The sequence below is a fragment of the Caulobacter sp. SRI_014 genome (genome assembly GCF_057586315.1).
Window position 1 is genome coordinate 54003 of record NZ_JBYCZQ010000008.1, and the last position, 55310, is coordinate 109312.

Sequence of the window (55310 nt, forward strand, 5' to 3'; positions counted from 1 at the left end):
CCCGCACAAGGCCGGCAAGGTCACCCTGGTTCACAACGGCATCATCGAGAACTTCGCCGAGCTGAAGGCCGAACTGCAGGCCGCCGGCCGCACCTTCGAGAGTGACACCGACACCGAGGTCATCGCCCAGCTGATCGACAGCCGCATCGCCGCCGGCGACGAGCCGCTGGTCGCCCTCAAATCCACGCTGGACCGCCTGACTGGCGCCTTCGCCCTGGCCGTGCTGATCGAAGGCCACGACCGCATGGTCCTGGGCGCCCGGCGCGGCAGCCCGCTGGTCGTCGGCGAGGGTGACGGCGAGATGTTCCTGGGTTCCGACGCCCTGGCCGTCGGCCCCTTCACCAACCGGATCATCTATCTGGAAGAGGGCGATTTCGTCGCCATCGATGACACCACCTCGCGCATCTTCGACGCCGACGGCAACGCGGTGACCCGGCCGGTGAAGCTGGTCAGCGCCTCGGCCGCCCTGGTCGAGAAGGGCAACCACCGCCACTTCATGGTCAAGGAAATCTACGAGCAGCCCGACGCCTGCCAGCACACCCTGACCGCCTACCTCGACGCCGTCAGCGGCACGGTGAAGGCCCCCGGCGACTTCGACTTCAAGGGCGTCGAGCGCATCCAGATCGTCGCCTGTGGCACGGCCTTCTACGCCGCCTCCATCGCCCGCTACACCTTCGAGCGCCTGGCCGGCCTGCCCTGCGACGTCGAGATCGCCTCGGAGTTCCGCTACCGCGAACCGGCCGTGACGCCGGGCACCCTGGCCATCGCCGTCAGCCAGTCGGGCGAAACCGCCGACACGCTGGCCGCCCTGCGCTGGTGCCAGGCCAAGGGTCTGAAGACCGCCGCCATCGTCAACAGCCACGAAAGCACCATGGCGCGCGAGGCCGACGTCCTGTGGCCGACCCATGCCGGCCCCGAGATCGGGGTGGCCTCGACCAAGGCCTTCACCAGCCAGGTTACCGCCCTGCTGGCCCTGGCCGTGGCCGCCGCCGCCGCGCGCGGCCGGATCGACAAGGACCAGGAGCACCATCTGGCCCGCGTCCTGCTGGAAGCCCCGCGCCTGGTCGGCGAGTCGCTGGACGTCGAAGCGGCGGTCACCGCCCTCGCCCCCAAGATCGCCCGGGCCCGCGACGTGCTCTACCTCGGCCGTGGCCCGATGGCCCCGCTGGCCTATGAGGGCGCTCTGAAGCTGAAGGAAATCAGCTACATCCATGCCGAGGGCTATGCGGCGGGCGAGCTCAAGCACGGCCCCATCGCCCTGGTCGACGAGCACACCCCGATCATCATCATCGCCCCCTCGGACGCCCTGTTCGAGAAGACGGTCAGCAACATGAGCGAGGTCGTGGCGCGCGGCGGCAGGGTGGTGCTGATCACCGACGAGGCCGGCGCCCATCACGCTCCGGACGGCGCCGATGTCATCATCGCCCCGACCTGCGACCCCCTGATCGCCCCGCTGGTCTTCGCCGCCCCGATCCAGCTGCTGGCCTACCATGTGGCCGTCCAGAAGGGCGCGGACGTCGACCAGCCACGCAACCTCGCGAAATCGGTGACGGTGGAATAGCCCCTACGAGGGCGGCATCGGCTTGGTCTGATCGCCCTCGCCCGGCGCCGGCGCGACGATGTCCGGCGGAACCTTGGTCGGGTCGGTCGGATCGATCGGGGCCGGCGGCGTGGTCGTCGCATCGGTCGGCGGCGGCGGGCTGTCACTGGCGGGCGGAACGGGCGAGGTCGTCGTCTCGGCGGCGGGCGGCGCATCGGTCGCCGGTTTGCTGCAGGCCATCAGGGCCAGGGTGGTTCCAGCGGCGATGGCGATGGTCAGAAGCGGTCTCATGGGCGGGCATCCAGACGGGCGAACTTGCACTGTTCCGAGAACCATCGCCCAATACGGGTCGTTCCGTCCCGGCTGGAATTGTGATCGCCGTTCGGATACCTGATCCCCCATGAAACCTGTCCGCAAAGCCGTCCTTCCGGTCGCGGGCCTGGGCACGCGCGTGCTGCCCGGCGCCAAGACGACGCCCAAGGAAATGCTCAACATCGTGGATCGGCCGATCCTCAGCTACATCATCGCCGAGGGCCGCGCGGCCGGCATCGAGCACTTCGTCTTCGTCACCGGACGCGGCAAGGAAGCCATCGAGGCCTACTTCGACCACCACGTCGAAATGGAGGCCCAGCTGCAGGCCAAGGGCAAGCTCGACATTCTCGAAGCCGTCCTCGCCGATCTGCCACAGCCTGGCGAGATGAGCTTCGTGCGCCAGATGTCGCCGCAGGGCCTCGGCCACGCCGTCTGGTGCGCGCGTGACATCGTCGGCGACGAGCCCTTCGCCGTCATGCTGCCCGACATGCTGATGCATGCGCAGGTGCCGCCGCTGAAGCAGGCCATGGACGCCTACAACCAGGTCGGGGGCAATATCGTCGTCGTCGAGCCGGCCCCCGAAGGCGAGACCCACAAGTATGGCATCGTGGCGCTGGACGGCCGCGAGGGCCGCCTGAACCGCATGACCGGCATGGTCGAGAAGCCGCCGCTGGGGACCGAGCCCTCCAACCTGTTCATCTCGGGCCGCTACATCCTGCAGCCGGAAATCTTCAACCTGCTGGCCGACCAGGGCAAAGGCGCCGGCGGTGAGATCCAGCTGACCGACGCCATGGTCCGGCTGATGGCGCTGGAGCCTTTCCACGCCCTGGAATACGAGGGCGTCACCTACGACTGCGGCGACAAGATCGGCCTCTTGCGCGCCAACGTCGCCTACGCCCTGCAGCATCCGGAATTGGGCAAGGCGGCGCGCGAAGCGGTCGAAGCCCTCCTCCGCTAGTTCAGCGCGGCGATCAGCTTCTCAAGCCCGGCCTTCAGGCTGACAGCCTCGTCGCGTTGCAGCCCGAAGGCGCCGGCCATCTCCATCGGTACGGCCTGGGCCGGCGCCTTCAGGGCCCGGCCCTTTTCCGTCAGCCGGATGCGCACCACCCGCTCGTCGGTCGCCGACCGCGCCCGAATGACCAGGCCAGCCGTCTCCATCCGCTTGAGCAGCGGCGTCAGGGTGCCGGAGTCGAGGCAAAGCCGTGAGCCGATCTCGCCCAGCGACAGGTCGTCGATCTCCCATAGCACCAGCATGACCAGATACTGCGGATAGGTCAGGCCCAGCGGCGCCAGGGCCTGGCGGTAACGCTTCTGCACGGAGTTGGCGGCCGCATAGACCGGAAAGCACAGCTGGTTCGACAGGCGCAGGCTGTCGGCGGGGGAAAAGGTCGGGGTGGGCATGGACAGGAAATAAGCACGCCGAGGCCCCTTGCAAACATTAAAATCGTTTCCAATTATATTGTGCACAATCAAACTGGAGACTGACCGATGACCACCCTCTACACCGCCCACGCCAAGGCCTCCGGCGGCCGCGACGGTTCCGCCCGCAGCGACGACGGCGTCCTCGACGTGGCCCTGTCGACCCCCAAGGCCCTCGGCGGCCCGGGCAAGGAAGGCGCGACCAACCCGGAACAGCTGTTCGCCGCCGGTTACGCCGCCTGCTTCGACAGCGCGCTGCGCTTCGTGGCGCGCTCGCAAGGCGTGACCATCACCGAAAGCAGCGTCGACGCCGCCGTCGGTATCGGCCCCAACGACAAGGGCGGCTTCGGGCTGGAAGTGGCGCTGACGGTCAGCCTGCCGGGCCTCGACCGCGACAAGGCCCAGGCCCTGGTCGACACCGCCCACCAGGTCTGCCCCTATTCCAACGCCACCCGTGGCAACATCGACGTCACCCTGACCCTCGCCTAACCGCTTGGATCAAGCGACAGTCTGAGGCACTCCTTCTGGCAGATGCTGGCCGGCATAAGTCGGAAGGAGCCGCCTTGCCCAATCTGCTGATCTTCGGCTTCGGCTACACCGGCGGCGTCTTCGCCCGCCGCATGATGGCGGACGGCTGGCGCGTCTGGGCGGCCGTACGCTCCGAAGCGTCGGCGGAGGGCGCGCGCGCCGCCGGCGTCACCCCCATCGACAGCAGCGACCAGGCCGCTCTGGTCAGCGCCCCGCCGATGACCGCCATCCTGGTCACCCCGCCGCCGACCGACCACGGCTGCCCGGCCCTCGAGGCCCTGGTCCCGGCCATCGCCCGGGCCGGCGCCTTCCCCGACTGGATCGGCTATCTGTCGACCACCGGCGTCTATGGCGACCGCGAGGGCGGCTGGTGCTTCGAGACCACGCCCCTGCACGCCCGCAGCATCGAGGCCGGCCGCCGCGTCGCCGCCGAGCGTGACTGGCTGGAGGTGGGGCGCGGCATGGGGCTGACGGTGCAGGTCTTCCGACTGCCCGGCATCTACGGCCCCGGCCGCTCGCCGCTGGACCGGCTGCACGAGCGCACGGTGCGCAACATCGTCAAGCCGGGCCAGGTGTTCAGCCGCATCCACGTCGAGGACATCGCCGGCGCCCTCGCCGCCTCCATCGCCCGCCCACGGGCCGGCGGGATCTACAACATCGTCGACGACGCGCCCGCCCCGACCCATGAGGTCAACGCCTTCGCCGCCGCCCTGCTCGGCCAGGCCCCGCCGCCGCTGATCCCCTACGACGAGGCCAGCATGCCCGCCCCGGCCCGACGCTTCTGGGCCGAGAACAAGCGGGTCTCCAACGCCCGGGCCAAGGCGGAACTGGGCTGGCGGCTGATCTACCCTTCCTATCGCGAGGGCCTGACCGCTATCCTCGCCGCCAAGTAGGGGGAAGAGATGCGCGCCAGTGTCGTTCGCGGGGTCGCCGGGATGGTCGTCGCTTCCGTCCTGGTGCTCACAGGGCCGGCAGCGGGTCAGGCGCCCGAAGACCCGCCGGCGTTCAGCCAGACAACCGACCGGCTCAGCACGGAAGAGCGTGACGTCCTGGTGGCCGGGCCGACTGCCCACCTCGAAGCCGGCGATCTCTCGGCCGGCGTCGTCGCCTTCGAGATTCTGCTGACCGAGACCATCGCCACCTATGGCGAGGACTCAGTCCGCGTGGCCGACATCACCTCGGCCTTTGCCGTGCAGCTTGACGTCAACGACTATAGCGCCGCCTCCCTGCCCTTCTTCTATCGGGCGAAGGAGGCCTACGTTCGCGCCTTCGGGCCCGAACACCCGGAGGTCGCCGTGGCCTGGACCGATATCGGCATCATGCTGCTGAAGGTCGACCGGAAAGCCAACCGACAGGCCGCCGTCGGCGCCTTCAAGCAGGCCTACGAAATCCGCCGCGCCCGGCTGGGGACCGACAACGCGGAAACGGCCTTCAGCCTGCTCTACATCGCTGAAGCCTATGTCGACCCCGGCATGGCGGGTGAACCGCCGGTCCCGTCGCCGCCGACCGATGTCGATTCCGCGCTCCGCTACTATCGTCAGGCCGCGGCCACCTATCCCCCACCTCCCAGGGGTCGGGATGAGGACCGCGCAACAATCTGGCGCCAAGGCATGCGGATGCTGATCGCCAATGGCCGCCCGGCCGAGGCGGTCAACTTCTACACCCCCGCCATCACGTCTCTGGGCGAGACCTCAATGACGGCCGGCCTGCTGTACGCGGAGCTTCTCAAGGCGGGCTACACGAAGGAGGCCGCCGCCGTCCGCCGGCGCTACGACCGCGAGGGTTACTATTGGCCGGAGCCGGAGCCTCCAGCCGGCGATTGACCCTTCCTGTGATGAGGCCGCGACCGCTATCCTTGACAAAACAGGGGATGGAAACATGAGCAAGGCGCTGGTTCTGGGCGGCGGCGGTCCGGTGGGGATCGCCTGGGAAACGGGCCTGCTGGCCGGACTGGCCGACGGCGGGGTCGATGTCTCCGACGCCGACTGGATCCTCGGCACCTCGGCGGGTTCCTTCGTCGGCGCCCACCTGGCCATCAGCCGCGATCCGGCCGCCATGCTGAGGGCCGAGTTCGCCGCCGCCGACCAGATCAAGGCCGCCGCCCCGACCGGCCGTCCCGCCCCCGACCTGACGCCCCTGATGAGCGTGATGATGAGCAAGCCGCCCGGCGAGCCGCTGGCCATCGAGGGCCGTCTCAAGCTGGCGAAGATGGCGCTCGAGGCCACCACGCCGTCGGAAGAGGGTTTCATCGCCGGCTTCGGCCCGCTGGCCGAGCACGACGGTCCCTGGCCGACCGGCTACGCCTGCACGGCGGTCGACACCGCCGACGGCGAACTGGTCATCTGGGACGGCGACAAGGCCGCGCCCCTGATCCGCGCCATCGCCTCCAGCTGTTCGGTGCCCACCATCTTCCCGCCGATCACCATCGACGGGCGCCGCTACATCGACGGCGGCATGCGCTCGGGCACCAACGCCGACCTCGCCAAAAGCCATGGCAAGGTCCTGCTGGTCGCCGTCGCCCCGCCGGCCTTCCTGCCCTTCATGCAGCCCGGCCTCGACGCCGAGCTGGACCAGGTCCGCGCCGCCGGCGGAGAGGCCGCCCTGATCGTCCCCGACGGCGGCAGCGGCGAAGCCTTCGGCCCCAACCTGATGGACGGCTCACGGCGCGGCGACATCGCCCGCGCCGGCCATGCCCAGGGGCTGGCGGAGGCGGAGCGGATCAAGGCCTTCTGGAACTGAGCTGCGGATGTTCGCCTTCCACACAGGCGTGATCACACCGGGCTACCAGATCGCCTCCGGGCAGTCCGTCGGCCAGCCTGAGAACCCGTTCCCGGACGGCTCGCTCAAGCTGCAGTACGAGGCCTTCAAGGCGCGCGGCTTCGACCTTCTGGCCGAGGCTCCCAACCTTTTCTGGGGGACGATCAATCTCAAGCTCCCCTACGCGCTGGACCTCGTCAGCCCGGACGTGACGCTGGAGGCGGTCGACTGGACGAGTCCCCTTCCCGACCCCCGCAGCCGGATTGCGCCAGAGAACTTCTCCTTCACCCGCTGCGCCCTGCACCTTGGCGGGCGATACCACACGGCGCTGATCTACTATCCGCGCCCCTCGACCAAGCCGGCGACCAACGCCCATCACCATGACCGGCTCGAGGTCCTGGCCGCCGAGATACCGGGTCTCGCCCATGGCGAGATGGCGAGCGTCATCTGCCGGGCTGAAGCCTTCGCCATCCGGTCCGACGTCTAGATCGCCTCAACCTCCGCCAGCAGCCGGGCGATGTCCTGCGCCCGCGACAGGCGGTGGTCGCCGTCCTTGATCAGGGTAAAGACCACATCCTCACCCTTCAGGGCCTGGGCCAGCGCCAAGGCATGCGCCCACGGCACGTCAGGGTCTTCCGCCCCCTGCAGGATACGCACGGGAACCTCGATCGGCACCGGGCCGGGCAGGATCGACCAGCGAGCGCCGTCTTCGAGCAGATTGCGGGTGATCGGATAGCCGCCCTCGTCATAGAGGCTGGGGCGGATCCACTCGCCGGTCGCCGCCAGGGCTGCGTGAGCCTCGGGCGGGAAGCCCGGCAGCATGAGCTTTTCGGTGAAGTCTGCGGCCGGTGCGATCAGCACCATCCCGGCCAGTCGCTCCGGCCGCACCGCCGCTACCAGACAGCTGATCCAGCCGCCCATCGAAGACCCCACCAGAACCAGCGGACCGTCGGTGAGCTGATCGATCACGGCCAGGGAATCCTCCCGCCAGCGACTGATCGTGCCGTCCCGGAAGGCCCCGCTCGACTCGCCGTGGCCCATGTAGTCGAAGCGCACGAACGTCCGCCCCCGCGCCACCGCCCAGTCGGCCAGGGCCTGGGCCTTGGTCCCGGCCATGTCGGACATGAAGCCGCCCAGCCAGACCACCGTCGGCCCCTTGCCGGCCACGGCCTTCCAGGCCACGCGTTCGCCGTCTTCGCGGTCCAGATACCCGCTGGTCTCGGTCATTGGCGCCGGGCTCCTGTTTGGCCTATCAACGCTCCCTATCCTCATTCGACGCCTCGAAGGAAGCACCCGCACCCTTGGCAAAGCTGCCCCCGGATTTCGCGCTGCTGCAGGTGGTCCCCGAGCTGGAGACCGGCGGCGCCGAGCAGACCGCCATCGACATCGCCCAAGCCGTCGTCAATGCCGGCGGCCGGGCCTATGTGGCGACTCGCGGCGGGCGGATGGCGGCGCGGCTGGAAGCCGACGGCGGGCGCCTGGTCCAGATGCCGGTGCACAGCAAGAACCCGCTGGTGATGATGGGCAACGCCGCCCGGCTGATCGACCTGATCCGCAAGGAGAAGATCAGCATCGTCCACGCCCGCAGCCGCGCCCCGGCCTTCAGCGCCCTGTGGGCGGCGCACACGACCAGGGTCCCCTTCGTCGCCACCTACCACGGCATCTACAACGCCAAGAGCGGCCTCAAGCGCTGGTACAATGCGGTGATGACGCGGGGCGATCTGGTCATTGCCAACAGCGACTACACCCGCGACCACGTCATCGCCGCCCACGATGCGGCGCCGGACAAGGTCATCTCCATTCCGCGCGGCGTCGACCTGGCCCGGTTCGACGCCCGCAAGGTCACCGCCGCCCGGGTCAAGGCGCTGCGGGACCTCTGGGGTCTCGGCAAACCCGACGGCCGCACCGTCTTCGTGCTCGGCGGACGCATCACCCGGCTGAAGGGCCACAAGACCATCGTCGACGCCGCCGCCCGGCTGAAGAAGGCAGGCCGCGGCGACTTCCTGATCCTCTTCGTCGGCGACGACCAGGGCCGCACCGAATACCGCCAGGAAGTCGAGGACGCGATTAGCGCCAATGGCCTGACCGACAACATCAAGCTGGTTGGGCACTGCGACGACATGCCGGCCGCCTACCGGCTGGCCGACTTCGCCCTGCTGCCCTCGACCCAGCCCGAAAGCTTTGGCCGCACCGCCGTCGAGCCCCAGGCCATGGGCCGACCGGTGCTGGTCAGCGACCATGGCGGCGCCCGCGAGACCGTCGTCGAGGGCGAGACCGGCTGGCGGCTGCCTCCGGGCGACGCCGAGGCCTGGGCCGAGGGCCTGAGCGAAGCCATGACCACCGACGCCGCTCGCCGTCGCGCCATGGGCGAGGCCGGCCAGGCGCGAGCCAAAAAACTCTACTCGGTTGAAGCCATGTGCGAAGCCACGCTGGCCGTCTATGCTCAGATTCTGGAGAGTCGGGCCTGATGGCGAATATCGAGAAGATCCTGGTCGTTCAGGCCGGGACCATCGCCGAGTTTGTGCTGTCCCTGGCCGCCATGCGCCGCATCAGGGCCGCCCATCCGCGCGCCCGTATCACCCTGCTGACCATTCCGGCCTTCGAGGCCCTGGCCAAGACCAGCCCCTACTTCAACGACATCGATACGGGCGGCGCCCCAGGCAATCCCGGCGAATGGCTGGCGCTGCGCAAGTCCATCAAGGCGGCCAAGTACGCCCGCGTCTACGACCTGCAGGCCAATGCCGCGTCGGCCTCGCTGTTCAATATGCTGCGCCCCTTCCCGCCGCCCTGGTCGGGCCCGGTGGCCGGGGCCAAGTTCCGGCATCGCAATCCGGACCGCGAGCGGATGCACATCCTCGAGCGCCAGGCCGAGCAACTGCAGGTGGCCGGCATCTGGCCTGACGCCCCGACCGCGCCCGGCGACGCGCCGGCGCCTGACCTCAGCTGGATCGTGCGCCGCGCGCCGGAACAGCGGCCGACCCCCGGCGCCCAGGCCCCGCGTCCCTTCGTGCTGCTGGTGCCCGGCGGCAACGAAAAGGTCCCGGAAAAGCGCTGGCCGATCGAGAAGTTCTCGGAACTGGCAGGGCGGCTGTTCAACGCCGGCTACGACATCGTCATCATCGGCGGACCGCAGGAAAGCGCTCTGGCCCGGACCATCCAGAAAACCGTCGGCCGGGCCCGCGACCTGACCGGCCGCACCGATTTCGCCCAGATCGCCCTGCTCGGCGCCCGCTCGGTGCTGGCGGTCGGCAACGACACCGGCCCGCTGCACCTGATCGCCGCCGCCGGCGCCCCGACGGTGGCCCTGTTCTCCGCCAACAGCAACGCCGCCGTCACCGGCCCGCGCGGCCACGTCGCCGTGCTGCATGCCCCGAGCCTGGCCGACATGTCGGTCGACACGGTGGCCAACGCCAGCTTCTCGCTGCTGCCCCGCTAGATCAGCCGCGGCTTAGCGGGCACAGGCAGCGCCCCTCGGGCGCGGAACCCTGAACTTCACTTGCGGCGCACCCCCGCAAGGGTCATATATCGCGCCTAGGACGCGGAACGCCTCGGGCGAGCCGCGCCTTTTGTCGTAACAGCCCGGAGCAGAAGCCTATTCGCCGCCCCAACAATACGCCGCCCGTTAAAGACGGGCCGCGCATGAATGAAGACATTCGCGTTCCCCGTGTTCTTCTGATCGATCAGAACGGCGAGAAGCAGGGTGAAATGCCCATCTCCGCCGCCCTGGAAGCGGCTGAAGAGGCCGGTCTGGACCTCGTCGAGATCGTCCCCAACGCCAATCCGCCGGTCTGCAAGATCCTGGACTATGGCAAGTTCAAGTTCCAGGAGCAGAAGAAGAAGAACGAGGCCCGCAAGCGGCAGAAGATCGTCGAGCTCAAGGAAATCAAGCTGCGGCCCAACATCGACATTCACGACTACGACGTGAAGGCCAAGTCGATGCACCGGTTCTTCGAGGAGGGCGACAAGGTCAAGGTGACCCTGCGCTTCCGCGGCCGTGAAATGGCGCACCCGGAACTGGGCATGAAGCTGCTCAACAAGGTCAAGGCCGACTTCGACGAAGTCGCCAAGGTCGAGCACGAGCCCAAGATGGAAGGCCGCCAGATGATCATGATCCTGGCCCCGCGCTAGGACCGATCCATCGGCAAGAGATAAACGCCTCGGTTCGCGCCGGGGCGTTTTTCGTTGCGGACGATCATTTCCCGCTTTGCTACCATTACCGCCGGTCTATCAGTCGGGCCTGGGGGGCGTACCTGAAATGAAGCTGTTGTCGCGCGGCCTGGCCGTTCTTGTCCTGCTGTTTGCCGCCATGGCGAGCCCGTCGCTGGCCGCGCCGCTCTCGGCCTATGGTCGGCTGCCGCTCATCGAAGACGCCCAGATCTCGCCCGACGCCTCCATGGTGGCCTATGCGGTGACCAACGGCGACGCCCGGCTGGTGCTGATCAAGGCGGTCTCCGACGGCAAGGTGATCGCCACCCTCAATGCCGGCGACCGCAAGGTCCGCGATATCCAGTGGGCGACCTCGGGCTATCTGCTGATCTCCATCACCACCACCACCTTCGTCCCTGGCCTCAGCGGTCCCCGCCGGGAATATCTCCAGGTCCTGGCCTACGACGTGGCGGCGAAGAAGACGCGTCTTCTGATGGAAAAGGCGCCGGACGCCATGAACGTCGTCATCGGACCGCCGAACGTGCGGATGATGGACGGGGAGCCCTATGTCATCGTTGAGGGCATTCATTGGGCCGGTGGCCAGCGCGGCCGCAACAGCCTGTTCGCCATCAAGCTGGCCAACGGCTCGACCAAGGTTCACGAACAAGGCCGCCCGCACACCACCGACTGGGTCATCGGCGCCGATGGCAAAGCCCTGGCCCAGACCGAATACGACAGCGTCACCGGCGAATGGGACCTGCTGTTCCAGAGGAACAACCGCTGGGAGTCGGTCGACAAGCAGATCGCGCCGATCAACCGGCCGGGCCTGGCGGGCCTTGGCCAGGACGGCAAGTCGGTGCTGCTGATCACCCGCGACGAGGAAACCGACCTGCGGGTCACCCGCGAGTACCAGCCCGATGGCACAGCCCCGCGCGACATCGCCCTGCCGCCCTGGGACGGCCTGCTGCGCAACCCCGCCACCGACGCCCTGATGGGCACCTGGGAACTGGACGGCGACGTGCTCAGCTACAGCTTCTTCGACAAGAAGGACCAGGCCGTCTGGCGCGGCATCGGCAAGGCTTACGGCGGCCTGCAGGTGCGTCTGGTTTCCTGGAGCGACGACCGGCGCAAGATCGTGGTCAAGGTCGAGGACCCCAAGGCCGGACCCTTCTACGCTCTCGTTGACCTCGACACCGGCTCGGCCGGGGTGCTGGGCTCGGTGTATGGCGGCATCACCTCCGCCGACGTCGCCGAGGTCAAGCCGGTCAAATACAAGGCCGCCGACGGCCTGGAGATCACCGGCTACCTGACCCTGCCCCCGGAGGCGTCTTGGGGCAAGGCGGCCGAGAAGCTGCCGCTCATCGTCATGCCCCACGGCGGTCCGGCCGTGCGCGACGAGCCGGGATTCGATTGGTGGGCGCAGGGGATGGCCTCGCGCGGCTATGCGGTGTTCCAACCCAACTTCCGGGGCTCCGACGGCTTCGGCCGCGACTTCCTCGAGGCCGGCTACGGCGAGTGGGGCAAGAAGATGCAGTCGGACCTGTCCGACGGCGTCCGCTACCTGGCCGCGCAGGGAACCATCGATCCGCGGCGGGTCTGCATCGTCGGAGCCAGCTACGGCGGCTATGCGGCCCTGGCCGGCGCGACCCTGGACAAGGGGGTCTACCGCTGCGCCGTGGCGGTGGCCGGCGTCGCCGATCTCAAGCAGTTCCTGGTCGAGGAATACAAGTCCGACAATGGCCGCGAAACCGCGACCCAGCGCTACTGGTCGCGCTTCATGGGCGTCGAGAACCGGCGCGACCGCGACCTGACGGCCATCTCGCCGGCCCACAATGTGGCCGGCGGCAATGTCCCGGTGCTGCTCATCCACGGCAAGGACGACACGGTCGTCCTCTACGCCCAGAGCCAGCGGATGTACGATGCCCTGCGCGGCGCCGGCCGCCCGGTCGAGCTGGTCACCCTGAAGGCCGAGGACCACTGGCTGTCGCGCAGCGACACCCGCCTGCAGACCCTGGAAGCCACGGTCGCCTTCGTCGAGAAGCACAACCCGGCGAACTAGCCATCAGGGACAGGCGGGCGTAGGTCTTCAGGTTCATGTCCGACACCACGCCCGCCAGTCCCGCGCCTGAAGACAAGCGCGCCCTGTTCATCCTCCTGAGCGTGGTGTTCATCAACATCGCCGGCTTCGGCGTGGTCATCCCGCTGCTGCCCTTCTACGCCTCCAGCTTCGGGGCTCCGGCCTGGCAGGTGATCGTCCTGTTCTCCTGCTACAGCCTCGGCAACTTCTTCGCCGAGCCGATCTGGGGAAAGCTGTCGGACCGCATCGGCAGACGGCCGGTGCTGATGATGACCATCTTCGGCAACGCCCTGACCTATGTCCTGCTGGCCTTCGCGCCCAACCTGTGGGTGGCCATGCTGATCCGCTTCGGCGGCGGCATCCTGACCGGCAACAACTCGACCATCCAGGGCTACCTGGCCGATGTCACGCCGCCGGAAAAGCGGGCCGGACGCCTGGGCTTCATGGGCGCCGCCTTCAGCCTGGGCTTCCTCACCGGCCCGGCCCTGGGCGGCATGCTGGCCGACAAGACCCAGGGTCTGGCGGGCTTCCGCCTGCCGCTGCTGCTGGCCGCCGGCCTCGCCCTGACCGCCGGCCTGGGGGTCGCCCTGTTCGTGCGGGAGACCCGCCATGTCCATTCCGACGCGCCGCGCCGTGGACGCTTCGAAGGCCTGAGCGACGCCGCGGCCCATCCGGTGATCTGGCGGGTGCTGCTGGTCTCCCTGATCTCCATCGCCGGGTTCGCCGGCATGGAAGCGACCTTCGGCCTCTGGGCCGAGAACCGCTTCGGCTGGGGCCCGCGCGAGATCGGCTTCTGCTTCCTGGCCATCGCCCTGACCGCCACCCTGGCCCAGGGCCTGCTGGCCGGGATCTGCGCGCGGCGGTTCGGCGAGCCCGCCACCCTGATGGCCGGGCTGACGCTGGTCGGCCTCGGCTTCGCCTTCCAGCCGTTCGTCGGCGCAAACTGGCCCCTGGCCGTTGTCGGCATGATCACCGTCGCCCTGGGACAGTCGCTGGCCTTCCCGAACGTCGCCGCCATCCTGTCCAAGGCCTCGCCTCCTGAACGGCAGGGCGAGATGATGGGCCTCAACAGCGCCGCCGGGGCGCTGGCCCGGGTGTTCGGCCCGCTGATGGCGGCGCCTCTGTTCACCGGCATCGGCCCCAACGCGCCGTTCGCGGTGGCGGCCATCCTCTGCATCCCGGCCCTGTTCATGGCCTGGCGGGTGTCGAAGGCCGTGCGCCGCAGCGCCTGAGCTACTTCTCGGCCGGCGGGATCGGAGCTCGCTCGCCGCGCGGCGGCGGCTCGCGCAGTTGGCCGGCCATTGCCCGGCGCAGGCCCTGGGCCAGCAGTTCGCGCTCGTCGGGCGTCAGGGTGGCGGCGAACTCGAGGATCTTCGCCTCGACCTGGCTCCGGGCCTGGCTGTCCAGCTGGCGGGCGCGGTTCATCTTGTCGATGGCGACCCTGGCGTCGTAGCCAGGCGCTTCCATCGAAGCGATGGCCTCGCGGCGGATGGCGCGGGACTCGCGGATGGCGTCCCGGGTATCCAGCCCCGCCTGGCGGAACATCTGGCGGAAAGCCCGTCGCTTGGGGAAGGGCAGCTCGTCGCCGGCCCGCCACAGCGGCAACCGGTTCGGGCCCGCCGCCTCGGCCGGCCGCGCCTCCGCCACCCGCCGCGCCACCACCACACCACCGACGATCAGGCCGGCCAGGAACAGGTTGATGGCCACCGAGATGACCAGGGCAATGATCAGGCCGCGAGGCTTCACGACTGGCTCTCCGCTTCGGGCAGCACGATCCACTCCTCGTCGGTCCCGGCCGCCAGGACGGCCTCGTCCGAGGCCGTGGCAGGCGCGCTGCTGATCTGGGTCCCGACCACCAGGCCGGCCACGCTGGCCGTCGCCAGGGCCGCGCCGATTCCGGCCCCTGCCAGCCAACGGCCGATGCCCGTCCGCGCCTTCGCCTTCGGCGCGGCGGCCAGAATGGCGTCACGCAGGGCCATCGACGGCTGCGGCGGCCGCAGCACATCCAGCGCCTCGTCCAGCGCCAGGGCGTCGCTCAGCACGGCCTGCGCCGCCTCCGGCGCCTCTGCCAACCAGGCGTAGGCGGCGTCCTGCACGTCGGCCGGCCAGCGCGTGATCAGGCCGCCGTGGGCGTCCGCAAGGGCTTCGAAGCGTTGCGCGTCCATCATCATCTCATTCTCTCAGGTCGGCGAGGGCGGCGCGCAAGGCCCGGCGCCCCCGGGACAGCAGACTTTCCAGGGCCTCGACGCTGATCCCCATCAGCGAAGCCGCCTCGATATTCCCCAGGTCCTGATAATGGCACAGCACCACCGCCTCCCGCTGCCGGTCCGGCAGGGCGGCCAGGGCGGCGGAGACCCGCAGCCCTGTATCGGCCGCCAGCAGGCCCCGGTCCGGGGCCGGGCCGGTGTCCACCTGCTCGGGCGGCTCGGCCATGAGATGCTCGCGGCGGCGGCGCAGGCGGTCGTAGCAGAGGTTGAGGGCCACCCGGTGCAGCCAGGTGTCGAACCGGGCCGCCCCGGGCGTCCAGGACGCCGCCTGCTTCCAGGCCCGGACGAAGACCTCCTGGGCCACATCCTCGGCCTCGGCGGCATCGTTCAGCATCCGCTGGGCCAGCTGCAGCATGCGCGGCAGCTTGCGGGCGACAAGGGACTGGACCGCGGCCTGATCGCCGCGGCCGATACGCGCCACCAGCGCCTCGTCCGGATCGCCCTTCAGCGTCAAATGATGCTCCCGTCGGCGGCCCCCAGCCGGCCGCTTCAGGGACTATAGCGTCAGCGGCCGCCACCCATCATGCCTTGTCCGGCCGCCTGACGTTCGGCGGCGCTCAGAACGCCATCTCCGTCAGCGTCCATGCGGCCAAAGCGGCGTTCGGCCATCTTGCCCAGTTCGGCCTTGTCGAGGGCGCCGTCGCCGTTGCCGTCGAGCATGCCGAACATGCGGCTGCCGTCGCCGCCCTTGCCCTTGCCTTCCATGCCCTTGCCGTCGGCGCGCGCCTTGCGGGCGGCCATGCCGGCCTGGAACTCGGCCTTGGAGACCTTGCCGTCGCGGTCAGTGTCCATGCGCATCATCTGGTTGGTGCGGGCGGTCGTGAATTCTGAAAGGGTCAGCTTGCCGTCGCCGTTGGCGTCGGGGCGGCCCTTGCCGGGCGCGGGCTGGGCGCAGGCGGCCCCGGCGGTCATGGCGAGCAGAGCGCCGGCGATCAGATAGGCTTTCATGGATGGGTGTCTCCTTGTTCACGCCCCGCAGCTTCAACGGCGGGGGCGCAAGGTTCCGTCGGCCGGCCTTATCGAAGCGGCGACCATTGTACCGCGGCCTGGCGGCCCACAAAAAAGCGCGCGAGGGCGCCGATCGGCCCTTCGATGCCCAAACCCTTGTCGCTGTTGGCTTTGGCGTAGCGGGCGGGGCCGGGAAGGTAGGCGTCAGCGTAGGCGCCGTGTTGGCATGGACGCGGGGAATGTAGGCGCGCTTTGACCACGCCGTATCAACGGCCAGCGACGGGCGCCCCGCCCATGGTCCAGAACGGCGAAAATCGTGATGAATATGTCTAGACATATTCATCAAGGGTTTGATCATACAGGCTTTTTACCGCACCAGATGGTCGTAGGCCGCGCGGGTCGCGACCCGGCCCCTGGTCAAGGCCGCCTTCAGGGCCTTGAAGTCCCCGACATCGCCGGCGCGCGCCAGCAGCGCCTTCAGAGCCTTGGGCTCGGCGTCCGGATCGGCGCTGTCGTCGAGGGCGACCTTGAGCAGCTGGCTGAGGTTCTGCTGCATTCGCCAGGCGCCTGCCAGCTCGCGGATGGCGGCCGGATCGGCCAGGCCGGCCTCGGCCAGGGCGGTCAGGGCGTCGCCGGTGTTCTGGCGCAGAGGGCCGCCTTCGGCCGCTTGGGCCAGCTGCAGGAACTGGGCGGCGAACTCGATATCGACCAGGCCGCCGGGCGACAGCTTGAGGTCCCAGGGGCCCGAAGGCGGCCGTTCGTCCTCCAGCAGCTGGCGCATCTCGCGCACATCGGCGGCGGTGCGGGCCCGGTCGCGCGGCCGGCGCAGGGCGGCGTCGATCGCGGCCTCGCAGTCCCTGGCGAACTGCGGACTGCTGGCCCAGGCCACCCGCGCACGGGTCAGAGCCAGCATCTCCCAGGTTTCGGCCTCCCGGTCGTAATAGGCCTCGAAGGCCTTCATGCTGACCGCCACCGGCCCTTTGCTGCCGGTCGGGCGCAGCTGCATGTCGACCTCATAGAGGCCGCCCTCCCCGGTCGGCGCCGACAGGGCCGCGATCAGGCGTTGGGTGAAGCGGCCATAGAAGGTTTCCGCCCCCCAGCCGCGCCCTTCCGACATCGCCGCCGGATCGGCCGCGCGATAGAGGGTCATCAGGTCGAGGTCGGAGCGGGCCGTCATCTCCCGCCCGCCGCATTTGCCGAGCGCGATGACGGCCACCTCGCCCGGAAATTCCCCGCCCTGCCGGACGGTTTCGGCCAGGGCAGCCGGGGCCAGGCCGGCGATGCAGAGGTCGGCCAGGTCGGCAAAGGCGGCGCCGGCGTCGGCCGCCGTCGCCGTGCCGCCGATCACCTGAACCCCGATGCGAAAGGCCTGTTCGCGGTGCACCCGGCGGGCGGCGTCCATCGCCGCCTCGAAGCCGTCGGCCGCCGCCAGGGCCTGATCGAAGGCCGCCGCCCCCTGCCCGCTCTCGAACGGCGCGAAGAAGGCCGGATCAAGCAGGGCGTCGAGCGCCGCCGGCCGCCGCGCCAGGGTCCGGGCCAGTTCCGGCGCGAAGGCCATCACCTGCACCACCAGCTCGAACAGTTTGGGCTGGGCCAGGAATAGCGACTGCACCTGGACGCCGGAGCCCAGCCGCTCGAAGAAATCGGCAAACCGGCGGAAGGCGGCATTGGGGGCGCCGGTGGCGTGCGCCGCATCGAGCAGCCTCGGGGCCAGCCGGGTGAACAGCTCGCGGCCGCGCTCGGTGCGGGTGGCGGAGATACGGCCATGGTGCCAGCCGCGAATGGCCCCCGACACCGCCGGCGGATCGTCAAAGCCCATGCGCTTGAGGGTAGCCAGGGTCTCCGGATCGTCCTCGACGCCGGTGAAGATCAGGCTGCCGAAGCGGGAGCTCAGTTCCTCCTCGCCCTTGAACAGCTCGCCATAGGTGGCGTTGACGCCCTTGAGGATCTTGCCGACCGCCGCGTCGAAACTCTTGAGGCTTGAGTGCCCCCACAGCGCCGCCACCCGCTTGCGGTCGGCATCGGCCTCCGGCAGCCGGTGGGTCTGCTCATCGGCCAGCATCTGCACCCGGTGCTCCAGGGCCCGAAGTTGGACATAGGCCTCGCGCATCAGCCGGGCGGCGTCCGGCGTAACGTGGCCGGACTCCTCGAGCGCCGCCAGGGAGTCGAGGGTACGGGGCGAACGCAGCGCCGTCTGCCGGCCGCCGAGGATCAGCTGCTGGGTCTGGACGTAGAACTCCACCTCGCGGATGCCGCCGCGTCCCAGCTTCAGGTCGGCGCCGGCGGCGGTGACCCGGTCATCGACCTTGTGGGCATGGATCTGGCGCTTGATCGAATGGATGTCGGCGATGGCCGCGAAGTCGAGATTGCGCCGCCAGATAAAGGGCGACAGTTCGCTGAGGAAATCGCGACCGGCCCGCATGTCGCCGGCCGCCACCCGCGCCTTGATGAAGGCCGCCCGCTCCCAGTTCTGCCCGACGCTCTCATAGTAGGCGAAGGCGGCCGGCACGGGCATGGCCGGCGGCGTCGAGGAGGGATCGGGCCTCAGGCGCAGGTCGACGCGGAAGACATAGCCGTCCGCTGTCCGGTCCTGCAGCATCCGGGCGACGCCATGGGTCAGCCGCACCGCCACATCCTGAGGCTCGGCCCCTCCGGCCACCGGCAGCAGGTCGGGCTCGTAGAAAACCGAAATGTCGATGTCGCTGGAATAGTTGAGCTCGAACGCCCCATGTTTGCCCATGGCCAGGCAGAACAGGCCCGGCGCCGGCCCGCGCGTGGCGTCGGCCGGAGCGGTCAGCCGGCCGCGATCAATCTCGGTCCGCGCCGCCTGGACCAGCGCCGCCTCAAGGGCCGCGTCGGCGAAACGGGACAGGGCCCCGGTCACCTGGTCGAGATCCCAGACGCCGCCCAGATCGCTGAGCGCGCAGAGCAGGTGCAGGTCGGCCTTTTGCAGACGAAGCTGTTTGGCCGCCGTGGGGTTGTCCGGCTCGTCCGCCTGGGCTCGCGCCGCGTCCAGCAAGGCTTCCAGCCGCTCCTCGGGATCGCTCGCCAGGGTCTCGACCAGGGATGAAGGCCGTCGGCGGATCAGGCTGGAAAGATAGGGTGACGCGCCGAGCACCGGCGCCAGCGCGTGCCAGACGGCGTCCAGGGCCCCAGCCCCCACGTCGCTCTCGACGATCTCCCGGGTGCGCTCGGCGTGCTTGGCGTCGATGATCGGGCCGCAGGGCTCGAGCCTTGGGCCCAAAGGACCCCGGGGCGGGCTCACTCCGGCCTCGGCAGGACCAGGGCCACCCGCAGGCCGGGGCCCGAGCCGTCAACGGCGCCAGGGCCTTCGGACAGTTCCAGTCGGCCGCCGTGGGCCTCGGCGACGGCGGCGACCAGGGAGAGGCCGAGGCCGGAGCCAGGCTCGCTGCGGCTGTTCTCCAGGCGGACGAAGCGCTGGACGACGCGGGCGCGGTCTTCCTCGGGGACGCCGGGGCCGGTGTCGGTGACCGAGAACTCGACTTCGCCGGACGAGCGGCGGCGGACGCGCAACATCACGGCGCCGCCTTCGGGCGTGTACTTGATCGCGTTGTCGAGGAGGTTGGCTATGGCCTGGGTGAGGATTTCCCTGGCGCCGTTGACGGTCAGCCTGGGGGTCAACTCGGCCTTGAAGTCGAGCCCCTTGTCCTCGCAGACCGCCTCGTAAAGCTCGGCGATGTTGGAAGCCAGTTCGCCCGGGTCGAAGGGCTTGGGATCGGGCACACGGCCGGCTGCCTGCAGCCTGGCGATGGCCAGGACGGCGTTGAAGGTGCTCAGCACATTGTCGGCGTCGATCAGGGCCTGCTCGAGGGCCTGGAGGGCGTCGCCCTTGCCGTTCTCGATCTCGATCAGGCTGGCCTCGAGCCGGGCGCGCAGGCGGGTCAGGGGCGAGCGCAGGTCGTGGGCGATGGCGTCGCCGGCGTGGCGCAGGCCGCCCATCGACTGTTCCAGCCGGTCGAGCATGTCGTTCAGGCCCTCGGCCAGCTCGTCATACTCGTCGCGGACGCCGCGCACGCGGACGCGCGCCTTGAGGTCGCCGCCGCGCACCGCCGCCACGGCTTCGGTGAGGCCCTGCATATGACGGGCGACGTTGCGGCTGACCAGGATGCCGCCGGCCAACCCCAGGATGATGATCAGGGCCCCGGCGCCCCACAGGGCCCGGGCGATGCCGACCACGAAGGCCTCGCTCTCGCTGACGTCGGCCCCGACGAAGAGGATCTCGCCGCCCTCGAGCCGCTCCTGCAGGCCCCGGGCCGGCTTGCGGATCTCGCCGCCGTCCATGTCGGTGTCGGTGAGGGTGAAGCTGTCCCAGTTCTCGCCGTCGTCGGTCTCGTCCATCGGCGAGACCGGAATGGTGCCGCTGATCTTCTTCCCGTCCTTGTCCATCAGGAGATAGAGGAACGGCTTCTCGCTGGCCGAGCGCTCGATGATGGCGGTGTTCAGGCCGTTGACCCCGCCCTGGCGGTAGGTGGCCTCCAGCGAGTTCATCTCGCGGGTGATCTCGTTGTCGGCCCGGCGGCTGACCTCGCCGGCGGTGGCGACATAGATGTAGCCCAGGAAAGCCGCCGCCGCCCCGGCGAACAGGGCCAGGAACAGCAGGGTCAGCCTGAAGGTGGTCGTGCGGACGAAGCGGGGGAGTTTGATCATTGGTCGGCCATCCCCAGCGCCGCAGGCAGATCACGCCGCCCGTCCACAACCCGGAGGATCCGCACGCCGGACCTACCGAGCAGATGTTCGTACAGGATAAGCCAGGGCGGCTCGGATGCGCCGAGCAGTCCGCCCGCTAATTCCCGATGGCGGCCGATGCCAGGAAACTCGGCGATCATCTGGAACTTGGCCTCCAAGCGTTGGATCACTTCGACCGCCCGCGCCTCACTGGCTTCGCGCGAGATCCATTCGAAAATCTCGTCGAGATCACGACCGGCTTCGGGCGACCGCACATAGATGGCCCCCACCGTTCGCCTCGCTAGCGTCCGGCCGCCAAGCGGGCGCGGCCTTCCGCGATGATCTGCTCGACGGTCCGGGTGTCTTCCTCGCCGCGATCCAGGGAGGCTCGCGCTTCCGCGATCATTCGCTCCAACGCATCTCGGTTGCGGGCGACGAAGGCATCTTCCCAGTCCTCGAACGCCTTGGCGTCCTCGGCCATGCCCTCCGGCATCTCGGGAAACTCAGGATCGGATGTCATCTCGCCATCCTACCACATCTCTACGGATCGAGCCGGTACCCGGCCCCGCGCACCGTCTGAAGCATCGCCCGGTCGAAGCCCTTGTCGATCTTCGAGCGCAGGCGGGAGATGTGGACGTCGATGACGTTGGTCTGGGGGTCGAAGTGGTATTCCCAGACCTTCTCCAGCAGCATGGTGCGGGTCACCGACTGGCCGGCGTGGCGCATCAGGAATTCCAGCAGCTGGAACTCGCGCGGCTGCAGGTCGACTTCCTTGCCCGAGCGGTGAACCTCGCGGGTCAGGAGGTTCATCTCCAGGTCGCCGACCTTCAGGGTCGTCGAGACAGCGCCGGTCTCGCGGCGGCGTGACAGGGCCTCGACCCGGGCGATCAGCTCGGCGAAGGCGTAGGGTTTGACCAGGTAGTCGTCGGCGCCGGCCTTCAACCCGACCACGCGGTCGTCGATCTCGCCCATGGCCGAGAGGAACAGCACCGGGGTGGCGTCGCCCTCGCGGCGCAGGGTCTCGACGACGCTGACGCCGTCGCGGCGGGGCATCATGCGGTCGACGATCAGGACGTTGAACTCACCGGCCCGGGCGGCGTCGAGGCCGAACTCGCCGTCGGAGGCGTGCTCGCACTCGTAGCCGGCCTCGCTGAGGCCACGCTTCATGGCCTCCGCCGCTTCGATATCGTCTTCGATGATCAGAATACGCATGGCGCCGCCCCAGCAGAATATCGAGGGCGGCCCCGACTCAGGGCCGCCCTCGCCTAGACTAACCCGGGATCTTCACCGGGACGAACTGAGTCGAACCCCCGACCGCAAAGCCCATCAGGACGGTCGGCCGACCGGCCTTCTTGGCCGCGTCGACGGCAGCGGCGACATCGGCCGCCGTCGCCACCTTGCGGGTGTTGACGCTGATGATCACCGCGCCCCGGCGAACGCCCTGTTCGGCGGCGTCGGAGTCGGCGCGGACGGTTTCAACCAGCACGCCCTGCTCGACGTTCAGACGGCTCTTGGTCGCCGCGTCGATAGGGGCCAGAGCCATGCCCAGGACCACCGGACGCTGGGCCGGAACCACCGGAGCGGCGGCGCCCTTCGGAGTCGCGGGCGCGTCAGGCGAGTTCAGCTCGGCCAGTTCCTTGACCGAGGGCCGGACGCCCGACTGGATCGAGACGGTCGTCTTCTTGCCGTCGCGCAGCACGTCCAGCTTCAGCACGCCCCCTGGCGGGGCCTTGGCCACTTCGCGGGTCAGGGCCGTCGAGGAGGTCACGGCGTTGCCGTTGACGGCCGTGACGATGTCATCGCGCTGCAGCCCACCCTTGGCGGCCGGGCCGCCGGGGGTCAGGTCGGCGACAATGGCCGCCTTGATGCCGCCCAGGCCCAGCGCCTCGCCCATTTCGGGGGTGAAGTTCTGAATGGTCGCGCCGATGTAGCCGCGGGTGACCTTGCCGTTGCGGATCAGCTGCTGGGTGACGTTGTCGGCCAGCTCGGCCGGAATGGCGAAGCCGATGCCCACCGAGCCGCCGGTCGGCGAGAAGATGGCGCTGTTGACGCCGATCACCCGGCCGTAGGTGTCGAAGGTCGGGCCGCCGCTGTTGCCGCGGTTGATCGGGGCGTCGACCTGGATGTAGTCGACGAACGGGCCGTCGTTGATGTCGCGGCTGAGGGCCGAGACGATGCCGGCCGTGGCCGTGCCGCCGAGGCCGAAGGGGTTGCCAACGGTGATGACCCAGTCACCCACACGCGGCTTGGCGTCGTTCTCGAAGTTGACGAAGCTGAAGCCCTTGCCCTCGACCTTGAGCACCGCCAGGTCAGTGCCGTCATCGCGGCCGACCAGCTTGGCCGGCAGCTCGCGGCCGTCCTTGAGGGTGATCATGATCTCGTCGGCGCCCTCGACCACGTGGTTGTTGGTCACCAGGTAGCCGTCGGCGGTAATGAAGAAGCCCGAGCCCGAGGACTGCTGGCGGGGCAGACCGCCCGCGCCGCCCTCTTCGCCGCCCTCTTCACCCTCTTCGCCCTGGCCGGGCAGGTTGAAGGGCAGGCCGGGAATGCCGCGCAGGGTCGAGGGATCGACCTTGGACTTCACATCGATGGACACCACGGCCGGCGACACCTTTTCGAAGATGTCGGCGAAGGACATCGGGGCGCCGGGCGGGGGCGCGAAATTGACGCGCGTGGCCGTAAGCTGACCGGCGGCGGCGTAGTGACCCTCGGCGGCGTCCGCCATCCGCATGCCCACGCCAGCCATGGCGGCGGCGGCGACGCCCACGCCAGCGATCGCGCCCACGACAAATCCACTCTTCTTCGATGACATCGTCGTTCTGTTCCTGCCCCGGCGAAGCGCCGGTGTTTCCCTGTCCAAGTTAGAAGCGTTGCCGCGATGCGCAACGCTGCTCAAGTTAGTTTTGCTTCATGAGCAAGGTGTTAGTTGCGGCAGGATCGCGGCGGCTTGGTGTCAATCTCGCTCTTCGCGCGTCAATTGTGCAAGCCGAGCTTCCTCTTCGGGCGAAAGAGCCGCAGTTTCGGGCCGTTGGCGAAGCCGCAAGGCCAGCAGACCGCCGCCGATCAGCAGGACCACGATCGGCGCGCCCCAGAGGACGGCGTTGGGGGCCGAGACCGCCGGCTTGAGCAGGGCGAACTCGCCATAGCGTGCGACCAGAAAGTCGCGGATTTCCTGGTCCGTGCGGCCGGCGGCGATCTGCTCGCGGATCACCTTGCGCAGGTCGCCGGCCAGGCCGGCGGTGGAGTCGTCGATGGACTCGTTCTGGCAGACGAGGCAGCGGACCTCGCGAAACAGGTCCCGGGCCCGGGCTTCCTGGGCCGGATCGGCCATCCGCTCGGAGGGATCGGACGCGGCCGCGATACAGGCGAAGGCGGCGAGCGCGACAGCCAGGCGCTTCATGCGGCGGCCTCCTTGCTCTTGCGTCCGACGCCCAGACGCAGGCGACGATCGGACAGGGACACCGCCCCGCCGAGCGCCATCAACAGCGGTCCCAGGAAGATCAGCTGGACCCAGGGATTGAAGTAGCCCCGGACCAGCCAGGCCGGCTTGCCGTCCGGGGTCGCCCGGCGCTCGCCCAGCGTGAGGTAGACCTGGTCGAGGCCGCGATAGCAGATCGCCACCTCCTGGGTGGTCTGGCCGCCGGCCGGGTAGAAGCGGCGCTCGGGACGGCCTGTGCACACGACCTTGCCGCCCTTGCGCACGGTCAGGATGCCCTGTTCGGCCAGGTAGTTGGGGCCATCGACGACCTCGACCCGGTCAAGGGTCAGTTCGTAGCCGCCTAACGGCACGGTGCGGCCGGCGTCCATGACCTCTGCCAGCTCGATCTTCCAGCTCGTCTCGAAACAGGCGCCCAGCACGAACAGCCCCAGGCCGAAGTGGGCCAGGCTGGAGCCCCAGGCGCCGCGCGGCAGACCGCCGAGGCGACGGCGCACCTCAACCCAGGGAACGCGGAAGGCCCGCACCCGCTCGCCGATCTCGGCGACGGCCCCGGCCAGCAGCCAGACTCCAAGGCCGACGCCAGCGCTGGCCAGCGCCTTGCGCGGGCTGACGACGGCCAGGGTCAGGAGACCGGCGCCGAGCGCCAGCAGGGCCGCGAAACCCAGCCGCTGGGCGGCGCCCAGCGCATCGCCGCGCTTCCAGGCCAACATCGGGCCGAAGGGCAGGATGACCATGCCGATGACCATGATCGGCACGAAGATCAGGTTGAAGTAGGGAGGGCCGACCGACACGGTCTGGCCGTCCAGCGCCTCGCGGATCAGCGGGAACAGGGTGCCGAACATCACCGCCACGGCCGCCGCGGTGAGGACGATGTTGTTGACGACGATGGCGCTCTCGCGGCTGATCGGCTTGAACACGCCGCCGGGGGCAAGCGCCGGCGCGCGCCAGGCGAAGAGGGCGAAGGCGCTGCCCGCGGCGAGGCCGAGGATGCCCAGCAGCAGCAAGCCCCGCTCCGGATCGACGGCGAAGGCGTGAACGGATGTCAGGACACCCGAGCGCACCAGGAAGGCGCCCAGCATCGAGAAGGTGAAGGCGGCGATGGCCAGGAACAGGGTCCAGCCCGGCAGGGCGCCACGCTTTTCAGTGACCACGGCCGAGTGCAGCAGGGCCGCGCCCATCAGCCAGGGCATGAAGCTGGCGTTCTCGACCGGATCCCAGAACCACCAGCCGCCCCACCCCAGTTCGTAGTAGGCCCAGAAACTGCCCAGCGTGATGCCGATGGTCAGCAGGCCCCAGGCGGCCAGGGTCCAGGGCCGGATCCAGCGGGCCCAGGCGGCGTCGATGCGGCCGCCGATCAAGGCGGCGACAGCCAGGCTGAAGACCACCGAGAAGCCGACGTAGCCGAGGTAAAGCATCGGCGGATGGACCGCCAAAGCCGGGTCCTGCAGCAGCGGATTGAGCGAGGCCCCCTCGACCGGCGGCTCGGCAAGGCGGGCCATCGGGTTGGAGGCAAACACGGTGTAGGCCAGGAACAGCGCGCCCAGCGCCCCCTGCACGGCGATGGTCCGGGCCTTGAGATCGCGCGGCAGGTCGCGGCCGAACCAGCCGACGGCGGCGCCGAAGCCGGTCAGGGCCAGGCACCACAGCACCATCGAGCCCTCATGGCTGCCCCAGGCGGCGGCCACCCGGTAGAGCAGCGGCTTGGCGGTGTGGCTGTTGTTGGCGACGTTGGCGACCGAGAAGTCGCTGGTCACGAAGGCGTGGATCAGGGCCCCGAAGGTGACGATCAGGGCCAGGAAGGCGCCGGTCGCGGCCCCCTCCCCGGCCCCGGCCAGCAGCGGCCGACGCGCGCCGGCCGCCGACAGGGCGGTCTGGGCGATGGACAGGGCCAGGGCGAGGACGAGGGCGAAGGCGCCCAGTTCGACGATCATGCGCCGTCCTGCTTCGGAGCCGGGGCGTCATGGTCGGGCCGCTGCCCCTCGCCGCGCCATTCGCCCTGGTTTTTCAAGGCCTTGGTGACTTCGCGCGGCATGTACTTCTCGTCGTGCTTGGCCAGCACCCGCTTGGCGACGAAGACGCCGTCGGAGCGAAGGGCGCCCTCGGCGACGACGCCCTGGCCCTCCTTGAACAGGCTGGTGACCTCGCCGTCGTAGACCACGGTCATGCCCGCCTGGTTGTCGACGACGCGGAAGGTCATCGCCTCGCCCTGCTTCTTCAGGCTGCCGACCTCGACGAGACCACCCAGCTGAAAGGCCTTGCCGGGCTTGAGCTCGGCGGTGGCCACCTGACCGGGGGTAAGGAACAACGAGATGTTCTCCCGCAGGCCATAGAGGGTCAGGCCGACGGCCAGGGCCAGCACCGGGGCGCAGGCCAGGACGATGGTCAGCCGACGCCGGGCCTTGTGCGACTTGGGCCAGAATCTCATCGCGCCGTCTCCGCTTCCGCCTGCAGGGCCTGAAGCACCTGCGGCTGATCCTTGAACAGGGTTCTGGCCTTGGCCAGGGCCGCATCCCGCCTGGCCGTCTCGCCGAGCACGCCATAGGCGCGCACCAGCCGCACCCAGCCCTCGGGGTCATCGGGATTGGCCTCGAGCCTGGCGGCCAGGCTGTCGACCATGCCCTTGATCCTGGCATCCATGTCGGCGTCGGCCGCGGCCTTCGGGACCGGCCGCTTGCCGGTGCGCTCGACCTCGGCGACCTCGGCGGCGATGGTGGCGTAGTTGTCATCGGTCTTCGGCAGATCGAGCAGCAAAGCCCGCCAGAGGGTCAGGCCCGCCGCCGGCCGGCCGTCGCTGATCTCGGCCAGGCCCAGATAGTAGCGGGCCGAAAGGTTGCGGGCGTCCAGGCGCAGGGCCTGGTTGAAGGCCGCCCGGGCGTCGCCGCCGACCTCGCCCTCGCTGGTCCAGACGTAGACTTCGCCAAGCTGGGCCCAGAGCATCGGGTTGCGCGGCTCGATTTCGACGGCCTCGCGCAGGGCCTTGGCGGCGCCGAACAGGTCGCCCGACAGGCGACGGTTCTCGGCCAGGAACGACAGGAGCCGGGTATCGCCCTTGCGGGTCCTGGCCGCCTCGGTAAGAGCGGCGGCCATCTGCTGCGGCGTCAGGGTGGCTTCGTCCTGCCGGCTCCAGGCCATAATCCGGGCCCGCATCGGCGCATCGGCTCGGCCCGGCGAGCCGACCAGCAGGTAAAGGCCGAAGGCGGCAAGAGGCGCCAGCACCGCCGCCGCCAGAACGACCTTGCGGCCGCCGGTCAGAGTTTCGGGTCGGGCCGCACCGTCGGCCGCCAGAAGGCGCTTGCCTGCTTCGGCCCGGACCTCTGCGGTCTCGGTTTCATTGAGCAGACCACGGGCGACCAGATCGTCGATCTCGGCCAGTTGGCGGCGGTGGGTGGCGACGCCGGGATCGACACCCTCGCTCGCCGCCGCCCGCCGCCGGGCGAGCATCAACACCAGCCAGCCGGCCAGCGCCGAGAGCAGGGCCGCGAGGGTCCAGAACAGGACGGTAATCCAAAGGGACATGGGCGGGCTGTTAGCGGATATCGGCGGCGGGGGCGAGGCGGCAAAATCTATCACGGCCGCGGCACGGCGGGCCGCAGGTCGATCCAGCTACAGCTTCAGGTGAGTTGCGCCTTGATCCAGCGCAAGAGCGAAAGCCTGGTCTCAGGCTGCCGCCAGTCGTCGGCGGACGATCTGCGCGTCCTTGTCGCCCTTCGACAGGGTCAGGATATCGGCGGCGATGGCCAGGTAGGCGCGCACCCGGTCCGGGTCGTCGACTTCGCCGGAACGCAGATGTTCCAGTGCGTCCTCGACGTAGGGGTCGATGTGCTTGTCGACCGCCTCGAGGATACGTGTCCGGGTCGCGCCGAAGCCGCCGGTGTCGGCGCAGGAGCGGACCTCCTCGGAGAAGGCCAACAGGCTCATGGCGTGACCGACCGCCCTGGGATCGGGATCCTGCGACAGTTTCGGGGCGGCCTTGATCAGCCGGGCGCTGTAGCGGAGGGCCTGCACCGGCAAGGCGTGGCCAACGGCGGCCTCGATTTCCTTCAGCCGCCCTTCGACTGACAGGGCAAGGCCGCGCTTCTGGCCGCCCAGACGCCTGCCCCACTCGCCGTCCTTGTTCAGCTGCACGGCCTCTTCCAGCTCGGCGATCGCCGTGGCGGCGTAGTGCACCGAGCGGCCGGCAGCCCGGCCGGCGGCCTCGCCGCCGCTGGTGTCGAAGTTGCGGACGGCGGTCAGGTGGGTGTCGATGCTGTCCATGACCATGACCCCGAAGGAGGCCAGGTCGGAGTCGGCCAGATAGCGCTCGCTTGGCCGGTCCATCACCGCCGAGATGATCCGCAGAATCTGGCTCGGCTCACCCATGCGCGAGGCCAGCATCTGGAAGAACAGAGGCCCGGCGTCCGGAGCGATGGCGACGCTGTCGCGGTAGGCCAGGCGGGCGGCGGCGCGGCGTTCCTGGTCCATGCGGGCCAGCCAGTCCGTCAGATGCGGCAGGCAGCGGCGAACGATCGGGGCCAGGGCCAGGGCCGGCAGCAGACGGGCGGCGTCGATATCGGCCAGGGCGGAGGGCCGCTCGTCGGCCTCCAGATCCTGGGCGGCCAACTGGCAGAGGGCGTCGAAGCTGGCCGGATCGATGTCTTCGGGGTTGTAGGCAGAGGCCGACATCTGGGCCAGGGCGACCGGCCCCGGGTAGGAGGTCTTCAGGTGGCGCCAGATCTTGCCCAGATGGCCGGGCGGAAACTGCGTCATCGGCCCGCAGAACAGGCCGACGATGGGGGCCAGGGCCATGTTGCGCAGGGAGCGGTCCTTGGCCTCGCGGTCGACCAGCATCCAGACCGAGCCCAGGGGGCCGTCACGCACGGCGTCGTCGGACAGGGCGTGTTCCAGCTTGCGCAGAACGCCGTCGGGCGCGCTGTCGATCAGCATCCGGAGCAATCCAGCCTTGGCCGGCGAAAGCTCGCCCATTGGTCACGCCCAAAGCCGCGCGGAACGGCGGCGGTAACCAAAATGGCGTATTGGTGGTTAATGAAGGCCGAAACCGTCCATTCAGCCTTCGGCCCGCGGCAATTTGACCGCCACCTTCAGGCCACCGAGCGCGCTGTCGTCCAGCACCAGGTCGCCTCCATAGGCGCGGGCCAGTTCATCGACGATGGCCAGGCCCAGACCCGAACCCGGGGCGCTCTCGTCCAGACGGGCGCCGCGCTTGATGACTTCCTCCCGGCGTTCGGCCGGCAGGCCCGGCCCGTCGTCCTCGATGGTGATGCTCAGCCAGTCGGGGCCGGCGATGTCTGCGGTCGCCCGGATGTTGCGTTTGCACCAGATGCCGGCGTTCTCGAGGATGTTGCCGACCAGCTCCTGCAGGTCCTGACGCTCGCCCCGGAAACAGAGGTCGTCGGGCGCGCGCCAGTCGATGGTGACGCCCTTGTCCTGGAAGATCCGCTCCATGGTCACAGCCAGTTCGTCCAGCACCTCCGCGACGTCGGTGCGCTCGCCGGTGCTTTGCGAGCGGGCGGCGGCGCGGGCGCGGCGCAGGTGGTGTTCGACATGGGCCCGCATGGCCTCGGCCTGGCGTTCGACGATGTCGGACAGCTGACCCGGGGTCGAGCGAGCCTCGGTCAGCATCACCGCCAGCGGCGTCTTCAGGGCATGGGCCAGGTTGCCGACGTGGGTGCGTTGGCGTTCGACGACATCCTGGTTGTGGGTGATCAGGGCGTTGAGCTCGCCGGCCAGGGGCGCCAGTTCGGCCGGATACTCGCCGACCAGCCGTTCGGCCTTGCCCCGGCGGACCAGGGCGACCTCGCGGCGCAGGCCAAACATGGGGGCCAGACCGACGCGGACCTGCAGATAGACGGCAAGGATCAGCCCGGCGCCGAGGACCACCAGGGCGCCGACGATGACGGCGACGAACCGGTTGGCGGCCGCATCGATCGACTCGCGGTTCTCGGCGGCCATGAACACCACCGGCTTGTCCCTGCCGGGAATGGAGCCGACCTGGGCGGCGGCATGCAGCCGTTTGCCCAAGGGGTCGACGGTGTCGAAATAGACGCTGGTTCCGGGGGTCTTGGCCGCCGCGGCGCCGATGCCGGCGGGGACAGCGAGGTTGCTGTCCCAGATGGAGCGCGACTCGACCAGGGGTTTGACCACGCCCTTGGCGTCGATCTCGGCGATCTGCCAATAGAAGCCGCTGTAGGGGCGATAGGCCCGCACGTCGGTCATCGGCGGGGCGTAGACCTGGCCGTTGTCGACGGTGGTTTCGGCCTGCAGGCCACGGATGGACTCTTCGAGGCCGGCCTCGAAGCGCTGGACGGAGGCCTGGCGGAACAGGTGGTTGAGGCCGAAACCGGCCAGCACCAGCATGCCGATGCTCCACACCCCGGCCAGCAGCACCAGCCGCAGGACGAGCGAGGAGCGCCTCAGGCGCCAGAAGAAGGGCGTGCGTTTTCGCGCTTTATCGCGCGCGTCGCTCACGCGTCGCTCTCACCCTCGAGGGCCATGATGCGATAGCCGAGACCACGCACGGTTTCGATGCGGTCCTGGCCGATCTTCTTGCGCACCCGGCCGATGAACACCTCGATGGTGTTGGAGTCGCGGTCGAAGTCCTGGTCGTACAGGTGCTCGACCAGTTCGGTGCGGCTGATCACCCGGCCCTGGTGCATCATCATGTAGTGCAGCAGCCGGTACTCCAGCGAGGTCAGGCGCAGAGGCTCACCATTGACCGAAGCGCGGGCCGCGCGCGGGTCGAGGCGCAGGCCGCCGCAGGACAGCTGCGGGCTGGCGTGGCCGGCCGACCGGCGGACCAGGGCGCGCAGGCGGGCCAGCAGTTCCTCTGTGTGGAACGGCTTGGTCAGGTAGTCGTCGGCCCCGGCGTCGAAGCCGGCGACCTTCTGGCTCCAGTTGTCGCGGGCGGTGAGGATCAGCACCGGGGTGGCGACGTTCTCACGCCGCCACTTTTCCAGCACAGACACGCCGTCGATCTTGGGCAGGCCAAGGTCGAGGATGACCGCATCATAGGGCTCGGTCTCGCCGAGGAAGTGGCCTTCCTCGCCGTCCGGGGCGTGATCGACGGCATAGCCGGCGTCCCCGAGGGCCAGCTTCAGCTGGCGCGACAGATCGGGGTCGTCTTCAACGAGCAGAATGCGCATGGATTGAACCCTAGAACTGGCCCGTGGCCGCGTCGACCATGAAGTCTTCGAATCGGCCGCCGGGGAAGCGCAACCGCATCCAGTAGTATTTGCGGCCGCCCTGCATGCGGGGATTGGCGTTGACGTACTCGCCGCCGGTGCGGCTCTCGACCATGCGGATCAGCTGCGACAGGGGGATTTCCCGTTCGCGGGGGGCGTCGTAGCCGCCCTTCTGTTCCTGGCGGTCGTCGCGATTGCCTTTCCCACGGCCCTGAGCGTCCGCCGCCACGGGGATGGCGGCGGTGAGGAGCGCGGCTGCAAAAAGGGCGACGAGACGTTTCATGCCTGTGCTTCTAGGGCCCGCCGTCTGAATGGCGGCTGAATGAACAGGTTATGCAATCTGTGCGGCGGCGTGTCACGGGGCCGCGCTCATCAGGCGAGGGATCAGCGCCGTTTGGCGGCGTAGGGGCGCTTGGCCTTCCACTCCTGAGCGAACTGCTCAAGTTCCGGGCCGGCCACGTCGGGCAGGGTGACGACCAGCCGGGCGACGAGGTCGCCGCGTTTGCCTTTCGCGTCGATGAAGCCCCGCCCCTTGAGCCGCAGCTGCTGGCCACTGTTGCTGCCCTTGGGCACGGTGAGCGAGACGTTGCCGTCCGGCGTCGGGGCCTCGACCTTGCCGCCCAGCACCGCGTCCGGAACCGTGATCGGCACATCCATGATCAGGGTGTCGCCCTCGCGCCGATAGATGGGGTGGGTGCGGATGCTGAGGTCGATCAGCGCATCGCCCGGGCCGCCGCGTCCGGGGGCGCCCTGCCCCTTCAGGCGCAGGGTCTGGCCGTCCTGGGCGCCCTTTGGGATCGCCACCTCAATGGTCCGGCCGTCGGAGAAGGCGATGCGCTTCTTCGTGCCCCGGATGGCGTCTTCCAGATCGATGTCGATCTTGGCCCGGACGTCCTGGCCCTTGGTGGAGAAGCCGCCGAAGCCGCCGGGATTGCGCCCGCCGCCCGGACCGCCCCGGCCGAACATCTCGCCGAGGATATCATTGAGGTCGACGCCTTCGGGGCCCTGGCCGCCGCCCGGACCGCGCGGCGACCAGCCGGAGGGACCGGAGCCGCCGCCGAAGCCGCCACGGCCGAACGGGCTCTGCTCGCGGCCCTCGGCGTCGATCTCGCCGCGATCGAATTTCTTGCGCTTTTCCTCGTCGCCGACGATGTCGAAGGCGCCCGAGACGCGCTTGAACTTCTCCTCCGCCGACTTGTCGCCGGGGTTGGCGTCGGGGTGGTACTGCTTGGCCAGCTTGCGGAACGCCTTGCGGATATCGTCCGACGACGCGCTGCGGGAAACACCCAGCTCCAGATAGGGGTCGCGCGCCAAGGATACCTCTTCAAGAAACGAACGTCGGCGGAAGGCCTCTACCTAAGGCAACGCGCGGCCCACGCAAGAGGACGGGCCTGTCGCGGGCCCGGCGCCCGTGCCAGCATGGCCGCCAGGGGAGTCGCGGCGTGGGAAGACTGTTCAGGCTGATCGGCGAGAATTTCGCCGGGCGCGGCGACCGAAAGGAATTCTGGATCGGCTTTGCCATTCAGGTCGTGGTCGCCGTCGCGGTGACCCTGATCGGCAGCCAGTTCGGGTTTTCGCCGATCTGGGGGAATCTGCTGACCCTTCCCCTCTGGCTGTTCTACGCCGCCCGCCGCTTCCACGACCTTGGCCTGCCGGGCGCCCTCGGCCTGATTCCCATTGGTGGCAGCTTTGTCCTCGGCGTCGTCGTGGCGCTGGCCAGACCTGATCCGGAACTGCGGGGGTTGATCATGGGGACCGTGCCGCTGGCCTTGACCCTGGGGTTCGTGGCCTGGCTAGGCTGCGCGCGCGGCCAGCCGGAGGCCAATGAGTTCGGGCCGCCGCCCGGACAGGAAGACGCCGCCGACGTGTTCTGACGCCGGGCGCTTGACGGTCGCCGATTGCACAACTAGTGTACTGGTCCACCGATACACTAGGTCTCTAGCTGTTGCATATCGCCATCAACACGACCGACGCCCGGCCGATCTACGTCCAGATCATGGACGAGGTGCGCCGCGCCCTGGTGCTGGGGGCCCTGCGGCCGGAGGATCCGTTGCCGTCGGTTCGCCAACTGGCCGGGGATCTGCGCCTCAACCCCAACACCGTCGCCCAGGCCTACCGCGAACTTGAGCGCGATGGGGTTGTCTATGTCCGTCGGGGCCAGGGCACCTTTGTCGCCGACCGGCCGGCCACCGCGCCGGACCGCGAGGCCATCGTCCGCGAGGTCGCCGCCCGCGCCCTGCTCGACGCCCACCGCCACGGCCTCAGCGCCGACGACCTCATCGCCGCCGTCCGGGACGCGGCCAACACGCCCAGAGCCGCAGAATGACCACCTCCACCTTGAAACGTCAGGTTCCGGGCTTCCATGCCGAGGTCGCGGGTGCTCCTGCGATATCCACACAGGGGCTGATAAAGCGCTACGGCAAGGAAACCGCCCTGGCCGGCATCGATCTGATCGCGCCGGAGGGCGGGGTCTACCTGCTGGCCGGGGCGAACGGGGCGGGCAAGAGCAGCCTGCTGCGCATCCTGCTCAACCTGATCCCGGCCAGTGACGGCAAGGCGAGCGTTCTGGGCCTCGATCCGCGCCGCGAGGGACCGACGGTCCGCGCCGAGGTGGGCTACGTGCCCGAGACCCACCAGATCGGCTATCGCTGGATGAGCGTCGGCCGGCTGATGGATCACATGGCCAGCTACTATCCGCGCTGGGACCAGGCCTACGCCGACCAGCTGACCCGTCGGCTGGACATCCGCCCCGACAAGAAGCTCGGGGGTCTTTCCAAGGGCCAGGCCCGCCGCGTGCAGCTGATCGCCGCCCTGGCACGCCGCCCGCGGCTGTTGATGCTCGACGAACCAACCGACGGGCTGGATCCTGTGGCCCGCGACGAGGTCATGGGCCTGATCGCCGAGCACCTGGCCGACACCGGCTGCACGGTGCTTGTCTCCACCCACCTGATCTATGAGGTCGAGCGGATCGCCGACCACATCGGCGTGCTGCGCGAGGGTCAACTCCTGGCCCAGCTTCCCCGCGAGGACCTGCAGCGGAAACTGCGCGTCTACCGGGCCACGGGCCCTGAAGGCTGGGTCGGGCCGGCCGACCTCACGGGGGTCATGAAGCGCGCCTCGCTCGGCCGGGAGATCCACTGGACCGTCTGGGGCGAAGAAAGCGATGTGGCCGCCCGCATCACCGACAGCGGTGGCGTCGTTCGCGATGTCGCCCCCCTCACCCTCGACGACGCCGTCGTCACCCTGATGCGCGCCAAGGATTCAGTTGAGCAATGACGGACGCCGCCCTCGCCTCCCCCCACGCCACCGCCAGGGTGACGCCGTCGTTCACAGCGGTGTTCTCCGAGCAGCTGGGCCTGATCGGCCGCGCCTACTGGCCCGCCGGCGCCGTATTCGGCGCGGCCTTCGTGATGTTCACCGGCTTCGCCCTGTGGGGGATCATCCGCCACCGGATGACCGTCGACTTCCCGCTCGAGGCCACACCGATCGTCGCGCTCGGCTCCCTGGCCATGGGCCTCAGCCTGTGGAGCAGCCAGAAGCTGTTCCAGGGCGGACATCTCTCCACCCTGCCCGTTGCCCGTGACCGCCACATCCTGATCCGCAGCCTGGCCGGCGGTGTCTGGGTGGCGGGGCTGGTCGCCTGGGCGCTGCTGTGGATCGCCACGATGGGGCTGATTTCCGGCGGCGACCTGGGGTTTGATCGCTACCTGCTGCTGGCCCCGGCCGGACCGGAAGGTCATGTCACCTGGGAGGGCGTGCGCCAGTTCCGCTGGACGCCGCAGACCTGGCATTGGCTGGCCCCGATCGGCACAGCGGCGGTCTTCTACACGATCGGCTGCGCCCTCGGCGTGGGCGTGCGGAACTGGTGGCTGTGGGGCGCCTGCTTCGCGGTCCTCTACATCCTGCTGGTCGCCGATCCGACCGGGGTTGGGGAGTCCGTCATGCGCGCCCTGATCGGCGATCCGCTCGGTCTCGACAACATGATGAGCGGCGGCCTGGAGGGGGCGACCACCGAGGTCACCCTGCCGGACGGCAAGCCGGCCGTGGCCTGGCGCTACATGCCCACCCCGGGGACCTGGGCCATGGCGGCCGGCGCCTGGATCACCCTCTCAGGCGGCCTTCTCTGGCTGGCCGCCAGGCGCCACAGGGAGCGGTAGTGGAACACTTCGCCCAGGACATCGGCGCCTTCATCGCCCGCAACGCCGTCTGGGCGGGACCGGTGCTGGGTCTGATCACCTTTGGTGAGTCGATGGCCTTCATCGGCGCCTTCTTCCCGGCCACGGCCCTGATGGTCATCGCCGGCGGCCTGGCCGCGGCCGGCATCCTCGATCCCGTCGCCGTCGTCGCCTGGTGCGTGGCAGGGGCCGTCGCCGGAGATGCGGTCAGCTACTGGATCGGCCGCCACGTCGGCCCCGGCGCCTTCCGCAGCCCGGCCCTGCAGCGCCGCCGCCGCACCATCGCCCGCGCCCGTCTGTTTTTCCGCAGGTGGGGCGCCGCATCGATCTACCTGTGCCGCTTCCTGGGGCCGGTGCGGGCCTTCGTGCCGCTGATCGCCGGGATGACCGCGATGAACCAGATGCGCTTTCAGGTCGCCAACGTCGGCTCAGCCCTCATCTGGGTGCCGGTCATGCTGGCCCCCGGCTACCTGGCCGCGAAGGGGGCCGAGGTGGCGCATTTCGACGCCCTCTGGATCGTCATCGGCCTCGCCGTCGTGATCGCCGTCATCTTCTTCGGCCGGCGGCTGTTCCGGGCGCGGCCGGCGGCGACCAGCCGAGGTCGATGAGTTCGGAGGCCAGCCGGCCAGCCTCCTCCATCAGCATCCGCTCCACCTCATCAAGGATGAAGTTGCGCCGGCTCGGCGGCGAGAAGGCGTAGAGGGCCATCAGGGTGTGGACCCGGTCGCGCACCTTCGGCGGCTCCTGCAGCGAATTGAGCAGGTCCAGGGTCGGCGGGCCCAGAGGCTCGTCGAGGATCATTCGGCTCGGCTTCATCTCATTCCCCTATCGGCCCTTCTAGGCCACCAGCGCCGCGTCGCGGCAGCGCAGGCCATTCACCCGCACATCCAGTTCCCCAAGGCGCACCCCAAGCAGATCGGTCAGCCCGTTCAGGGTCGCGTCCAGCGGCGTCGCCAGCGCGCCCAGGGTATTGCCGACCGAGGTCTTGATGCCGCCGGTCAGCGGGCTCAGCCCGAAGCCGGCCAGGGACACGGTCAGGTCGGTGTCGCCGATCAGGCTCGACAGCGTCGCCGCCGCCGTGTCGCGGGTCGAGGCGGTGCGGATGACGCCGTCAGTGATGTCGCTCTGGGTGAAGGTCAGGGTCCGCCAGGCCTCGCCGCCGATGCTGACGTCGGCCTTGCCGCTGACCGACAACAGGGGAACGGCAACGAACCGGGCGGCGTCGACGCTCAGCCCCTTCTTGAAATTGTTCAGCTTGCTCTCATCGATCTCGCCGATGGCCAGCCGGCCGATGCCGGGCGAGGCGGCGACGCTGACCTGATTGCTGGCGCAGCTGATGGCGTCCAGCTTGGCCCGGCCCTCGGCCAGCTCGACCAGCACCGGCAACCGCACCCGGGTGAAGCCCAGACCCGCGGCCCCCAGCGGCATCGCCTCCAGCTCGATGTAGAGGCGGGTCTGGGCGGTGCGCAGGATGACGTTCCTGTCGCTGGTCACCGACAGCCAGGGTGAGTTGTTCGGCCGCTCGCCGATCGCCAGCCAGGCGCCGGCGTCCAGCAGGCCGGGCGCGCCGGCCGAGAGGTCCAGCGCCACCTGGCGGCCTTCCTGCCCGGTCAGCAGCAGGGCGCGGGCCAGGTCGAGGCTGCTCAGCGCGATGGTCGCCCGGCTGCTGTCGGTCACCCGGTCCTGATCGCCGTAGACGCCCAGATCCAGCAGGTGGGACAGTTTCAGGTCCGGCACGCCGACCGAAGCGGCGGCAAGCGTGCGGATGCTGCCGGCTTCCTGGGTCTTGCCATTGGTTGTCAGGACGTCGGCAAGCGCGTTCAGGGCGGTCGGCGCGCTGACCTTGCTGTCCAGCACCTGGTCGAAGGTCGCCGCCTCCATGTCCATCCGCGTGGCCAGGGCCGGGACGTAGCGCAGGAGGTCGACATCCGCCGAGGCCAGAGCGTTGTAGTCCATGACCGAAAGACTGACGTTGCTGCCGGTCAGGCCGCTCAGCAGGGCGTTGGCCACCCCGCCGTTCAGGGACGCCAGGCGCGAGCCGATGCTGAACGAGGCCAGCTGGGTCTGGGCCGCCGCGCCGACCCGGCTGATGGCGACGCTGGGCTTGCCGAGGACGAAGGCGCCGAAGGCCAGCCTGGCCTGGCTGCGCAGCCGCACCCGGGCGGCCGATGGATTGACGTTGGTGACCACGAAGCGCTGGGCGGCCGGGATCGAGGCGTCGGGGATGTAGCTGCCGAGCTCCAGCTCGACCGTCACATTGCTGCCGAGGCCATTGGCGGCGACGGTCGCCTCGGCGGCGGTGCGGGCCTTGTCTATGTCGTTGGCGGCGGCGAGGGCGGCCAGATCGGCGACGCCCTGCAGCTTGCGGCTCTCCAGGTAGATGGAGCCCAGGTCGATGCCGACCGCCGCCGAGGCCAGCAGCATGGCCCCGGCCAGGGCGACGATCATTGACACGCCACCGCGCCGGTCACCGCCCAGCCGCCGTAACGGCCATCGCGTTCGGACGGACGCCATCAGTAGCCCCCCAGCCGGACCACGGCGTTGCTGGCGATCGTGCTGGACGGCATCGGGATGATCTTCTGGAAAATCCAGAACGGGGTGCCCGAGGCGTCGTACTTGACCGTGACCGTCATGCGCTCGGAATCCTCGGTCACAACGACGGTCACGGCCTTGGCCTCGAGGATGGCGTAGCCGGGCAGGCCCTCGATGACGCTGGCTTTCGCTAATTCGGCGCGTTCGGTCCTGTTCAGGCCGGCGACCGCCGCCCGAGCGCCGTCGTTCGCCGACTGCTGCACGCTATGCGATAGCCAAAAGTAACCGCCGTAGCTGACGATCCCGACCAGCATGGCGACCAGGGCCGGGGTCAGGAGGGCAAACTCCAGAGCGGCGGCGCCATCGGCGTTTCCAAGGTAAAACGGGCGCTTCAACATCGGATAGCCCCATATGGACTTGTTTTTCCCAGCTTTGCCATTGGGTAATGAATCAACGCTTAAACGAATACATGACGACACTGTCATTTTTTCACCGGAACTGGGTCACCCCCGTCGGACTTGCGGTAAACGCCGTCGAATGGTTCGGATGAATATCTATGTATACTTTAATATATCCGATGGTTGTCCGGCCATGCGGCTTGCCTCTACTGGATCAAAACAGCCCGAACGGGCGCCACGCCCTGTATCAAAAACCGGCGTTCTTGAAAATCGCCTTGGGCGTCGCATTAACAGGTCGCGACAGAACGCCCTGCGCCGGCAATCTCTAGTGCGCTCAGAAGTAGTATTCTCCGCTTCGAGAATTCAACACTCATTGCCCCAAAATAGGGCAATCGGAGCTGCCCGATGACCGATCTCGCCCTTCGCCCACTCAACCTGTCCGACTTTTCGGCGGTGAACTCGCTTTATGACCAGGTCTGGTGGCCGACCCGCAGCCTGGCCGGCTGGCGCTGGCTGATCGATGGCCACCCGGTGTCCGCCCGGGCTTCGCCGCCACCGCCTCACAACAGGCCTAGGGCCAGAAACTCAGACGGCGGATTCGAGCGAGGGCTTGCGGGAGATGAAGGTCGCGCGCGCCACCGTAACGGTCATGCCGCTGTCGCTGCTTTCCGCCTCCAGTCGGGCGTCCAGTTGCTTGACCAGGGCCTGGACGATCACGGTTCCCAGTCCGCCGGGCGCGCCGGCCACCGAGCCGGCCGGGGTCGAGAGCGGCTTGCCGACGCCGTTGTCGCAGACGGTCAGCTTCCAGTCCTCGCCCTTGCTCTCGTAGCCGACCCGCACCCACGCTCCGTCCCGTCCGGTCGGAAAGGCGTACTTCACCGCGTTGATCACCAGCTCGGTGACGATCAACCCGATGCTGACCGCCTGGGTGGAGCTCATCCGCCCTTCGTCGGCGATGACCTCGAGCGCGATCGGCCGGTCCTCGGCGATCATCGAACGGCCAAGGCTTTCGCAGAGCTTGGTCAAGTAGGAGCCGACCGCGATATCGTCGATGCCTTCGACGGCGTGCAGGTGCGACTGCACCGCCGCCACACTCATCACCCGTTGATGGGCGTCGCGCAGATGATCCCTGGTCTCCGGCGAGGTCACCGCCCGGGCCTTCAGCATCAGGATGCTGGCGATGATCTGCAGGCTGTTGGCGACCCGGTGCTCCATTTCCTGCAGCAGGATCTGTTTCTGTTCGAGCAGCGACTCGGTGCGCAGCAGCAGTTCGGCCAGTTCCTTCTCCATCGCCCGCCGGGCGGTGATGTCGGTGAAAGCCAGCAGGATGGTGTGGTCCTTGCTGGTCTCGTAGACCACCTTGCGGGCGTTCAGCAGCATGGTGCGGGGTCCGACACCCGGGAAATCGTGGCTGACCTCGAAGTCGTCCATCGCCGCCTTCTCGGGGATGATGGTCTCCAGCAGCAATCGCAGGGCCGGAATATCCCACTGCCCGTCGCCCAGGTCGTAGAGCGGCACGCCGCGCGTATGGGCCTCCTCGACCTTGAAAATCTCGTAGAAGGCGCGGCTGGCGGCCATCACGCGCAGGCTGCCGTCCAGCACCAGAAGCGGCTCATGGATGGTGTCGACGATCGCCTGGGCGAGCGTCTGGGCCTCCGCGATCCCCTGAAGGGGGTTGATCATGGGCGGAAAGGCGGAACCGATCTGTAGCGCGGGGGCGGCGGTCGATCTCGACCGAATGAACACCCCGCGGCCATCATAAGTCGACCCGCCGACAAAGTCGCGCTGGAACCGGGGCTGCGACGTTAAGACCTCACGCCCGGCCGAGCGGCTGTTGGTCGTAGTTATCCTGGATCTGCGCCAGGCAGGCCAGCCGCCGCCAGGTCCGGGCCATATCCAGGAAGTCGTCGCCGGCCACCGCCCCCTCACACAACATGGCCCGGAACTCCAGTTCGGTGGCCTTGTCGAGGCATTGGTTGGCGGTGCGCATGACCCTGTTCCGGTTGATCCAAGGCGACTCAAACCCCCCGCAACCCGAAAGGCTCCGCCCCCCGTCGATTGCCTTTCGAAGAACGACGGTGTCTGTTGGCCCTTCACGACGGGGGTCGCCATGACGCAATCAACGCAGACACGGCGACCGCTCGACCTGGTCGCCCGCTTTCCTGCGGCGATCTTCGTCGCCGCCCTGGTCACCGCCCTTCCCGTCTGGTGGCTCATCGCAATCCCTATCCTCGGGGCCAGCGCCACCCCGATCGGCCGCCACGCCGGCCATGTCCCCTGGACCTACCTGCACGCCGCCGCCGGCACGGTGATGCTGTTCACCGGGGCCGGAGCCCTGTGGATCGGCTGGACCCGCCGGCAGTTCCGCTTCCACCGCTGGATCGGCCGAGCCTACCTGCTGACCGGCCTGGCGACCACCACGGCGGCCCTGGGGCTGAACATCGTCAACGTGCACCACGACCTTGGCCTGGCCTACGCCACCGGCGCCCTGGCCGCCGCCTGGCTGATTACCGCCGCCATGGCCTTCCGCGCCATCCTCAACCGGCGGATCGACAGCCACCGCGACTGGGTGATCCGCAGCTATGTCCTGACCTGGAGCTTCGTCTTCTGCCGGGGCCTCGGCTACCTGCCGTTCAAGATCGACCCGGTGACCACGGGCGCCCTGCTCTGGCTGACCTGGATCGTCCCCCTGCTGCTCTGCGAGGTCGCCCTCCAGTGGCGGAGCGGAGCCCGCCGGGCCTGATCAGAACAGGGAGGTGGTCATCCCGCCATCGACCACCAGGCTCTGGCCGACCACATAGCCGGCGAAATCGCTGCACAGCATGGCGACGACCTTGCCGACCTCGTCGGCCTCGGCGACCCGCCGGGCCGGGATGCGCATCCGCTTGGCGTAGATTTCGGCGGCGCCTTCCGCCCCCACGCCATTCTCCCTGGCCACTCCCTCGAGCAGAGCCTTCAGCCCATCGGTCGCCACCATGCCCGGCAACAGGCTGTTGATCGCCACATTGTGCCGCGCCAGCTTGCGGCCGACCGCCGCCACATAATTGACCAGGGCCGACCGCGCCGGCCCGGACAGCAGCCGCATCTCGCTGGGATACTTGGCCGCCACCGTGGCGATGCTGACGATCCGACCCCAGCGCTGCTCGACCATGCCCTCGCTGTAGTGGCGGATCAGCTCCACGGGCCCGATCAGCCCGCTGGACACCGAGCCCAGCCAGTCCGCCTCGCCGATCGCCCGGAAGTCCTCGACCGGGGCCGGCGGCGAGACACTGATCACCAGGATGTCGGCGCGCGGACAGGCCGCCGCCAAAGCCGCCCGGCCCTCCACCGTCGAATGGTCGGCCACCACCGGCGTCACGTCCGCGCCGGTCGCCGCCGCGATCTCCGCCGCCGCCGCCGTCAGCCGCGCCTCGCCGCGCGCCGACAGCACGATCCTCGCCCCCTCCCCGGCCAGCGCCAGGGCGGCGGCCTTGCCCATGCCGGCGCTGCCGCCGGCGATCAGGGCGGTGCGGCCCGCGATCCTCAAGTCCATGGTCGTCTCCGTGGGGTCATTGGCCGGGGCCGGGAGGGTGGTCGAGGCCTCGCCCCCGGCGTATCGAAGCGCCTGCCATTATAGCAGGCCGGACAGAATAAATACCGTTATAATTCAACATCATGAGACCAACCCAAGGTCGGCCGGAGAGGTCGTTTCGACCCCTCGAAGACCCACCGGACCACCCCTCTGAAACCACCCTGGTTCGGTCGGTCCGTGACCGTCCGGACCGGGGCGCCCGGCGGCCTCGGAATCCTTATGTCTAGACATATTCATCTTGCCCGCCGACGCCGCCGACAGCCTCAGCCGGAGCCGTCTGCGTGGGCCTCGAACTGCGGAGAGTCGTCGCAGATCATCACCCAGTCCGGCTTCGACCCGACAAAGATATGGCCGGCGATGCGCAGCGCCGGATTGCCGTCCAGCGCCCCGGCCGGCACGAACATCCGCCCCCCGTCCGGCGTCGGCTGCGGCATCGGACAGCCGCACTGGCCACAGAAGGTATGGCTCCACCCGGACGCCGTCTCGAACCGCCGCAGCCCGCCCTCGCCGCCGAGCCACTCGAACCGCTCGCGGCGGACGTTGAGCACGGCGTTCGAGCCGGTCCCGGAGGCGCGGCGGCATTGGGAGCAGTGGCAGAAGCCGACGGGGGGCAGGCGGTCGAGGAGGCGAAAGCGGACCTGGCCGCAGAGGCAGCCGCCTTCGGTGGTTGGACGGTGTTGGTCGTTCAAGGTCATCCGCCGAGCATACCAAACACAGGCATCGGCGTATCCTCGCGGGCAGCCAGGTCCCAAAGCTGGGTCCCAACGTACCGTCCTTGCAGATCGCCATCGCTTACGTGGATCCACAGGTGGCCTGGCGACGTCTCAGGCGCGCAAGCGCCCTCCCCGGAACAAACCCCCGCCCCAACCGCTCCACATTCCAAGGGTTCGCGATCGTCGCCGACCTTCGGAGAACCTCATGTCAATCCTCGCCTGGATCGTCCTCGGCATCGTGGCCGGCTTTATCGCCAGCAAGCTCATCAACAAGTCCGGCAGCGGCCTGGTCATGGACCTCGTCCTCGGCGTCGTCGGGGCCGTGGTCGGCGGCTGGCTGTTCAATCAGTTCGGCAGCGCCGGGGTAACCGGCTTCAACCTCTACAGCCTGTTCGTCGCCGTCGTCGGCGCGGCGGTGGTGCTGTTGCTCTACCACCTGGTCTTCCGTCGCGGCCGCGTCTAGGCGCACCGTCGCGGGCCCCGACCAGGGGCCATAGACAAAAGGCTCCCCGGCATCGCTGCCGGGGAGCCTTTTTCGTTCCGCCCGCGGTTCAGGGGGCGTCGGCGGGGGAACGGCCGGCGTGAGCCGGCGACCTCAAACGCGCCGGGCGATGGTTCGTTCGATCCCCGGCCAGACTGTCCTTGGCCTCAGGTCTCGGCCCAGCGCCGCAGGAGGTTGTGGTAGACGCCAGTCAGGGCGATCAGGCCGGGGTGCTGGTCGCCGACGTCCAGGCGCAGGCGCTGCATGGCCATGTCCATGTCGAACAGGGTGGAGCGGGCCGCATCGTCGCGGACGTGGCTCTGGATCCAGAAGAAGCTGGCGGTGCGGGCGCCGCGGGTGACCGGCGTCACCTGGTGCAGGCTGGTGGCCGGGTAGAGGATCATCGAGCCGGCGGTGAGTTTCACCGACTGGGCGCCGTAGACATCCTCGATGACCAACTCGCCGCCGTCATAGTCGTCGGGATCGGTCAGGAACAGGGTCGCCGACAGGTCGGTCCGCAGACGCTCGCCGCCCGGCAGGGTGCGCAGGGCGTTGTCGATGTGGACGCCGAAGCTGTGCTCGCCCTCATAGCGGTTGAACAGCGGCGGGAAGACGCGGGCCGGCAGGGCCGCCGACTGGAACAGCAGGTTGGCGGCCAGGGCCGCCTCGATCTCGGCGCCGAGGGCGCGGGCCACCGCGCTGGTCTCGGGAAGCTGCAGGTTGTTCTTGGCCAGGGCCGACTGGTAGCCGGCCGTCACCCGACCGTCCGCCCAGGGGGCGTCGGCCAGGGCGGCCTGGAAGCGGCCGACCTGTTCGGGGGTCAGGACATTCTCGATCTGGATCAGCATGCATCGCAGCTATCCCTTTTGCGAACGACTATCAATCGGCGGGTTCGGCGGGGACCCGACATTTGATGCGCAAATGAGAACGATTCTCATTGCAAGCTTGAAATGCTGCGACTAAGAACGCTTCGCAATCGCGTGCGACAGGGCGTCGCGGGCGGTCCGTTTCAAGTCTGGGGATAGACAGTAATGAGTTCGAAGTTGCCGGCGGGCGTCAGCGCCCGCGCCAAGCGCGCCCTGAGCGTCGCCGCCGTCGCCGGTCTCGCCGGCCTTGGTCTGGCCGGCGCCGCCTTCGCCGCCGACGAGGCGCCGATGGTCACCGCCAGCGCCGACGCCGCCGACGACGCCGCCGAAGTCTCGGGCGTCACCATCCAGGGCGCCAAGGACAAGCCGTCTTCCACCAAGCTGACCGCCGCCCCGCTCGACACCCCCCAGACCATCACCGTGGTCTCCGAGCGCACCCTGCGCGACCAGAACCTCTTGACCCTGCGCGACGTGCTGCAGACCGTGCCCGGCATCACCTTCGGGGCCGGCGAGGGCGGCGGCGGCTACGGCGACAGCATCAACCTGCGCGGCTACAGCGCCAACAACGACATCACCACCGACGGCTTGCGCGACAGCGCCCAGTACAGCCGCACCGACACCTTCAATCTGCAGCAGATCGAGGTCGTGAACGGGTCGAACGGCGTCTACAACGGCTCGGGCGGGGTCGGCGGCAACATCAACCTGGTCAGCAAGAGCCCCTACGGCACGGACCGCACGACCCTGACCGCCGGGGTCGGCACGGACGGCTATCTGCGCGGCACGGTCGACAGCAACATCCTGATCGGCGACGAGGTGGCCCTGCGCATCAACGCCATGGTCCACCAGAACGATGTCCCCGGCCGCGATGTCGAAAAATACGAGCGCTGGGGCATCGCCCCGTCCCTGACCATCGGCCTGGGCGGCAAGACCCAGTTCACGATCGCCCTGTTCCACCAGGAAGACGAGAACACGCCGCGCTACGGCGTGCCCTACGCTTCGGGGGCCTTCCTCAACGGCCCGCTGCCCGGCGTGAACCCGTCGAACTATTACGGCTACCGCAACCTGGACACCCAGGAGATCACGGTCGACAGCGCCACCTTCAAGGTCCGCCACGAATTCAGCGACAACCTGATCCTGACCAACACCGGCCGCTACCTGAAGGTCGACCAGTTCCTGATCGTCGATCCGCCGCAGGGGACCTGGTGCCTGTCGAGCGGCTTCAATGCCCAGACTGGCGCCGCCTGCGGCACGCCCGGCCAGTACATCCTCAGCGGTCCGCGCGGCAACGTGCGCGACAGCTCCAACACCCAGCTGGTCAACCAGACCGACCTGAACTGGAAGTTCAACACCGGCGGGGTGAAGCACAACCTGGTCGTCGGCGTCAGCTTCTCCAACGAGACCTACGACTTCGAGGGCGGCAACGTCCTGCGCAACCCGCTGGGCGCGACGCCGAACCCGGTGCTGCCGAACATGAACATCGCCAACCCGGACAATGTCTGGTCGGGCCCGGTCAACTACATCAAGACCGCCATCAACGACGGCGAGCTGAGCAACCAGGCGGTCTACGCCTTCGACAACATCGAGTTCAGCCCGATGTTCTCGATCAACGCCGGCATCCGCTGGGAAAACAACGAGGGCGAGTTCACCTCGGCCACCATCGCCACGCCCTATCCCGCGCCGCCGGCCAGCCCGGTGGTCACCACCGCCCCGACCGCCCGCAACGAGGAGACACTGGTCTCCTACCGTATCGGCGGGGTGTTCAAGCCGATGGAGAACGGCACGATCTACCTGGCCTACGGCAACGTCAGCACCCCGTCCCAGGCCACAGTCAACAGCGGCTGCGCCCTGACCGGCACGGCCCAGAACTGCCAGCTCGATCCGGAAGAAGGCGAGATCTGGGAACTGGGGACCAAGTGGGACCTGATGGACGGCCGCCTGTCGGTGACCGGCGCGGTGTTCCAGAACGAGCGCAGCAAGATCCGCCTGGCCTCCAACGACCCGGCCATCCCGGTGCAGCAACAGGACGGCAGGAGCCGCGTGCGCGGCGTCACCGTCGGCGTCAGCGGCCAGATCCTGCCCAACTGGACGGTGATCGCCAACTACACATACCTGGACAGCGAGATCCTGCAGAACGTCGCCTCGACGGCCCTGCCGCCGAACGATGTCGACTTCCTGAAGGGCGACCCGATCCCGCTGACGCCGAAGCATGCGTTCAACGCCTGGACCAGCTGGCAGATCAACGATGCGTGGCTGGTCGGCGTCGGCGCCAACTACGCCGGCGAGTACAGCTTCCAGCGCGGCACGGCCGCCGCGCCGCAGAAGTATTCGGACGACTACTGGCTGTTCAACGCCGCGGTCACCTGGACCATCAACGACCGGGTCGGGTTGCAGCTCAACGTCAAGAACCTGACGGACGAGGAGTACTACACCAACATCCGCTCCAACTCCGGCTTCGGCTGGGCCATCCCGGGCGACACCCGGTCGGCCACGCTGACGACCACCGTCCGGTTCTAGAAGCGCCAAACCCCGCCCGTCGCGCGACGGCCGGGGTTGTTCGCCTGACAGCTATCTGGGGACGAAAGACTTTCGTTCAAGAATTGGCAGGCGACCAAAAATCCGCAGTGTTCGGCGCCCTGATCTTGAGAGGGACAAACGCATGCGGCTGTTGATTTCGACCTTTGGATCACGCGGCGACGTCGAGCCGGTGGCGGCCCTGGCCGCCCAGGTGCGGGCCCAGGGCGGCGAGGCCCTGGTCTGTTGCCCGCCGGACCCGGAATTCGCCGTCCTGGTCGAGCGGGCGGGCGCCGCCCTGGTCCCCGCCTTCACCTCGGTCCGACAGTGGATCGCCGAGGCGATCGCCAACGATCCGCCGATGAGCTTGCCTGAGCGGGCCGCCTGGGTGTTGAACGCCCAGTTCGAGGTGCTGTCGGCCGCCGCCGAGGGCTGTGACGCCATCTTTCACATCGGCCTGTTTCCCTCGACGGTGGCCGCCGCCTGCGCCGCCGAGCTCAGGGGCCTGCCGCAGGTTCACGGCGCCTACTGCCCGGCCTTCGTGCCCTCGGAACACCACCGGCCCCTCGCCTTCCCCGGCCACCCCGCGCCGGAGGGCGTCACCGACAACCGCCGGCTCTGGGACCACAATATCGCGGTGATGAACGCCCTCTTCGGCGAGGCGACGGCCGCCCTGCGTGCGCGCGTCGGCCTGCCGCCGGTCGAGAACCTGCGCGACCATGTGATGGGCGATCAGCCTCTTCTGGCGGCGGACCCGGTGCTGGCGCCCTGGCGGCCGACGGACCTGATCCACCCGGTGCAGACCGGGGCCTGGATCCTGCCCGACGACCGCCCCCTGCCCCCGGCGGTCCAGGCCTTCCTCGCGGCCGGAACGGCGCCGGTCTACCTGGGCTTTGGCAGCATGCCGATGCCGGTCCTGAAGGCCGCGGCGCAGGTCGCCCTGGAGGCGGCCCGGGCCCAGGGCCGCCGGCTGATCCTCTCCGGCGGCTGGGCGGGCCTGGACCTGGAGACAGCCGACGACCTGCTGGTCATCGGTGAGATCAACCAGCAGGCCCTGTTCCCCCGCCTGGCCGCCGTCGTCCACCACGGCGGGGCCGGCACCACCCACACCGCCGCCCGGGCCGGCGCGCCGCAGGTGATCGTCCCGCAGATCGCCGACCAGCCGTATCACGCGGGCCGCGTGGCGGCGCTGGGCGTCGGCGTGGCGCACGACGGCGGCACGATCACCGTGCCGTCGCTGACCGCCGCGCTGGAGGTCGCGCTGCGGCCGGAGACGCGTGAGCGGGCGGCGGCCTTGGCGGCGGAGATGCGGACGGATGGGGCGGCTGTCGCGGCGCGCCTGCTGCTCGAACTCGCCGGGCGAAAGGCGGTCTAGTCGGGGTCGTAGGGCTCGTCGCCGCGGTCGATCATCAGATCCCAGGCCGTGTACTCGAGCGCGTCCTCGGCCTCGACCAGCTCGGTTTCGTTGATCGTCTGGCCCCGGATCGAAACCCCGGCCTTGTGGACGCTCTCCGGATCGCCGGTGATGAGCGGGTGCCACTCGGGCAGAGGCTTGTCCTCATGCAGCCGCCGATAGGCGCAGCTGGCCGGCATCCACGGCAGGGCGTCAATGTTGTGGGGCGTCAGCTTCACGCAGTCGGGCACATGCGCCTTGCGGTTGGCGTAATCGGTGCAGCTGCACAGCTGGCCGTCGAACAGCTTGCAGTGCACGCGGGTGGGGATGACTTCGCCGCTGTCCTCATCCTCGAAGCGAACCAGGCAGCACAGACCGCAGCCGTCGCATAGGCTTTCCCATTCGGCCACCGTCATCTGGCGGAGGCTCTTGTATTCCCAGAAGGGGCGGCTCGACATCCCACAGCCAGTACCTCCGATGCGCCGTCCAGACCAGCGCGTCGAACCGTCTCGCAGAGAGCGTGTCAGGCCGAAGTGTTTGCGGTTCGGCCGCCCGGACACGCTCTCAGGTTTGAGTTGGGACCCAACGGGTCCCGGCACAATCCTTGCGTGATGGACCTTTCCCGCCTCGGAAGGATACAGATGAGGCGACCATCCTTGCGTTCAGACTTCAGGTAGCCCGTGTCCGACGACGAAAACGACAAGTGGAAACTCGAACCCTTCCGGTTCGAGGACTCCCAGGCCGCCGAGGACCCCGAGCCTGAGCCCGAACCTGTTCCGCAGCCGCGCCAGAAGCCGGTGAAGGAAAAGAAGGTCAAGCCGCCGAAGGAGCCCAAGGCGCCCAGGCCGCCCAAGGAGAAGAAACCGAAGCGCGAGCGCATCGTCTCCGACGGCCAGGGCTGGGAGCGGTTCAAGGCGCTGATGGCCCGGCTGAAATGGCTGTGGATCACGCTCGCCGTCCTGTTCGTCATCGGAACGACGGTGGCCATCGGCGGCGGCGTCTACATCTGGCGCAAGTATCTGACCGACGTGCCGCCGCTGCCCGACCGGGCCGCCCTGTTCGCCGTCAACCGGGCGCCGGGGATCAAGTTCCTCGACCGCGAGGGCGCCCTGATCGCCACGCGTGGGCCGCGCTATGGCCAGCGCATCACCCTGGACCAGCTGCCCGAGCACGTGAAGAACGCCTTCCTGGCCGCCGAAGACCGGCGCTTCTACAAGCACGGCGCCCTGGACTTCTACGGCATCAGCCGCGCCGCCTATATCAACTGGCGGGCCGGACACACGGTGCAGGGCGGCTCGACCATCACCCAGCAGCTGGCCAAGGGCCTGTTCCTCACCCCCGACCAGACCATCAAGCGCAAGCTGCACGAGGCGGTCATGGCGCGGCGGCTGTACAAGGTTCTGAGCCGCGACGAGATCCTCGAACTCTATCTCAACCGCATCTATTTCGGGGCCAACACCTTCGGCATCGACGGCGCCTCGATGAGCTATTTCGGCAAGCCGGCCTCGCAGCTGACCATCGCCGAGGCGGCTCTGCTGGCCTCCCTGCCCAAGGCCCCCTCGCGCCTGGCGCTGAACAAGAACATGGCCGCCGCCCTGCTGCGCTCGCACCTGGTGCTCGATCGCATGCGCAAGGAGGGCTGGATCACCGCCGAGCAGGAGCAGGAGGCGATTGATAATCCGCCCAAGCTCCAGGCCAAGGCCCTGCAGGACGAGGGCGACCTCGGCTACGTCCTCGATTACGCCACCACCGAGGCGGTGAAGATCGCCGGGGCCAACGCCCCCGACCTGACGGTCAAGCTGACGATCGACAGCAAGCTGCAGAAGGTCGGCGCCGACACCATCCGCAAGGTGCTGACCACCGACGGCGTCAAGGCCAAGGCCAAGCAGGCGGCCCTGCTGTCGCTGGGCAGCGACGGGGCCATCCGGGCCATGGTCGGCGGCACCGACTTCGACGTCGCCCCCTTCAACCGCGCCGTCCAGGCCAAGCGCCAGCCGGGCTCGACCTTCAAGGCCTTCGTCTATGCCGCGGCCCTGGAAAAGGGCCTGCTGCCCAAGGACGTCCGCGTCGACGGGCCGGTCAAGTTCGGCGACTGGGCCCCGGAAAACTACGGCGGAAGTTATGCCGGGCCGGTCACCCTCGAGGTGGCGCTGGCCAAGTCGATCAACACCGTCGCGGTCAAGATCGGCCAGGAGGTCGGCGGTCCGGCCATCGGCGAGATCAGCCGCCGCTTCGGGATCACCACCGTGCCGTCCCGCCCCGACCTGTCGGTGGCGCTCGGCAGCTATGAGGTGAACCTGCTGGAGCTGACCAGCGCCTTCCAGGTCTTCCAGCAGGCCGGACAGCGGGTGCAGCCCTACATCATCGAAAGCATCGTCACCCAGGACGGCCAGCCGGTGTACAACCGCAGCCAACGGCCCGGGACGCCGGTCTACGACGTCCAGTACGCCTCGATGATGGTCAAGATGCTAAAGGGCGTCGTCGAGCGCGGCACCGGCACGCGCGCCGCCTTCGGCCGCCCGGCGGCGGGCAAGACCGGCACCAGCCAGAACTACCGCGACGCCTGGTTCATCGGCTTCACCCCCGACGTCGTCACCGGCGTCTGGGTCGGCAACGACGACGACACGCCGATGGAACGCGTGGCCGGCGGCGGCATGCCCTCGACCATCTGGCGCCAGTACATGGTCTCCGCGCACGCCGGTCTGCCGGCGCGCGACTTCGACTGGCTGCTGCCCGACGTCGAGCCGGAAACCGAACCCGACCCGCGCAACGGCTTCTACGAGGGCCTCGGCAGCGACTTCAGCCGCGCGGCCAGCGAACTGGAAATCCTCACCAGGGACCCGGACCCGGTCATCGACCCGCCCCCCGGCCAGGCGCCGCCCGGCGCCGCCGCACCGCCGGCGCCGTCGGAGCCTATCCCCTACTAGCCGCCGCATCCCCTCCGTCATCCCGGAAGCCCCGCAGGGGCTATCCGGGACCCAGGGGCGGCGGCGAGCGTGGTTGAGACAGCGAGCCTGCACCCCCTGGGTCCCGGCTCTCCGCGCTGCGCGCTCCGGCCGGGATGACGGGAATGGATTCGGCTAGCAACCTGCAACTTGCGACCGCTCAACAGGAAAATATGGTTAACGAGTTGTAAACACGACTGGATCGGGCTTTGCTCTGAACCGACATGACCCCCACCGGACTGTTCCGGTCCGGGACGGTTTCGGAGTTCCGCATGTTCGAGTTTGGTCGCCAGCTGCGCCGGGCCTTCGAGACCCCGTCCTCCCCGCCTCGCGACGGGATGACCGGCGGCGACGCGGCCCTGCTGGATCTGCTGGACCTGCGTCTGCTCAAGGCCGAGGCCCGCGCCGCCGATGTCGCCGCCGGCCGCATCAGCGCCCGCGACCCGGCCATGCGCCGGCTCGACGCCGCCCTGGTCTGGCGTGAGGTCGCCCGGCGCTCGGGCGACGCGGTCGCCCTGCGCAAGGCCGCCGCCGCGGCCGGCGAAGCGGCTGACAGGTTCGAAGCCTCGCGCCGCCCGGCCGGCGTCGCCCGCGCCCGGGTCGAACAGGCCTTCTGCGCCCTGCTCGGCGCCGAGCTGTTCGGGGACGAAGGCCTGGAGGCCGCCGTTGTCGCCACCCTGACCCCCGTCGCCACCGATCCCGGCCCGGCCGGCGCCCTGGCCCTCTGTGGTCTCGCCGGCGTCGCTGGCCGCCGCGCCCTGGCCAGCGGCGGTCTGGAAGACGCCCTGGCCGCCGCCAACCGCTTCGAGGTCCCGCTGCGCCGCCTCGACGGCGCGGCCAAGGGCAATGTCGCCCTGCGCATGGCCGCCGCCGAGCAGCGCGCCGTCCTGGCCGACATCCTGGCCGGCTGCGGCGCCCGCCTGAAGGACCAGCCGCTGATCGACTGCGCCCTGCGCGAACTGGCCTTTGCGGCAAAAACCCTGGACGCCGACTACGAGCCCCTGCTGACCGCCCGCATCACCGCCCAGGCCGGCGCCGCCCGCGCCGCCCTGGCCGAACTGACCGCCGACACCATCGCCGCCGCCGACGGGGTGCAGCAGCTGACCGACGCCCTGGAGCTGATCCCGCGCGACCACAGCCCGCTCGACTGGACCCGCATACAGGCCCAGCTGGGCCAGGCCCTGCAGACCCTCGGCGAACTGACCGACGCCCCGCGCGCCTTCGACCAGGCCCTGCGCTGCTATGACCGCGCCCTCTTCGGCCTGGGCAAGGAAACCGCCCTGGCCCTGCACGCCGCCGTCGCCGCCGGCCGCGCCAACTGCCTGGGACGCCTGGCCGAGCTGACCGGCGACCTCGCGGTCCTCGACGCCGCCGAGGCGGCCATGCTGACCGACCTGTCGGCCCGCAACCCCGGCCAGGACCCGGTTGCCTGGGCCCTGACCCAGCTGGGTCTGGCCCGCCTCTACGAACTGCGCGTCGAGATTACCGGCCGCGGCGACCATCGACTGGCGAACGCGGCCATGGCATATGACGCGGCCCTCGAGGTCTTCTCCGAACAGGGTCTGCGTTCCCTGTGCGACCTCGCCGCGCAGGGGCTTGAACGCCTCAGGGAACGGTCCGAAGCTTAAGCCATGCTGCTGTCGTTGCTCGCCCTGGTCCTGATCGCTCAGGAGACGCCCCCCGCCACGCCCGAAGCGGAGTTCGGAAAGCCCGAATGGGTGGCCAGGCCGACCGCTAACGACCTCAACGACGCCTATCCCGTCTCGGCCTACGAGACCGGCAAGGGCGGCACGGTGACGATCATCTGCCGCGCCACGGCGCTGGGCGACCTCGACCGCTGCGAGGTCGTCGGCGACAGCAATCCGGACGCCGGCTTCGCCAAACCCAGCCTGAAGCTGACCCGGCTTTACAAGATGAAGGCCATCGGCCCGGATGGGGCCTCGGTCGCCGGCCGGCTGGTGCGCATCCCGGTGGTCTGGACCGCGCCGGGCAAGTTCGCCGCCGACGGCCTGCCCTACGATCTGATCGCGCTGGATCGCCTGAAATGGACCGGTCGGGTTCGCCCGACCAAGGCCATCGGCGAGACCAAGACCCTGCGGCTGGTCTGCCGCATCTCGGTGACCGGCAAGCTGACACCCTGTGCCGAGCCGGGCGCCCGCAAGGCCTATGACGGCCCTGCCAAATGGACGGCGCGCAAGTTCACCGCCGCCCCGCTCGACGTCGACGGCAAGCCGACCAAGGGCAAGCTGGTGGTGCTGGAGTTTCCGGACGTGAAGTCGAAGCTGCCCTAGGCAGCCGCGGCCACGTCACCCGTCCGACGGCGCAGTTGCCAGAAGCGGATGGTGCGCTGGGCGACCTCCAGCGGCAGGTCATTGTACAGCTGACCGTACTGCCGGGCCTTGGCCATGGCGTCGCTGTCGCTATCCAGGATCAAGACCGCGAAGGTCAGGAACAGGCTGGCTTCGAAGCCCGCCGCCTTGCAGATCACCGCCAGGGCGTCCAGCTCGCGCCGCTCGACGATGCGGCGGGCGGTGTGGAAATCGACATTGGCCAGATGGGCCAGGGCGATCAGAAAGCGGGTGGTCTGGCGACCGCGCAGCAGGGCCGCCAGGGTGCGGGGGCCGAGCTCGTCCTTTGCCGCCAGGCGCTGGATGTCGGCCTCGGCCTGGGCGTAGTCGGCCGGCAGGGCGCCGTCCTGGGCGGCCAGGCGCTTGCGGCCGCTTTCCAGAGCACGCTCCAGCTCGGCAGGGTCGATGCTGGCGTTGCGGGCCATGATCTGTTCGCGGATCCGGGCCTCGGCCACGAAGTAGATTTCGTTGAGCAGGTCGACCGGCAGGCTGCGGCGGTTGACCAAGCCTTCCTGCAGACGCGGGCTCGTTTCAGCCTTGTCGATCAGCCGCTCCTGGGCCTCGCGCGACAGGTCGGCGCCCTCGTTGCCGATCAGGACACTGAGGGTTTCCTCGTCGCCGCGCTCGACGATGACGTCGGACAGGGCGGAGGACAGATGCTTGCGTTGCGAGATCGCCTGAAGGTGATCCTGGCCTTGCGAGCGGGCGACGGTGATCAGGTCGCTTTCGCTCAGGGCCGCCGCGCCGGTCAGGACCGGCCGGGCAACCTCGATCTGGTCGCTGGCCAGGCGCCGCAGAACGCCGGCGGGCGCATCGCGACGAACCGACAGTCGGCCGGACAGTTCGGCCCGGACAGCGACTTCCATCTCGCCGGCCAGCTGGCCGATGACCTGGTCGAACAGGGCCATTTCAGCGGGGGCGTGGGCATCGCGCGAGAAGAAGGCGTCGGTCAGGCCGCGCAGCAGGTCGCGGCGTCGCTCGCTGGACCCCTCCTGGGCCAGGTCGACAAGTTGGCGCAGGCGTCCGGCTTCGGCGCTCATTTGCGGGCGCCCTTGGCCTGTTGCTTGTCGAGGTTCTTCTGCTGCTGTTCGCGCTGCTGCTGCGCCTGTTCCTCGTCGAGCTGTTCTTCTTCGGCCGGCGAGCTGGGCGGTTCGACGGCGCCGAGGGTCAGGGGGTCGAGCGCGACCTCGCGGCCGCTGAACTGGGCAGCGGCGGGAGGGGTCGGGATGCGGTCTGGCGTGCCGCCCCACTCACGGATCACCGAATAGGAGCGCGGCGGGCTGTAGCCGTAGCTGGGCGTCCCGGCCAGCGGCGGGGGGGTGGGCGGCGGCGGCAGGGTCGGCTGGGCCGGGGCCGTCTGTGGCCAGGCGGCGGCAAGCGGTGTGGCAGCCGGCGCCTGCGGGGCCGGCGGCGGGCTGGCCACGACGGGCGCCGGCGCGGCGGGCGCCGGGGCGTCGTAAAGGCTGGTCGGCAGCGGCGCCGGCGTGCGTGATGCCATCGCCAGCGGCGGCGCGGGGGCGGCTTGCGGCGGCGGAGCCGGAGCGATCTGGGGCGCGGCGGCGACCGGCTTGCCGGCCCAGCTCAGGGTGCGGCCCCGATAGTCGGTCGGTTCGCGATAGGCCGGGGCGGCGGTGCTGGACACCGGAATGACGACGGCGGCCGGAACGGGGCTGCGGCTGGGCCCATAGCGGTCTTCGGCGGCCAGGGCCGCGCCGGGAAGACCGATCAACAGAAGGACGAGGCCGAGACGCATGGAAAACCGGGGGTTGCTTGCCCCTATTGTGCGGTCTCGCGGCTTAAGGCGTCCCTAACGGCCCCGCCACCAGGCGAGGATCCGGCGCTCGAGAATGTCGACCGCCGCGTAGAGCAGCGCGGCCATGACCGCCAGGGTGAAAAGGGCGGCGAACACCCGGGCGGTCTGCAGCCGGTTGGCCGACTCGATGATCCGCCAGGCCAGGCCCTGGGCCCCGCCCGAACCGGCCACGAACTCGGCGACCACGGCCCCGATGACAGCCAGGGCGGTCGCCACCTTATGCCCCTCGACGAGGGCCGGAATGGCCGAGGGCAGGCGCAGCCGCAA

Annotated in this window: 58 protein-coding genes (2 of these 58 cut by a window edge); 24 read left to right on the forward strand and 34 right to left on the reverse strand. The window is 69.3% G+C overall.

Annotation, left to right across the window (positions count from 1 at the left end; translation table 11 throughout):
• Positions 1–1561: the 3' portion of a glutamine--fructose-6-phosphate transaminase (isomerizing) gene (gene glmS / locus AC2YG9_RS16770; protein WP_487299129.1), read on the forward strand. It extends 257 nt beyond the left edge of the window; only the last 1561 of its 1818 coding nucleotides appear in the window; the start codon falls outside the window, past its left edge; the stop codon is at positions 1559–1561.
• Positions 1562–1564: 3 nt separating this feature from the next.
• On the opposite strand, the gene AC2YG9_RS16775 is transcribed toward glmS, so the two are convergent.
• The gene (locus AC2YG9_RS16775; RefSeq protein ID WP_487299130.1) at positions 1565–1831 is read right to left on the reverse strand and encodes a hypothetical protein; all 267 of its coding nucleotides are present in this window, start codon (positions 1829–1831) and stop codon (positions 1565–1567) included.
• A 109-nt stretch (positions 1832–1940) separates the two neighbouring features.
• On the opposite strand from AC2YG9_RS16775, the gene AC2YG9_RS16780 reads away from it, so the two are divergent.
• Positions 1941–2810 (forward strand): UTP--glucose-1-phosphate uridylyltransferase, encoded by an 870-nt coding sequence (locus AC2YG9_RS16780; protein ID WP_487299131.1) that lies wholly within the window; start codon positions 1941–1943, stop codon positions 2808–2810.
• Here the strand turns inward: AC2YG9_RS16780 and AC2YG9_RS16785 are convergent.
• On the reverse strand, positions 2807–3253 hold the full coding sequence (locus tag AC2YG9_RS16785; RefSeq protein WP_487299132.1) for a MarR family winged helix-turn-helix transcriptional regulator: 447 nt from the start codon (positions 3251–3253) through the stop codon (positions 2807–2809). The genes AC2YG9_RS16780 and AC2YG9_RS16785 overlap by 4 nt on opposite strands.
• 87 nt (positions 3254–3340) lie before the next feature.
• Between AC2YG9_RS16785 and AC2YG9_RS16790 the strand changes: the two genes are divergently transcribed.
• From AC2YG9_RS16790 to AC2YG9_RS16810, 5 genes are all read left to right on the forward strand, one after another.
• Complete coding sequence (locus tag AC2YG9_RS16790) at positions 3341–3760, forward strand: organic hydroperoxide resistance protein (RefSeq protein ID WP_487299133.1); 420 nt, start codon at positions 3341–3343, stop codon at positions 3758–3760.
• Positions 3761–3891: 131 nt separating this feature from the next.
• Positions 3892–4692, forward strand: coding sequence for an SDR family oxidoreductase (locus AC2YG9_RS16795; protein WP_487299266.1), 801 nt, complete (start codon positions 3892–3894; stop codon positions 4690–4692).
• A 9-nt stretch (positions 4693–4701) separates the two neighbouring features.
• A complete protein-coding gene (locus tag AC2YG9_RS16800; RefSeq protein ID WP_487299134.1) occupies positions 4702–5622 on the forward strand; it encodes a tetratricopeptide repeat protein in 921 nt (306 codons plus the stop codon).
• A gap of 55 nt (positions 5623–5677) precedes the next feature.
• Positions 5678–6538, forward strand: coding sequence for a patatin-like phospholipase family protein (locus AC2YG9_RS16805; protein ID WP_487299135.1), 861 nt, complete (start codon positions 5678–5680; stop codon positions 6536–6538).
• 7 nt (positions 6539–6545) lie between these two features.
• A complete protein-coding gene (locus AC2YG9_RS16810; RefSeq protein ID WP_487299136.1) occupies positions 6546–7043 on the forward strand; it encodes a hypothetical protein in 498 nt (165 codons plus the stop codon).
• On the opposite strand, the gene AC2YG9_RS16815 is transcribed toward AC2YG9_RS16810, so the two are convergent.
• Positions 7040–7783 carry an alpha/beta fold hydrolase gene (locus AC2YG9_RS16815; RefSeq protein ID WP_487299137.1) on the reverse strand — a complete coding sequence of 248 codons (744 nt, stop codon included), beginning with the start codon at positions 7781–7783 and terminating at the stop codon, positions 7040–7042. The genes AC2YG9_RS16810 and AC2YG9_RS16815 overlap by 4 nt on opposite strands.
• A gap of 74 nt (positions 7784–7857) precedes the next feature.
• On the opposite strand from AC2YG9_RS16815, the gene AC2YG9_RS16820 reads away from it, so the two are divergent.
• The 5 genes from AC2YG9_RS16820 to AC2YG9_RS16840 all read left to right on the forward strand — a co-directional run bounded on the left by AC2YG9_RS16820 (position 7858) and on the right by AC2YG9_RS16840 (position 14011).
• Positions 7858–9024: a glycosyltransferase family 4 protein gene (locus AC2YG9_RS16820; RefSeq protein WP_487299138.1), complete on the forward strand. Its 1167-nt coding sequence runs from the start codon at positions 7858–7860 to the stop codon at positions 9022–9024.
• Positions 9024–9992, forward strand: coding sequence for a glycosyltransferase family 9 protein (locus tag AC2YG9_RS16825; RefSeq protein ID WP_487299139.1), 969 nt, complete (start codon positions 9024–9026; stop codon positions 9990–9992). Before AC2YG9_RS16820 ends, AC2YG9_RS16825 begins: the two co-directional genes overlap by 1 nt.
• Before the next feature lie 203 nt (positions 9993–10195).
• Positions 10196–10684 carry a translation initiation factor IF-3 gene (gene infC / locus AC2YG9_RS16830; protein WP_271065769.1) on the forward strand — a complete coding sequence of 163 codons (489 nt, stop codon included), beginning with the start codon at positions 10196–10198 and terminating at the stop codon, positions 10682–10684.
• Between the two features lie 127 nt (positions 10685–10811).
• Complete coding sequence (locus AC2YG9_RS16835) at positions 10812–12761, forward strand: alpha/beta hydrolase family protein (protein ID WP_487299140.1); 1950 nt, start codon at positions 10812–10814, stop codon at positions 12759–12761.
• Between the two features lie 35 nt (positions 12762–12796).
• Positions 12797–14011: an MFS transporter gene (locus AC2YG9_RS16840; protein WP_487299141.1), complete on the forward strand. Its 1215-nt coding sequence runs from the start codon at positions 12797–12799 to the stop codon at positions 14009–14011.
• A 1-nt stretch (position 14012) separates the two neighbouring features.
• On the opposite strand, the gene AC2YG9_RS16845 is transcribed toward AC2YG9_RS16840, so the two are convergent.
• The 19 genes from AC2YG9_RS16845 to AC2YG9_RS16935 form a co-directional block, all read right to left on the reverse strand.
• Positions 14013–14525 carry a periplasmic heavy metal sensor gene (locus AC2YG9_RS16845; protein ID WP_487299142.1) on the reverse strand — a complete coding sequence of 171 codons (513 nt, stop codon included), beginning with the start codon at positions 14523–14525 and terminating at the stop codon, positions 14013–14015.
• Positions 14522–14950 (reverse strand): hypothetical protein, encoded by a 429-nt coding sequence (locus tag AC2YG9_RS16850; protein WP_487299143.1) that lies wholly within the window; start codon positions 14948–14950, stop codon positions 14522–14524. The genes AC2YG9_RS16845 and AC2YG9_RS16850 overlap by 4 nt, the downstream gene beginning before the upstream one ends.
• A 1-nt stretch (position 14951) precedes the next feature.
• Positions 14952–15500, reverse strand: coding sequence for an RNA polymerase sigma factor (locus tag AC2YG9_RS16855; RefSeq protein ID WP_487299144.1), 549 nt, complete (start codon positions 15498–15500; stop codon positions 14952–14954).
• Between the two features lie 50 nt (positions 15501–15550).
• On the reverse strand, positions 15551–15994 hold the full coding sequence (locus tag AC2YG9_RS16860) for an EF-hand domain-containing protein (protein WP_487299145.1): 444 nt from the start codon (positions 15992–15994) through the stop codon (positions 15551–15553).
• Between the two features lie 367 nt (positions 15995–16361).
• Positions 16362–19259 (reverse strand): bifunctional [glutamine synthetase] adenylyltransferase/[glutamine synthetase]-adenylyl-L-tyrosine phosphorylase, encoded by a 2898-nt coding sequence (locus AC2YG9_RS16865; RefSeq protein WP_487299146.1) that lies wholly within the window; start codon positions 19257–19259, stop codon positions 16362–16364.
• Positions 19256–20659 carry a sensor histidine kinase gene (locus AC2YG9_RS16870; protein WP_487299267.1) on the reverse strand — a complete coding sequence of 468 codons (1404 nt, stop codon included), beginning with the start codon at positions 20657–20659 and terminating at the stop codon, positions 19256–19258. The genes AC2YG9_RS16865 and AC2YG9_RS16870 overlap by 4 nt, the downstream gene beginning before the upstream one ends.
• Positions 20659–20970 (reverse strand): type II toxin-antitoxin system RelE/ParE family toxin, encoded by a 312-nt coding sequence (locus tag AC2YG9_RS16875; RefSeq protein ID WP_487299147.1) that lies wholly within the window; start codon positions 20968–20970, stop codon positions 20659–20661. Before AC2YG9_RS16875 ends, AC2YG9_RS16870 begins: the two co-directional genes overlap by 1 nt.
• An 11-nt stretch (positions 20971–20981) precedes the next feature.
• Positions 20982–21200: a hypothetical protein gene (locus AC2YG9_RS16880; RefSeq protein WP_487299148.1), complete on the reverse strand. Its 219-nt coding sequence runs from the start codon at positions 21198–21200 to the stop codon at positions 20982–20984.
• 20 nt (positions 21201–21220) lie between these two features.
• On the reverse strand, positions 21221–21892 hold the full coding sequence (locus tag AC2YG9_RS16885) for a response regulator transcription factor (protein ID WP_487299149.1): 672 nt from the start codon (positions 21890–21892) through the stop codon (positions 21221–21223).
• 58 nt (positions 21893–21950) lie between these two features.
• Positions 21951–23492, reverse strand: a complete 1542-nt coding sequence (locus AC2YG9_RS16890) for a trypsin-like peptidase domain-containing protein (RefSeq protein ID WP_487299150.1) — start codon at positions 23490–23492, stop codon at positions 21951–21953.
• 141 nt (positions 23493–23633) lie between these two features.
• Positions 23634–24080, reverse strand: coding sequence for a cytochrome c-type biogenesis protein (locus AC2YG9_RS16895; RefSeq protein ID WP_487299151.1), 447 nt, complete (start codon positions 24078–24080; stop codon positions 23634–23636).
• Positions 24077–26050 (reverse strand): heme lyase CcmF/NrfE family subunit, encoded by a 1974-nt coding sequence (locus tag AC2YG9_RS16900; protein WP_487299152.1) that lies wholly within the window; start codon positions 26048–26050, stop codon positions 24077–24079. The genes AC2YG9_RS16895 and AC2YG9_RS16900 overlap by 4 nt, the downstream gene beginning before the upstream one ends.
• Entirely contained in the window at positions 26047–26544 is a 498-nt protein-coding gene (gene ccmE / locus AC2YG9_RS16905) for a cytochrome c maturation protein CcmE (RefSeq protein ID WP_487299153.1), read from the reverse strand. Before ccmE ends, AC2YG9_RS16900 begins: the two co-directional genes overlap by 4 nt.
• On the reverse strand, positions 26541–27635 hold the full coding sequence (ccmI, locus tag AC2YG9_RS16910; RefSeq protein WP_487299154.1) for a c-type cytochrome biogenesis protein CcmI: 1095 nt from the start codon (positions 27633–27635) through the stop codon (positions 26541–26543). The genes ccmE and ccmI overlap by 4 nt, the downstream gene beginning before the upstream one ends.
• Positions 27636–27776: 141 nt before the next feature.
• Positions 27777–29081: a hypothetical protein gene (locus AC2YG9_RS16915; protein WP_487299155.1), complete on the reverse strand. Its 1305-nt coding sequence runs from the start codon at positions 29079–29081 to the stop codon at positions 27777–27779.
• 81 nt (positions 29082–29162) lie between these two features.
• Positions 29163–30584 (reverse strand): ATP-binding protein, encoded by a 1422-nt coding sequence (locus AC2YG9_RS16920; protein ID WP_487299156.1) that lies wholly within the window; start codon positions 30582–30584, stop codon positions 29163–29165.
• The gene (locus tag AC2YG9_RS16925) at positions 30581–31258 is read right to left on the reverse strand and encodes a response regulator transcription factor (protein WP_487299157.1); all 678 of its coding nucleotides are present in this window, start codon (positions 31256–31258) and stop codon (positions 30581–30583) included. Before AC2YG9_RS16925 ends, AC2YG9_RS16920 begins: the two co-directional genes overlap by 4 nt.
• A 10-nt stretch (positions 31259–31268) precedes the next feature.
• A complete protein-coding gene (locus AC2YG9_RS16930; protein ID WP_487299158.1) occupies positions 31269–31580 on the reverse strand; it encodes a PepSY domain-containing protein in 312 nt (103 codons plus the stop codon).
• Positions 31581–31681: 101 nt separating this feature from the next.
• Positions 31682–32611, reverse strand: coding sequence for a DnaJ C-terminal domain-containing protein (locus AC2YG9_RS16935; RefSeq protein WP_487299159.1), 930 nt, complete (start codon positions 32609–32611; stop codon positions 31682–31684).
• 128 nt (positions 32612–32739) lie between these two features.
• Between AC2YG9_RS16935 and AC2YG9_RS16940 the strand changes: the two genes are divergently transcribed.
• The 5 genes from AC2YG9_RS16940 (at position 32740) to AC2YG9_RS16960 (ending at position 36080) form a co-directional block, all read left to right on the forward strand.
• A complete protein-coding gene (locus AC2YG9_RS16940) occupies positions 32740–33171 on the forward strand; it encodes a DUF805 domain-containing protein (RefSeq protein WP_487299160.1) in 432 nt (143 codons plus the stop codon).
• A 71-nt stretch (positions 33172–33242) separates the two neighbouring features.
• Positions 33243–33623 (forward strand): GntR family transcriptional regulator, encoded by a 381-nt coding sequence (locus tag AC2YG9_RS16945; RefSeq protein ID WP_487299161.1) that lies wholly within the window; start codon positions 33243–33245, stop codon positions 33621–33623.
• Positions 33620–34573 carry an ABC transporter ATP-binding protein gene (locus AC2YG9_RS16950; RefSeq protein WP_487299162.1) on the forward strand — a complete coding sequence of 318 codons (954 nt, stop codon included), beginning with the start codon at positions 33620–33622 and terminating at the stop codon, positions 34571–34573. Before AC2YG9_RS16945 ends, AC2YG9_RS16950 begins: the two co-directional genes overlap by 4 nt.
• Positions 34570–35454 (forward strand): hypothetical protein, encoded by an 885-nt coding sequence (locus AC2YG9_RS16955; RefSeq protein WP_487299163.1) that lies wholly within the window; start codon positions 34570–34572, stop codon positions 35452–35454. The genes AC2YG9_RS16950 and AC2YG9_RS16955 overlap by 4 nt, the downstream gene beginning before the upstream one ends.
• The gene (locus AC2YG9_RS16960; protein ID WP_487299164.1) at positions 35454–36080 is read left to right on the forward strand and encodes a DedA family protein; all 627 of its coding nucleotides are present in this window, start codon (positions 35454–35456) and stop codon (positions 36078–36080) included. Before AC2YG9_RS16955 ends, AC2YG9_RS16960 begins: the two co-directional genes overlap by 1 nt.
• Here AC2YG9_RS16960 and AC2YG9_RS16965 read toward each other — a convergent pair.
• The 5 genes from AC2YG9_RS16965 to AC2YG9_RS16985 form a co-directional block, all read right to left on the reverse strand.
• Complete coding sequence (locus AC2YG9_RS16965) at positions 36019–36288, reverse strand: hypothetical protein (protein ID WP_487299165.1); 270 nt, start codon at positions 36286–36288, stop codon at positions 36019–36021. The genes AC2YG9_RS16960 and AC2YG9_RS16965 overlap by 62 nt on opposite strands.
• 21 nt (positions 36289–36309) lie before the next feature.
• Positions 36310–37920, reverse strand: coding sequence for a pilus assembly protein TadG-related protein (locus AC2YG9_RS16970; RefSeq protein WP_487299166.1), 1611 nt, complete (start codon positions 37918–37920; stop codon positions 36310–36312).
• Positions 37921–37985: 65 nt separating this feature from the next.
• The gene (locus AC2YG9_RS16975; protein WP_487299167.1) at positions 37986–38402 is read right to left on the reverse strand and encodes a TadE/TadG family type IV pilus assembly protein; all 417 of its coding nucleotides are present in this window, start codon (positions 38400–38402) and stop codon (positions 37986–37988) included.
• Between the two features lie 585 nt (positions 38403–38987).
• Positions 38988–40085 carry a sensor histidine kinase gene (locus tag AC2YG9_RS16980; RefSeq protein WP_487299168.1) on the reverse strand — a complete coding sequence of 366 codons (1098 nt, stop codon included), beginning with the start codon at positions 40083–40085 and terminating at the stop codon, positions 38988–38990.
• A 130-nt stretch (positions 40086–40215) separates the two neighbouring features.
• Positions 40216–40392 (reverse strand): hypothetical protein, encoded by a 177-nt coding sequence (locus AC2YG9_RS16985; RefSeq protein WP_487299169.1) that lies wholly within the window; start codon positions 40390–40392, stop codon positions 40216–40218.
• Between the two features lie 120 nt (positions 40393–40512).
• Here AC2YG9_RS16985 and AC2YG9_RS16990 point away from each other — a divergent pair, with 120 nt between their 5' ends.
• Positions 40513–41145, forward strand: a complete 633-nt coding sequence (locus AC2YG9_RS16990; RefSeq protein WP_487299170.1) for a DUF2306 domain-containing protein — start codon at positions 40513–40515, stop codon at positions 41143–41145.
• Here AC2YG9_RS16990 and AC2YG9_RS16995 read toward each other — a convergent pair whose 3' ends face one another.
• Positions 41146–41934: an SDR family oxidoreductase gene (locus AC2YG9_RS16995; RefSeq protein ID WP_487299171.1), complete on the reverse strand. Its 789-nt coding sequence runs from the start codon at positions 41932–41934 to the stop codon at positions 41146–41148.
• 302 nt (positions 41935–42236) lie between these two features.
• The gene (locus tag AC2YG9_RS17000; protein WP_487299172.1) at positions 42237–42662 is read right to left on the reverse strand and encodes a GFA family protein; all 426 of its coding nucleotides are present in this window, start codon (positions 42660–42662) and stop codon (positions 42237–42239) included.
• 229 nt (positions 42663–42891) lie between these two features.
• Here AC2YG9_RS17000 and AC2YG9_RS17005 point away from each other — a divergent pair, with 229 nt between their 5' ends.
• Positions 42892–43149 carry a GlsB/YeaQ/YmgE family stress response membrane protein gene (locus AC2YG9_RS17005; RefSeq protein ID WP_487299173.1) on the forward strand — a complete coding sequence of 86 codons (258 nt, stop codon included), beginning with the start codon at positions 42892–42894 and terminating at the stop codon, positions 43147–43149.
• A 185-nt stretch (positions 43150–43334) separates the two neighbouring features.
• On the opposite strand, the gene AC2YG9_RS17010 is transcribed toward AC2YG9_RS17005, so the two are convergent.
• Positions 43335–44015 (reverse strand): Fe2+-dependent dioxygenase, encoded by a 681-nt coding sequence (locus AC2YG9_RS17010; RefSeq protein WP_487299174.1) that lies wholly within the window; start codon positions 44013–44015, stop codon positions 43335–43337.
• 183 nt (positions 44016–44198) lie between these two features.
• Here AC2YG9_RS17010 and AC2YG9_RS17015 point away from each other — a divergent pair, with 183 nt between their 5' ends.
• Complete coding sequence (locus AC2YG9_RS17015; RefSeq protein ID WP_487299175.1) at positions 44199–46547, forward strand: TonB-dependent receptor; 2349 nt, start codon at positions 44199–44201, stop codon at positions 46545–46547.
• Between the two features lie 142 nt (positions 46548–46689).
• The gene (locus AC2YG9_RS17020) at positions 46690–47919 is read left to right on the forward strand and encodes a glycosyltransferase (protein WP_487299176.1); all 1230 of its coding nucleotides are present in this window, start codon (positions 46690–46692) and stop codon (positions 47917–47919) included.
• On the opposite strand, the gene AC2YG9_RS17025 is transcribed toward AC2YG9_RS17020, so the two are convergent.
• Positions 47916–48395 (reverse strand): YcgN family cysteine cluster protein, encoded by a 480-nt coding sequence (locus tag AC2YG9_RS17025; protein WP_487299177.1) that lies wholly within the window; start codon positions 48393–48395, stop codon positions 47916–47918. The two genes, AC2YG9_RS17020 and AC2YG9_RS17025, sit on opposite strands and share 4 nt — an antisense overlap.
• A 222-nt stretch (positions 48396–48617) precedes the next feature.
• Between AC2YG9_RS17025 and pbpC the strand changes: the two genes are divergently transcribed.
• From pbpC to AC2YG9_RS17040, 3 genes are all read left to right on the forward strand, one after another.
• Positions 48618–50864, forward strand: a complete 2247-nt coding sequence (pbpC, locus tag AC2YG9_RS17030; RefSeq protein WP_487299178.1) for a multimodular transpeptidase-transglycosylase PbpC — start codon at positions 48618–48620, stop codon at positions 50862–50864.
• A gap of 290 nt (positions 50865–51154) precedes the next feature.
• Entirely contained in the window at positions 51155–52510 is a 1356-nt protein-coding gene (locus AC2YG9_RS17035; RefSeq protein ID WP_487299179.1) for a hypothetical protein, read from the forward strand.
• Positions 52511–52513: 3 nt separating this feature from the next.
• Positions 52514–53173, forward strand: coding sequence for an energy transducer TonB (locus AC2YG9_RS17040; protein WP_487299180.1), 660 nt, complete (start codon positions 52514–52516; stop codon positions 53171–53173).
• Here the strand turns inward: AC2YG9_RS17040 and AC2YG9_RS17045 are convergent.
• The 3 genes in view from AC2YG9_RS17045 to AC2YG9_RS17055 are tightly spaced (at most 54 nt apart) and all read right to left on the reverse strand, a layout consistent with a single transcriptional unit that may run on beyond the window.
• Entirely contained in the window at positions 53170–54270 is a 1101-nt protein-coding gene (locus AC2YG9_RS17045; protein ID WP_487299181.1) for a DUF2336 domain-containing protein, read from the reverse strand. The genes AC2YG9_RS17040 and AC2YG9_RS17045 overlap by 4 nt on opposite strands.
• Positions 54267–54983 (reverse strand): hypothetical protein, encoded by a 717-nt coding sequence (locus tag AC2YG9_RS17050; protein WP_487299182.1) that lies wholly within the window; start codon positions 54981–54983, stop codon positions 54267–54269. The genes AC2YG9_RS17045 and AC2YG9_RS17050 overlap by 4 nt, the downstream gene beginning before the upstream one ends.
• Before the next feature lie 54 nt (positions 54984–55037).
• Positions 55038–55310: the 3' end of an ABC transporter permease gene (locus AC2YG9_RS17055; protein WP_487299268.1), read on the reverse strand. 486 nt of this gene lie beyond the right edge of the window; the window shows 273 of its 759 coding nt (coding positions 487–759); the start codon falls outside the window, past its right edge; its stop codon occupies positions 55038–55040.

Bases quoted from the DNA above. Each gene is read 5' to 3' on its own strand.
- AC2YG9_RS16775 (WP_487299130.1), bottom strand. From the start codon at position 1,831: ATGAGACCGCTTCTGACCATCGCCATCGCCGCTGGAACCACCCTGGCC.
- AC2YG9_RS16780 (WP_487299131.1), top strand. From the start codon at position 1,941: ATGAAACCTGTCCGCAAAGCCGTCCTTCCGGTCGCGGGCCTGGGCACG.
- AC2YG9_RS16785 (WP_487299132.1), bottom strand. From the start codon at position 3,253: ATGCCCACCCCGACCTTTTCCCCCGCCGACAGCCTGCGCCTGTCGAAC.
- AC2YG9_RS16790 (WP_487299133.1), top strand. From the start codon at position 3,341: ATGACCACCCTCTACACCGCCCACGCCAAGGCCTCCGGCGGCCGCGAC.
- AC2YG9_RS16795 (WP_487299266.1), top strand. From the start codon at position 3,892: ATGATGGCGGACGGCTGGCGCGTCTGGGCGGCCGTACGCTCCGAAGCG.
- AC2YG9_RS16800 (WP_487299134.1), top strand. From the start codon at position 4,702: ATGCGCGCCAGTGTCGTTCGCGGGGTCGCCGGGATGGTCGTCGCTTCC.
- AC2YG9_RS16805 (WP_487299135.1), top strand. From the start codon at position 5,678: ATGAGCAAGGCGCTGGTTCTGGGCGGCGGCGGTCCGGTGGGGATCGCC.
- AC2YG9_RS16810 (WP_487299136.1), top strand. From the start codon at position 6,546: ATGTTCGCCTTCCACACAGGCGTGATCACACCGGGCTACCAGATCGCC.
- AC2YG9_RS16815 (WP_487299137.1), bottom strand. From the start codon at position 7,783: ATGACCGAGACCAGCGGGTATCTGGACCGCGAAGACGGCGAACGCGTG.
- AC2YG9_RS16825 (WP_487299139.1), top strand. From the start codon at position 9,024: ATGGCGAATATCGAGAAGATCCTGGTCGTTCAGGCCGGGACCATCGCC.
- infC (WP_271065769.1), top strand. From the start codon at position 10,196: ATGAATGAAGACATTCGCGTTCCCCGTGTTCTTCTGATCGATCAGAAC.
- AC2YG9_RS16835 (WP_487299140.1), top strand. From the start codon at position 10,812: ATGAAGCTGTTGTCGCGCGGCCTGGCCGTTCTTGTCCTGCTGTTTGCC.
- AC2YG9_RS16840 (WP_487299141.1), top strand. From the start codon at position 12,797: ATGTCCGACACCACGCCCGCCAGTCCCGCGCCTGAAGACAAGCGCGCC.
- AC2YG9_RS16850 (WP_487299143.1), bottom strand. From the start codon at position 14,950: ATGATGATGGACGCGCAACGCTTCGAAGCCCTTGCGGACGCCCACGGC.
- AC2YG9_RS16860 (WP_487299145.1), bottom strand. From the start codon at position 15,994: ATGAAAGCCTATCTGATCGCCGGCGCTCTGCTCGCCATGACCGCCGGG.
- AC2YG9_RS16880 (WP_487299148.1), bottom strand. From the start codon at position 21,200: ATGACATCCGATCCTGAGTTTCCCGAGATGCCGGAGGGCATGGCCGAG.
- AC2YG9_RS16885 (WP_487299149.1), bottom strand. From the start codon at position 21,892: ATGCGTATTCTGATCATCGAAGACGATATCGAAGCGGCGGAGGCCATG.
- AC2YG9_RS16890 (WP_487299150.1), bottom strand. From the start codon at position 23,492: ATGTCATCGAAGAAGAGTGGATTTGTCGTGGGCGCGATCGCTGGCGTG.
- AC2YG9_RS16895 (WP_487299151.1), bottom strand. From the start codon at position 24,080: ATGAAGCGCCTGGCTGTCGCGCTCGCCGCCTTCGCCTGTATCGCGGCC.
- AC2YG9_RS16900 (WP_487299152.1), bottom strand. From the start codon at position 26,050: ATGATCGTCGAACTGGGCGCCTTCGCCCTCGTCCTCGCCCTGGCCCTG.
- ccmE (WP_487299153.1), bottom strand. From the start codon at position 26,544: ATGAGATTCTGGCCCAAGTCGCACAAGGCCCGGCGTCGGCTGACCATC.
- ccmI (WP_487299154.1), bottom strand. From the start codon at position 27,635: ATGTCCCTTTGGATTACCGTCCTGTTCTGGACCCTCGCGGCCCTGCTC.
- AC2YG9_RS16915 (WP_487299155.1), bottom strand. From the start codon at position 29,081: ATGGGCGAGCTTTCGCCGGCCAAGGCTGGATTGCTCCGGATGCTGATC.
- AC2YG9_RS16925 (WP_487299157.1), bottom strand. From the start codon at position 31,258: ATGCGCATTCTGCTCGTTGAAGACGACCCCGATCTGTCGCGCCAGCTG.
- AC2YG9_RS16930 (WP_487299158.1), bottom strand. From the start codon at position 31,580: ATGAAACGTCTCGTCGCCCTTTTTGCAGCCGCGCTCCTCACCGCCGCC.
- AC2YG9_RS16950 (WP_487299162.1), top strand. From the start codon at position 33,620: ATGACCACCTCCACCTTGAAACGTCAGGTTCCGGGCTTCCATGCCGAG.
- AC2YG9_RS16955 (WP_487299163.1), top strand. From the start codon at position 34,570: ATGACGGACGCCGCCCTCGCCTCCCCCCACGCCACCGCCAGGGTGACG.
- AC2YG9_RS16965 (WP_487299165.1), bottom strand. From the start codon at position 36,288: ATGAAGCCGAGCCGAATGATCCTCGACGAGCCTCTGGGCCCGCCGACC.
- AC2YG9_RS16970 (WP_487299166.1), bottom strand. From the start codon at position 37,920: ATGATCGTCGCCCTGGCCGGGGCCATGCTGCTGGCCTCGGCGGCGGTC.
- AC2YG9_RS16975 (WP_487299167.1), bottom strand. From the start codon at position 38,402: ATGTTGAAGCGCCCGTTTTACCTTGGAAACGCCGATGGCGCCGCCGCT.
- AC2YG9_RS16980 (WP_487299168.1), bottom strand. From the start codon at position 40,085: ATGATCAACCCCCTTCAGGGGATCGCGGAGGCCCAGACGCTCGCCCAG.
- AC2YG9_RS16985 (WP_487299169.1), bottom strand. From the start codon at position 40,392: ATGCGCACCGCCAACCAATGCCTCGACAAGGCCACCGAACTGGAGTTC.
- AC2YG9_RS16990 (WP_487299170.1), top strand. From the start codon at position 40,513: ATGACGCAATCAACGCAGACACGGCGACCGCTCGACCTGGTCGCCCGC.
- AC2YG9_RS16995 (WP_487299171.1), bottom strand. From the start codon at position 41,934: ATGGACTTGAGGATCGCGGGCCGCACCGCCCTGATCGCCGGCGGCAGC.
- AC2YG9_RS17005 (WP_487299173.1), top strand. From the start codon at position 42,892: ATGTCAATCCTCGCCTGGATCGTCCTCGGCATCGTGGCCGGCTTTATC.
- AC2YG9_RS17010 (WP_487299174.1), bottom strand. From the start codon at position 44,015: ATGCTGATCCAGATCGAGAATGTCCTGACCCCCGAACAGGTCGGCCGC.
- AC2YG9_RS17015 (WP_487299175.1), top strand. From the start codon at position 44,199: ATGAGTTCGAAGTTGCCGGCGGGCGTCAGCGCCCGCGCCAAGCGCGCC.
- AC2YG9_RS17020 (WP_487299176.1), top strand. From the start codon at position 46,690: ATGCGGCTGTTGATTTCGACCTTTGGATCACGCGGCGACGTCGAGCCG.
- AC2YG9_RS17025 (WP_487299177.1), bottom strand. From the start codon at position 48,395: ATGTCGAGCCGCCCCTTCTGGGAATACAAGAGCCTCCGCCAGATGACG.
- AC2YG9_RS17035 (WP_487299179.1), top strand. From the start codon at position 51,155: ATGTTCGAGTTTGGTCGCCAGCTGCGCCGGGCCTTCGAGACCCCGTCC.
- AC2YG9_RS17040 (WP_487299180.1), top strand. From the start codon at position 52,514: ATGCTGCTGTCGTTGCTCGCCCTGGTCCTGATCGCTCAGGAGACGCCC.
- AC2YG9_RS17045 (WP_487299181.1), bottom strand. From the start codon at position 54,270: ATGAGCGCCGAAGCCGGACGCCTGCGCCAACTTGTCGACCTGGCCCAG.
- AC2YG9_RS17050 (WP_487299182.1), bottom strand. From the start codon at position 54,983: ATGCGTCTCGGCCTCGTCCTTCTGTTGATCGGTCTTCCCGGCGCGGCC.